This window comes from Arthrobacter sp. AB6, assembly GCF_031844545.1.
In the GTDB taxonomy this organism is placed as follows: Bacteria; Actinomycetota; Actinomycetes; order Actinomycetales; family Micrococcaceae; genus Arthrobacter.
Genome location: NZ_JAUZVL010000025.1, coordinates 1 through 56,718, shown reverse-complemented (window position 1 = coordinate 56,718; position 56,718 = coordinate 1). Strand labels below are relative to the sequence as shown.

The 56,718-nt window shown below is 66.9% G+C and carries 53 protein-coding genes (1 of these 53 only partly in view); 29 read left to right on the top strand and 24 right to left on the bottom strand.

What is annotated here, in order from left to right; all coding sequences use genetic code 11:
• Nucleotides 1–551 carry the 5' portion of an SGNH/GDSL hydrolase family protein gene (locus tag Q9R30_RS16600; RefSeq protein WP_158677256.1) on the bottom strand. 343 nt of this gene lie to the left of the window's left edge, so only the first 551 of its 894 coding nucleotides appear in the window; the start codon lies at nt 549–551; the stop codon falls past the left edge of the window.
• Between the two features lie 258 nt (nt 552–809).
• Between Q9R30_RS16600 and Q9R30_RS16595 the strand changes: the two genes are divergently transcribed.
• The 3 genes from Q9R30_RS16595 (at nt 810) to Q9R30_RS16585 (ending at nt 4,781) form a co-directional block, all read left to right on the top strand.
• Nucleotides 810–2,084, top strand: a complete 1,275-nt coding sequence (locus Q9R30_RS16595) for an EAL domain-containing protein (RefSeq protein WP_311218277.1) — start codon at nt 810–812, stop codon at nt 2,082–2,084.
• 93 nt (nt 2,085–2,177) lie between these two features.
• Complete coding sequence (locus Q9R30_RS16590; protein ID WP_104998786.1) at nt 2,178–2,876, top strand: hypothetical protein; 699 nt, start codon at nt 2,178–2,180, stop codon at nt 2,874–2,876.
• A gap of 1,008 nt (nt 2,877–3,884) precedes the next feature.
• Nucleotides 3,885–4,781, top strand: a complete 897-nt coding sequence (locus Q9R30_RS16585; RefSeq protein WP_311218276.1) for a serine hydrolase domain-containing protein — start codon at nt 3,885–3,887, stop codon at nt 4,779–4,781.
• A 236-nt stretch (nt 4,782–5,017) separates the two neighbouring features.
• Here Q9R30_RS16585 and Q9R30_RS16580 read toward each other — a convergent pair whose 3' ends face one another.
• A complete protein-coding gene (locus Q9R30_RS16580) occupies nt 5,018–5,701 on the bottom strand; it encodes a metalloregulator ArsR/SmtB family transcription factor (RefSeq protein ID WP_311218275.1) in 684 nt (227 codons plus the stop codon).
• 152 nt (nt 5,702–5,853) lie between these two features.
• Between Q9R30_RS16580 and Q9R30_RS16575 the strand changes: the two genes are divergently transcribed.
• Both Q9R30_RS16575 and Q9R30_RS16570 read left to right on the top strand, forming a co-directional pair.
• Nucleotides 5,854–6,288: a hypothetical protein gene (locus tag Q9R30_RS16575; protein ID WP_311218274.1), complete on the top strand. Its 435-nt coding sequence runs from the start codon at nt 5,854–5,856 to the stop codon at nt 6,286–6,288.
• 307 nt (nt 6,289–6,595) lie between these two features.
• The gene (locus Q9R30_RS16570) at nt 6,596–7,807 is read left to right on the top strand and encodes an acyltransferase (protein ID WP_104998782.1); all 1,212 of its coding nucleotides are present in this window, start codon (nt 6,596–6,598) and stop codon (nt 7,805–7,807) included.
• Here the strand turns inward: Q9R30_RS16570 and Q9R30_RS16565 are convergent.
• From Q9R30_RS16565 to Q9R30_RS16550, 4 genes are all read right to left on the bottom strand, one after another.
• Nucleotides 7,804–8,577, bottom strand: a complete 774-nt coding sequence (locus Q9R30_RS16565) for a GAF domain-containing protein (RefSeq protein ID WP_311218273.1) — start codon at nt 8,575–8,577, stop codon at nt 7,804–7,806. The two genes, Q9R30_RS16570 and Q9R30_RS16565, sit on opposite strands and share 4 nt — an antisense overlap.
• Before the next feature lie 184 nt (nt 8,578–8,761).
• Entirely contained in the window at nt 8,762–8,962 is a 201-nt protein-coding gene (locus Q9R30_RS16560) for a hypothetical protein (protein ID WP_158677254.1), read from the bottom strand.
• A 292-nt stretch (nt 8,963–9,254) separates the two neighbouring features.
• Nucleotides 9,255–10,001 (bottom strand): ANTAR domain-containing protein, encoded by a 747-nt coding sequence (locus Q9R30_RS16555; RefSeq protein ID WP_311218272.1) that lies wholly within the window; start codon nt 9,999–10,001, stop codon nt 9,255–9,257.
• Nucleotides 10,002–10,226: 225 nt separating this feature from the next.
• Nucleotides 10,227–10,982 carry an NAD(P)H-binding protein gene (locus tag Q9R30_RS16550; protein ID WP_311218271.1) on the bottom strand — a complete coding sequence of 252 codons (756 nt, stop codon included), beginning with the start codon at nt 10,980–10,982 and terminating at the stop codon, nt 10,227–10,229.
• 273 nt (nt 10,983–11,255) lie between these two features.
• On the opposite strand from Q9R30_RS16550, the gene Q9R30_RS16545 reads away from it, so the two are divergent.
• From Q9R30_RS16545 to Q9R30_RS16530, 4 genes are all read left to right on the top strand, one after another.
• A complete protein-coding gene (locus Q9R30_RS16545; RefSeq protein WP_311218270.1) occupies nt 11,256–11,735 on the top strand; it encodes a DUF2975 domain-containing protein in 480 nt (159 codons plus the stop codon).
• Nucleotides 11,735–11,941, top strand: a complete 207-nt coding sequence (locus tag Q9R30_RS16540) for a helix-turn-helix transcriptional regulator (protein ID WP_104998778.1) — start codon at nt 11,735–11,737, stop codon at nt 11,939–11,941. The genes Q9R30_RS16545 and Q9R30_RS16540 overlap by 1 nt, the downstream gene beginning before the upstream one ends.
• Nucleotides 11,942–12,045: 104 nt before the next feature.
• Entirely contained in the window at nt 12,046–12,882 is an 837-nt protein-coding gene (locus tag Q9R30_RS16535) for an alpha/beta fold hydrolase (protein ID WP_104998777.1), read from the top strand.
• Nucleotides 12,879–14,654, top strand: coding sequence for an EAL domain-containing protein (locus Q9R30_RS16530; protein ID WP_311218269.1), 1,776 nt, complete (start codon nt 12,879–12,881; stop codon nt 14,652–14,654). The genes Q9R30_RS16535 and Q9R30_RS16530 overlap by 4 nt, the downstream gene beginning before the upstream one ends.
• A gap of 128 nt (nt 14,655–14,782) precedes the next feature.
• Here Q9R30_RS16530 and Q9R30_RS16525 read toward each other — a convergent pair whose 3' ends face one another.
• From Q9R30_RS16525 to Q9R30_RS16500, 6 genes are all read right to left on the bottom strand, one after another.
• On the bottom strand, nt 14,783–15,130 hold the full coding sequence (locus Q9R30_RS16525; protein WP_311218268.1) for a hypothetical protein: 348 nt from the start codon (nt 15,128–15,130) through the stop codon (nt 14,783–14,785).
• Between the two features lie 67 nt (nt 15,131–15,197).
• A complete protein-coding gene (locus Q9R30_RS16520; RefSeq protein ID WP_311218267.1) occupies nt 15,198–15,662 on the bottom strand; it encodes a response regulator in 465 nt (154 codons plus the stop codon).
• Between the two features lie 117 nt (nt 15,663–15,779).
• A complete protein-coding gene (locus Q9R30_RS16515) occupies nt 15,780–17,159 on the bottom strand; it encodes a TrkH family potassium uptake protein (protein WP_104999822.1) in 1,380 nt (459 codons plus the stop codon).
• Between the two features lie 89 nt (nt 17,160–17,248).
• Nucleotides 17,249–19,231: an APC family permease gene (locus tag Q9R30_RS16510; RefSeq protein ID WP_104998773.1), complete on the bottom strand. Its 1,983-nt coding sequence runs from the start codon at nt 19,229–19,231 to the stop codon at nt 17,249–17,251.
• 199 nt (nt 19,232–19,430) lie between these two features.
• A complete protein-coding gene (locus Q9R30_RS16505; RefSeq protein WP_104998772.1) occupies nt 19,431–20,102 on the bottom strand; it encodes a response regulator in 672 nt (223 codons plus the stop codon).
• Entirely contained in the window at nt 20,087–22,630 is a 2,544-nt protein-coding gene (locus Q9R30_RS16500) for a DUF4118 domain-containing protein (protein ID WP_104998771.1), read from the bottom strand. The genes Q9R30_RS16505 and Q9R30_RS16500 overlap by 16 nt, the downstream gene beginning before the upstream one ends.
• Nucleotides 22,631–22,701: 71 nt before the next feature.
• Here Q9R30_RS16500 and Q9R30_RS16495 point away from each other — a divergent pair, with 71 nt between their 5' ends.
• From Q9R30_RS16495 to Q9R30_RS16475, 5 genes are all read left to right on the top strand, one after another.
• On the top strand, nt 22,702–24,006 hold the full coding sequence (locus Q9R30_RS16495) for a protein kinase domain-containing protein (RefSeq protein WP_311218266.1): 1,305 nt from the start codon (nt 22,702–22,704) through the stop codon (nt 24,004–24,006).
• Entirely contained in the window at nt 24,003–24,443 is a 441-nt protein-coding gene (locus Q9R30_RS16490) for a hypothetical protein (RefSeq protein WP_311218265.1), read from the top strand. The genes Q9R30_RS16495 and Q9R30_RS16490 overlap by 4 nt, the downstream gene beginning before the upstream one ends.
• A gap of 68 nt (nt 24,444–24,511) precedes the next feature.
• Nucleotides 24,512–24,838 carry a winged helix-turn-helix domain-containing protein gene (locus Q9R30_RS16485; protein WP_311218264.1) on the top strand — a complete coding sequence of 109 codons (327 nt, stop codon included), beginning with the start codon at nt 24,512–24,514 and terminating at the stop codon, nt 24,836–24,838.
• Nucleotides 24,835–25,587 (top strand): cation transporter, encoded by a 753-nt coding sequence (locus tag Q9R30_RS16480; protein ID WP_104998769.1) that lies wholly within the window; start codon nt 24,835–24,837, stop codon nt 25,585–25,587. The genes Q9R30_RS16485 and Q9R30_RS16480 overlap by 4 nt, the downstream gene beginning before the upstream one ends.
• Before the next feature lie 109 nt (nt 25,588–25,696).
• A complete protein-coding gene (locus Q9R30_RS16475) occupies nt 25,697–27,646 on the top strand; it encodes a hypothetical protein (protein WP_311218263.1) in 1,950 nt (649 codons plus the stop codon).
• On the opposite strand, the gene Q9R30_RS16470 is transcribed toward Q9R30_RS16475, so the two are convergent.
• On the bottom strand, nt 27,568–27,912 hold the full coding sequence (locus Q9R30_RS16470) for a hypothetical protein (protein ID WP_104998767.1): 345 nt from the start codon (nt 27,910–27,912) through the stop codon (nt 27,568–27,570). The two genes, Q9R30_RS16475 and Q9R30_RS16470, sit on opposite strands and share 79 nt — an antisense overlap.
• A gap of 235 nt (nt 27,913–28,147) precedes the next feature.
• Here Q9R30_RS16470 and Q9R30_RS16465 point away from each other — a divergent pair, with 235 nt between their 5' ends.
• Genes Q9R30_RS16465 through Q9R30_RS16455 form a run of 3 tightly spaced genes read left to right on the top strand, consistent with a single transcriptional unit; the run spans nt 28,148 to nt 31,055 of the window.
• The gene (locus tag Q9R30_RS16465) at nt 28,148–29,365 is read left to right on the top strand and encodes an MFS transporter (RefSeq protein WP_104998766.1); all 1,218 of its coding nucleotides are present in this window, start codon (nt 28,148–28,150) and stop codon (nt 29,363–29,365) included.
• 29 nt (nt 29,366–29,394) lie between these two features.
• Nucleotides 29,395–30,099, top strand: coding sequence for an alpha/beta hydrolase (locus Q9R30_RS16460; protein ID WP_311218262.1), 705 nt, complete (start codon nt 29,395–29,397; stop codon nt 30,097–30,099).
• Entirely contained in the window at nt 30,096–31,055 is a 960-nt protein-coding gene (locus tag Q9R30_RS16455; RefSeq protein WP_311218261.1) for an LssY C-terminal domain-containing protein, read from the top strand. Before Q9R30_RS16460 ends, Q9R30_RS16455 begins: the two co-directional genes overlap by 4 nt.
• A gap of 203 nt (nt 31,056–31,258) precedes the next feature.
• Here Q9R30_RS16455 and Q9R30_RS16450 read toward each other — a convergent pair whose 3' ends face one another.
• A complete protein-coding gene (locus Q9R30_RS16450; protein WP_104998764.1) occupies nt 31,259–31,771 on the bottom strand; it encodes a PepSY domain-containing protein in 513 nt (170 codons plus the stop codon).
• Between the two features lie 203 nt (nt 31,772–31,974).
• Between Q9R30_RS16450 and Q9R30_RS16445 the strand changes: the two genes are divergently transcribed.
• Entirely contained in the window at nt 31,975–33,465 is a 1,491-nt protein-coding gene (locus Q9R30_RS16445; protein WP_311218260.1) for an ATP-binding protein, read from the top strand.
• Here the strand turns inward: Q9R30_RS16445 and Q9R30_RS16440 are convergent.
• The 6 genes from Q9R30_RS16440 to Q9R30_RS16415 all read right to left on the bottom strand — a co-directional run bounded on the left by Q9R30_RS16440 (nt 33,413) and on the right by Q9R30_RS16415 (nt 38,145).
• Complete coding sequence (locus Q9R30_RS16440) at nt 33,413–34,123, bottom strand: response regulator transcription factor (RefSeq protein ID WP_104998762.1); 711 nt, start codon at nt 34,121–34,123, stop codon at nt 33,413–33,415. The genes Q9R30_RS16445 and Q9R30_RS16440 overlap by 53 nt on opposite strands.
• Before the next feature lie 309 nt (nt 34,124–34,432).
• A complete protein-coding gene (locus tag Q9R30_RS16435) occupies nt 34,433–35,338 on the bottom strand; it encodes a phosphatase PAP2 family protein (RefSeq protein ID WP_311218259.1) in 906 nt (301 codons plus the stop codon).
• Between the two features lie 96 nt (nt 35,339–35,434).
• On the bottom strand, nt 35,435–36,619 hold the full coding sequence (locus tag Q9R30_RS16430; RefSeq protein WP_311218258.1) for an MFS transporter: 1,185 nt from the start codon (nt 36,617–36,619) through the stop codon (nt 35,435–35,437).
• The gene (locus Q9R30_RS16425; RefSeq protein WP_311218257.1) at nt 36,616–37,158 is read right to left on the bottom strand and encodes a Chromate resistance protein ChrB; all 543 of its coding nucleotides are present in this window, start codon (nt 37,156–37,158) and stop codon (nt 36,616–36,618) included. The genes Q9R30_RS16430 and Q9R30_RS16425 overlap by 4 nt, the downstream gene beginning before the upstream one ends.
• A 133-nt stretch (nt 37,159–37,291) precedes the next feature.
• Nucleotides 37,292–37,792 carry an SRPBCC family protein gene (locus Q9R30_RS16420; RefSeq protein WP_311218256.1) on the bottom strand — a complete coding sequence of 167 codons (501 nt, stop codon included), beginning with the start codon at nt 37,790–37,792 and terminating at the stop codon, nt 37,292–37,294.
• A gap of 11 nt (nt 37,793–37,803) precedes the next feature.
• Nucleotides 37,804–38,145, bottom strand: a complete 342-nt coding sequence (locus tag Q9R30_RS16415; RefSeq protein WP_311218255.1) for a metalloregulator ArsR/SmtB family transcription factor — start codon at nt 38,143–38,145, stop codon at nt 37,804–37,806.
• A gap of 105 nt (nt 38,146–38,250) precedes the next feature.
• On the opposite strand from Q9R30_RS16415, the gene Q9R30_RS16410 reads away from it, so the two are divergent.
• From Q9R30_RS16410 to Q9R30_RS16380, 7 genes are all read left to right on the top strand, one after another.
• Complete coding sequence (locus Q9R30_RS16410) at nt 38,251–39,246, top strand: ABC transporter ATP-binding protein (protein ID WP_311218254.1); 996 nt, start codon at nt 38,251–38,253, stop codon at nt 39,244–39,246.
• Nucleotide 39,247: 1 nt separating this feature from the next.
• On the top strand, nt 39,248–40,870 hold the full coding sequence (locus Q9R30_RS16405; protein ID WP_311218287.1) for a hypothetical protein: 1,623 nt from the start codon (nt 39,248–39,250) through the stop codon (nt 40,868–40,870).
• A gap of 70 nt (nt 40,871–40,940) precedes the next feature.
• Nucleotides 40,941–41,957: a magnesium and cobalt transport protein CorA gene (locus tag Q9R30_RS16400; RefSeq protein ID WP_104998756.1), complete on the top strand. Its 1,017-nt coding sequence runs from the start codon at nt 40,941–40,943 to the stop codon at nt 41,955–41,957.
• A gap of 22 nt (nt 41,958–41,979) precedes the next feature.
• Complete coding sequence (locus Q9R30_RS16395) at nt 41,980–42,984, top strand: o-succinylbenzoate synthase (protein ID WP_199775262.1); 1,005 nt, start codon at nt 41,980–41,982, stop codon at nt 42,982–42,984.
• Nucleotides 42,985–43,251: 267 nt separating this feature from the next.
• Nucleotides 43,252–45,324: a PhoX family phosphatase gene (locus Q9R30_RS16390; RefSeq protein WP_104998755.1), complete on the top strand. Its 2,073-nt coding sequence runs from the start codon at nt 43,252–43,254 to the stop codon at nt 45,322–45,324.
• Nucleotides 45,325–45,474: 150 nt separating this feature from the next.
• A complete protein-coding gene (gene menD, locus Q9R30_RS16385) occupies nt 45,475–47,226 on the top strand; it encodes a 2-succinyl-5-enolpyruvyl-6-hydroxy-3-cyclohexene-1-carboxylic-acid synthase (protein WP_311218253.1) in 1,752 nt (583 codons plus the stop codon).
• Between the two features lie 146 nt (nt 47,227–47,372).
• Nucleotides 47,373–48,368, top strand: a complete 996-nt coding sequence (locus tag Q9R30_RS16380; protein ID WP_104998753.1) for a hypothetical protein — start codon at nt 47,373–47,375, stop codon at nt 48,366–48,368.
• A 28-nt stretch (nt 48,369–48,396) separates the two neighbouring features.
• Here Q9R30_RS16380 and Q9R30_RS16375 read toward each other — a convergent pair whose 3' ends face one another.
• From Q9R30_RS16375 to Q9R30_RS16360, 4 genes are all read right to left on the bottom strand, one after another.
• The gene (locus Q9R30_RS16375) at nt 48,397–49,191 is read right to left on the bottom strand and encodes an amino acid ABC transporter ATP-binding protein (RefSeq protein WP_311218252.1); all 795 of its coding nucleotides are present in this window, start codon (nt 49,189–49,191) and stop codon (nt 48,397–48,399) included.
• A gap of 12 nt (nt 49,192–49,203) precedes the next feature.
• Nucleotides 49,204–49,995 (bottom strand): amino acid ABC transporter permease, encoded by a 792-nt coding sequence (locus Q9R30_RS16370; RefSeq protein ID WP_104998751.1) that lies wholly within the window; start codon nt 49,993–49,995, stop codon nt 49,204–49,206.
• 147 nt (nt 49,996–50,142) lie between these two features.
• Nucleotides 50,143–50,946, bottom strand: coding sequence for an ABC transporter substrate-binding protein (locus tag Q9R30_RS16365; protein ID WP_104998750.1), 804 nt, complete (start codon nt 50,944–50,946; stop codon nt 50,143–50,145).
• Between the two features lie 179 nt (nt 50,947–51,125).
• The gene (locus Q9R30_RS16360) at nt 51,126–52,535 is read right to left on the bottom strand and encodes an isochorismate synthase (protein ID WP_311218251.1); all 1,410 of its coding nucleotides are present in this window, start codon (nt 52,533–52,535) and stop codon (nt 51,126–51,128) included.
• An 88-nt stretch (nt 52,536–52,623) separates the two neighbouring features.
• Between Q9R30_RS16360 and Q9R30_RS16355 the strand changes: the two genes are divergently transcribed.
• From Q9R30_RS16355 to Q9R30_RS16340, 4 genes are read left to right on the top strand one after another with little or no spacing between them, the layout of a single operon-like run.
• Nucleotides 52,624–53,415 (top strand): alpha/beta fold hydrolase, encoded by a 792-nt coding sequence (locus Q9R30_RS16355; protein ID WP_311218250.1) that lies wholly within the window; start codon nt 52,624–52,626, stop codon nt 53,413–53,415.
• Nucleotides 53,416–53,466: 51 nt separating this feature from the next.
• Nucleotides 53,467–54,243, top strand: coding sequence for a demethylmenaquinone methyltransferase (locus tag Q9R30_RS16350; RefSeq protein WP_234005404.1), 777 nt, complete (start codon nt 53,467–53,469; stop codon nt 54,241–54,243).
• A 3-nt stretch (nt 54,244–54,246) separates the two neighbouring features.
• Nucleotides 54,247–55,587 carry a geranylgeranyl reductase family protein gene (locus tag Q9R30_RS16345; RefSeq protein ID WP_104998746.1) on the top strand — a complete coding sequence of 447 codons (1,341 nt, stop codon included), beginning with the start codon at nt 54,247–54,249 and terminating at the stop codon, nt 55,585–55,587.
• Nucleotides 55,584–56,684 (top strand): polyprenyl synthetase family protein, encoded by a 1,101-nt coding sequence (locus Q9R30_RS16340; RefSeq protein WP_311218249.1) that lies wholly within the window; start codon nt 55,584–55,586, stop codon nt 56,682–56,684. Before Q9R30_RS16345 ends, Q9R30_RS16340 begins: the two co-directional genes overlap by 4 nt.
• The last annotated feature ends 34 nt before the right edge of the window (nt 56,685–56,718 follow it).

Genomic DNA, 56,718 nt, shown 5'->3' with positions numbered 1-56,718 from the left:
GCCTGGGCGCGGATGGCTGCGTAGGCAGCGGTCAGGGCAGGGAGGACCACCGCCTGGGCAACGCTTTCCGCGGCCTTGACCTCCGCCGCACAAATGTCCAGGGGGTACCGCATGCAGGCTCCGAGCAGGTTCCCGAACCCAACGTCGTTTCCGCCGGCGGTGATGGTCACCAGGTCCGTTTCCGCGTTCAGCACTCCGGCCGCGGATGCCACGTGGACCTGCATGGGCACCATGGCGGCGGTCCAGCCCGCGCAGGCGGCGTTGGCCGTGAGCTGCACGTCGTCCTGCGCGTCCAGCACGTCGGCGTAGCCCGGCGAGGCCTGGTAGCACGGCTGCAGCCCGGCAGGGTAGAGCGGAGAGATGGTGACATTAGGGGAGGCGCCGATGCCGGAGGTATAGGAATCCCCCAAAGCGACGTAGTCCAGCGGTGCCGGGGCCTGCGCGGCTGCCGGCGCAGCGACGGAGCCGGCCACCAGTCCGGTGACGACGGCGGCCAGCAACCCCAGGCGCCCCGCGATACCCCTGCAGGAGCGGGCGCCTCGGCCTGCCACTGGCTCAGAATGCGCGGTCCGGGTTTCTCTGTACGACGGGTTCTTCAATGTTCTTCTCCCTGGCGTAGTGCCAGGTGCCGTGGCCTCTGGCTTATGTGTCGAGCGGTCCGCCCAGCTCTACCTTCCGCGGCGTTACTACAGCGTTACTGGCACGGGCATACCGTCAGGCTATATTGAATTACCAAGCAAAGTTAGTAATTGGTCTCCGGGGGGAACCATGGCTCCAATCAGTAGTAATCCGTATCGGCGCTCCTGCTGATGGAACCCTGGGGAGCGGTTGTCCTCGCCGCCGTGATTGCGCCGGTTGCTGCCTACTTGGCGTGGACACTGCTGCGCAGGCAGAACCGGAAATCCGCTGCCGCTTCCAGGACGTCCCGTCTCCTGGAAGCTGTGCTGGCCACCAGCAGGGAATGGTTGTGGACTATTGGCCCGGACGGCAGGTTCACGTTCTCCGGGCCAATGTCCCGCGAGCTCATCGGATATGACCCCTCCGAGCTCCTCGGCCAGCACTTCAGCCAGGTTATGGAACCCGATGACCTGGCCCGGGCGCTGCAGGACCGGGTGGGCCTGGAGGCTAATGACTCCTCATGGACCGGCCTCGTGACCGCGATCCGTCACCGGAACGGCAGCCGGGTCCTTGTTGAGGTTTCCGGCAGGCCCATCTTTGACGGCCAGGGGCAGGTGTGCGGCTTCGAGGGGACCACGCGTGCCCTGGACGTGCCGGCGGCCCATGACGCTGCAGCCGAAGAAGCCCGCGCCGGGGTGGAAGCCATGCTTTCTTCCCGAACATTGTTGACGGCGTTCCAGCCGATTCGAGCCCTGGATTCCGGCGCCGTGATCGGCGCGGAGGCGCTGACCAGGTTCCTGAGCGCTGATGATCCCGGAATGTCCCCGCAGGCCTGGTTTGTGGAGGCTGCCTCCGTGGGACTGGGTGTGGATCTGGAAATTATCGCGCTTCAATCGGCCCTGTCCGCCGCGGTGTCCCTCCCGGAGGACCTCTACGTGGCAGTCAATCTTTCCCCCGGGGCCTGCCTTGATAACCGGATATCCAGCGTGGTGCAGGGAAGCGCCATTCCGGTTGGACGCGTTGTGCTGGAGCTGACGGAACACCATGGGGTGGCCGACTACGGCCGGCTTGGAGAAGCATTGGCCCCACTGCGGCACGCAGGTTTGAGGATCGCCGTAGACGATGCCGGTGCAGGGTTCGCCTCCATGCGCCACATTGTCGAGCTCAGGCCGGACCTGATCAAGCTCGACCGGGACATCATCACCGGCATCAATGCCGACGCCGGCCTGCAGGCCTTGGGCGCCGCCATGGTCAAGTTCGCGGGAGAGATTGGTGCTTCCCTCGTTGCCGAAGGGATTGAAACCCAGGCTGAGCTTGCGGCTGTGCGGAAGCTGGGCATGGGCGCAGGCCAGGGTTACCTGCTGGGCAGGCCCACTGTAGCCACAGAGGAATGGAAACTGTGGTCCGGGACAAGCTCTAACCACAGCCCCTCCACCCGCCGGGCGGGGCGGCACAAACATCCATAGCCTGCGGGGACCACACCCATCCCGGGGCCATTGTGCTGCGAATCACAGAAGACCGCCGAACCTCCTCGGCGGCCCCTCGGTAGGGAGCAGAAAATGAACAGAAATTCCAAACTGGCCATTGGCGGCGCCGCAGCAGCAGTAATCACAGTGGTATCCCTGGGTGCCGGCCCCGTCCTGGCCAATAACGGGAAATCGTCGGACAAGTCGGTGACGCTCACCGCTGTGCTCAGCGAACTGAACGGATCCGGCGCGTCCGGCACCGCTACGGCCGTGGTGAAAAACCAGAAAATCGAACACATTGAGGTCCACGCTGAGGGCCTGACGCCGGACGCGCCCCACGCCCAGCACATCCATTACGGCAACGACGCCCTGAACGAGTGCCCCACCCTCGCCCAGGACGCGAACCTGGACGGCCGCATCAACACCGTTGAAGGCATACCGGCCTACGGCCCGGTGGTGGTATCGCTGAACACCACCGGGGACACCACGCCGGCCAGCTTCCTCGATGTGGCCCGCTTCCCCGTCTCCCGCGACGGGATCTTGAGTTACAGCCGGGACAACATCGAGTTCACCGACGTCGCCGGAACAGGCTACCCCGGTGCCGGCGGACTCGGGACGGCCAAGCAGATCGCGGATTCCATCCGGGACGGCGAAGGCGTCCTCGTGATCCACGGGCTGGACTACGACGGCAACGGAACCTACAACTTCAGTGACCCTGAAGGCGGAAGCGAACTGAATGGTGACCTGCCGGCCGAAGCCACCGACCCGGCGGTCTGCGGCGTCCTGCGCTGACCCCCAGGCGGGACTGGCCGCTGCTGGGGGCGGCCAGATCCAACAGCCCCTGAAAACACTCCAGGGCGGGGCATCGGAAACAGCCAGTCGGGTGCGTCAATTCAATTGCGCCCTAGCGTCCGGTGTACGGGAAATCAGACCGCATGATGGGCCCGGAAAGCCCTTAGCGCATCTTCCCTAATCCATTTCCTGGTCAGAAAGACGTCCAGGGAACAAGACGCCAGGAGAGTCGCCCAGGAGACCCATACGGGTGCAAGACCCGCAAAAACCAATGCCATGACTGCAAGGACCAGGGCCCCGGAGGAATAGTTGTAAATTCGCCGCCCCGACGTAGCTTCCAGGGCATCTTGCCGCTCGCGAAAGTAGTTCAGCATTGAGTTCCTCCGGGAGGCTAAGGGCAATATCCGCCATTGTAACGGCGTGCTATATCCTTCCCCTTCGCTCCGCTTTCACCTTTAGCAAGACCGGCAGTATTCAGGGCCTACTCCGGGCATGTGTCTGAGGAACATACTTAACGGTGGGGGACGGCAGGAATTCTCAGTGAGGAGAAGCCATGTTGCAGGCCCTGATGTGCAGATTGAACATCCGCCACGATTGGCATGTGGAACACGCCGAAGACGGCGGCCTGTACAAGCGATGCCGTTGCTGCGGTAAGGACGATGACCGCGGCGGAGGCGGGACCGGCGCCCCCGGCACCTGGGCAGGCCCCGCGGGAATGGGCTGACCGCGCGCCATGGGTCCTCAATTCCGGGTGCTGTGTCCCGCCGCAATCGGAGCTGTGGCCGTCGCTGTCCTGGTCGGCGCGTGCACATCCCCTAATCCCGCCGCTCCCAGTCCTGAGCCCCCGGCCGCCCCCACCTCGGAGCTGGAAACCTTTGCCCGCGGCGCCGTGGAGGCCGGCGCGCCGGCGGTGGTCATCCATGTGCGCAACGGCGGCCGGGAGGAAGCAAAAGCCTCCGGGGCCAGGGACCTGGACTCGGGTGAGCCCGCCCGGCCAGCGGACAGGCTGTGGATCTCAGGCGCCGGAGCGCCGATGGTGGCCGTGTCCGTCCTCAAGCTCGTGGAGAAGGGCGCCATCCGCCTGGACGACCGGTTTCCGATCACCTGCCCGACTTTGGCGCCATCTTCCCGGGCTGGCAGCGGACCACAATCCGGGAGCTGCTCGGCAGCCGCTCGGGGCTCCCGGACTACATTCCGCGCTTGCTCGGGACCCGGACGGTGGAAGAGCTGCAGACCAGCGTGCTGACCTTCGAAGAAAGGCTCAGGATCGCGGCCGGAACGCCTGCCTCGCCTGGGCCGCTGTCCGAGGCGGCGTGGTCCGCAACCGACTGGGAAGTGCTGGCATGGATGCTGGAACGGATCCATGGCCGTGCGCTCGCCGATGTCCTCGGCGCGGACGTCTTTGAGCCCGCAGGCATGGGTAACACCCTGGTTGCCGTTCCGGGACCGCCGCCGGAGCCCATGCTCCACGGCTACGTGCTGGCCGGCGGAAACAGGATTGACTTCACCCGCACGGACATCGTCGCGGGGTCCGGCGATGCCGGCATCATTTCCACCGTTGCAGACCTGAACGCATTCTTCGCCGCCCTACCAGCGGGACGGCTGGTCAGTATGGAGGCGTGGAAGTCAATGGTGGAGGGAAACCCGTATGTTCTGGGGGGACTCCAGCAGACGGAAGGGATCTGCCCCGGCCAGCGCCACGTCTTTGTGTACGGCGGGGGAGGCGCGTACAACGTGCAGTCCATTTCCTCGCTGGACGGCCAGCAGCAGGTCTCCGTGGGCATGGCGCTGCCGCCGGCGGAACTGGACGTGTCCACCGTCCCGCCGCTCGTTGCCCGGATGGAGGAGGCTGCCCGTTCCACAGCAGCCAGCATGTGCGCACCCGCACGCCCGGCTGATCCGTGAGGGGTACGACGGCGGCCGCGCGCCGCTGTGGCGGCCCATGCGCGGGTGTTGCGCTTGGCGGTGCCGCCCCTGACACCGCCAAGCGCTGAGACCCATCGGTTTCCCGACTCAAGGCCGCGATATTACTGGACCCAGTTCCAGCCGCACCCCCATGCGCCGCTGCCTTTCACTGATTAGTCTGGGCTGCCATCCTCAAGGGAAGCGGCAGTTAGCGTCAAGAACGTCCCAAGACTTCCTCAAATTCCGGGCCAGGCAACCGGGCGTCGCTCGATCGGGAGCCCCGCCGCCTTCCATTCAGGGAAGCCCTCCTCGAGCCTTACGGCAGTGCGTCCTTCGTCCGTGAGCTGCCGCACGGCCTCGTCCGCAAACAGGCAGTACGGTCCGCGGCAGTAGGCCACGATTTCGCTCCCTTGCGGGACCTCCCGCAGCCGGGACCTGACGTCCGGGAGGGGCAGGGAGATTGCACCGGGGATATGTCCGGCGTTGTACTCCGGCTGTGGCCGCACGTCCAGCACCACGACGTCGCCCTGCCGCAGCCGCAGCAGCAGGTCGTCGCGCGTGATCATGCTCAGGTCGGCGCGGTCGCCGACGTAGGCGCGGACGAGCTCGCCCAGATGCCCGGCGTGCGTTTCGGCTGCCTCCCGAAGTGCCCGCCATAGCCGTTCCACTGCAGGGCTGGCGAGGGAGTAGTAGATTCGCGTCCCCGAACGCCGTGAGGAGGCGAGGCCGGCCCGCAGCAGGCGCTGCAGGTGCTGGGATGTGTTGGCCATGCTCTGGTGGATCTCTGCTGCCAGCTCTTCAACCGGCCGCTCGCCCTGGGCGAGGACATCGATGAGCTGGGCCCTCCGGCCGTTCCCTATTGCCTTGGCAGCTTCCACAAGGACGTCGTAGAGCGCATCCTTGTCCTGCTGGTCGCCCATCTGCGCCTCCTATTCAAGATATCTCTTGACAAGCCTACCTCGACGGGTTTCTTATTCAAGTACCTACTTGAATAAGAAAGGGGGTGGTGGCCATGTCCACCATCCAGACGCCACACCAGCAAGAGTCCCGGCTCCGGACAGGAGCGGGCCTCATGACTTTGGCCGGGCTGGCCTTCGTGGGGTACGCCGTGGTCTTTTTGATCATGAACTTCACGGACGCCTTCCTCGAACTGGGCATCGGGCCCGAGCAGGTGGACAAGGGGAAGGCGGAGATCGAGGCGTTCAGCCCGCAGCTGTACCACTACATCAGCCACCTGCACATCGCGGTCAGCGGCTTCATTGCGGCAACCGGCCTGGCTGTCGCAGGCTTGTCCTGGTTCGGGGTGCGCCGTGGAGAACGGTGGGCCTTCGCCACCGCGGTCACCGTCCCGATCGTTGGGCTCGCAGTGGCCCTCCCCGCACATTACCCGTGGGGCCTGGCCACGCTGGGGCACCTCGGCCTGATCTACCTCGCCGTGCTCATTTTCCTGGTGGGGGTCGTGGCGGCCTACAGCGGAATGCGAAGCTCCGCGGCTGAGCACCACTGACGCCGGCTCGAAAGTGACGTACGACGGCGGACGCGTGCCGCCGTCGTACGTCACCCTGGGTGCCTGGCCGGAGGGTTGCCGGCATGCCTCCGGCCGGCATCATCCCGGACGTTGCTTCCTTAGCGGACGTGCCCTGAGCCGGTTGACCCTGGCCTGCGGTGTCCTGGGCGCCCACGGATTCCTTTTCCGGACCGTCCATCGTCCCCGCGGGCATGCCGTACCGAGGCTGCGTCCAGCCAGCACCCAGCGCAGTTACGGAAACGTTATATATGCTGGGTTGGTGGTTTTTAGGTCAAGCAGCGGAAATTTGTCAGCCCCAGAACGTAACGCGATACCGGAAACAAGCCTCATCGCCGGGCGCAAGCACGCCCTCGACGGGCTCAGGACTGTTGCCGTGGCGGGGGTGTTTTTCTTCCACGCGGCAACCACCCTGGTGCCGGGCGGCTCCATCGGGGTGGACGTCTTTTTCACGCTCAGCGGCTTTGTGATCACCCTCCTCATCATGAAGGAGCACCTGGCCACGGGCCGGCTGCGGCTGGGCGTCTTCTACGCAAAGCGGCTGGCCCGGCTGTGGCCCGCCCTGCTGGCGCTGTGCGGAGTGATCCTCAGTGTGGGCGTGGCCTTCCCGGCGTCAAAGTGGGCCGGCCAGGAAGGGTTCGTCCTCCCGGCCGCCGCGTACGTGATGAACCTGGCCCGCTTCGGAATGTTCGGCGACTCCGTGGCAGGTGAAACCCTTGGCCCCACCTGGACCCTGGCCGTCGAGGAGCAGTTCTACCTGGTGTGGCCGCTGCTCCTGCTGGTGCTCCTGCGGTTCTGGAAGGTCCGCACGGTCGCCTGGATCACCGCAGGCCTGGCTGCGGCGTTCCTGCTGGAACGGTTCGTCCTGGTCCTGCTCGGGGCGCCGCTGAACCGCCTCTACAACGGGCCGGACACCCGGGCCGACGAACTGCTGATCGGCTGCGCCCTGGCCCTCGTGTTCACAGCCATCACACCGGGATCCCGGTTCCACGCAAGCCTCCTGGCGGCGGCGCGCTGGGCCGGACCGGCCGCCGGGCTCGTCCTCCTGGCCGCCGTGTTCCTGCTGAAGGAGCCGGACACCCCCGGCCCCTGGTTCAGTGCCTTTTGGACCGCCGGGCCCGCCGTGCTGTCCCTGCTGGCGGCCGTCCTGATCGGATCGCTCATCCTGCAGCCGGCGGGCTGCGCCGCCCGTGTCCTCAGCCACCCGTGGCTTGCCGGTCCCGGCCGCGACCTCTCCTACGCCTTCTACCTTTGGCACCTGCCCGTCTACCTGCTGCTGATGCCGCTCGTTCCCTCGCTGTGGTTCCGCGTGCCGCTGGCCGCAGCGGTGACCGTGCTGCTCGCCTATGCGTCCCACCGCCTGGTGGAGGCGCCCGTCCGCCGCTGGGCAAATACAAGGCTGGAGCCCGCCGTCGTCCGTTCATCTCCGGAAGCGGCGCGAAATTCCGCACCGGCACCGGACCGCCGGCCCGAACTGGTGTCAGCAGGCCGGGAATCCTAGCCTGCGGCGTCAGTGCGGGCGTTGATGTTGTTCTGGACGATGGTGGCCAGTGTGCGGAGCACTTGCTGGTCCGAGGCGCTGAATGCCCGGGGGCGCTGGTCGATGACGCACAGCGTTCCGATGTTCCAGCCGCGCGGCCCGTGCAGGGGATAACCGGCGTAGAACCGGATAAAGGGTTCCCCGATGACGAGCGGGTTGGTGGCGAACCGGTCATCGGTGAGGGTGTCGTTGATGATCAGCATCGTGTTCAGCCGCACGGTATGCGTGCACAGCGCGACCTCCCGGGGCGTCTCCTCGCGAAGGGGGCCCACCACGGACTTGAGGAACTGGGTATTTTCGGCGATCAGGGACAGTGACGCAGCGCCAACGCCGAAATAGTCCTTGGCGGTTTCCACAACCTGGTCAAAGATTTCCACTGTGCCTCCGTGGAGCAGGTCGGTCTCCCGAAGGGACTGTAGCCGTTCCTCCTCCGCCCTTTCAGGCGTCAGGAGGAACCTGCCCGCAGCTCCCAGGCCGGCCAGCGCATCCTCGCCGGCACGTCCACGCCCGTGCCGGGGTCCCTTGCCCGGCGGCTGCGCCGCTGCGGGCCCCGAGCCGGCACTGTAGCCCCGTTCGAATTCGGGCAAAGACAGTGCGCCGTGAAGGTAGGCATGCAGCTCAAGATCGGAAAAGGGCCGCCCGCCAAAGTAGGTCGGCCAGACGTGCGCCGGGTCCAAGCCGGCAACAACCATGGCCGCAAGCTTGAGCCGCCGCTCTGAATCGTCGCTCATGCTGTGCGCCCGGGCATGGCAGGCGCATCCAACCCATGCCGCCGTGCTGATTTACAGGCCATGCTAATCAGTCTACTTACTAATTTCGCATGCCCCTAAACCAGCAGAGGATGATGTCCACATTGTGCCGCCGCAGCGGAGCGTCCTTCACGCCAGGCCAGGGCCTTGCAGCGGCGGCGGGAGGTCAGGCAGCGGGCTCGGCCGTCTGCGCCAGCCACGCAGCCTGGTACTGCCCGCTACGGGCGGCCGGGGGAGCTTCGCGGTGCTCAGCACACTGGACCTCGGCGGTCAGCGGGCCGCCGCCGTCGTCCTTCTTATAGTGCGTCACGTGGTTGGTGTTCCTGCCGCACGTAATGCAAAGGGCCTGGTGCTGTTTGGTCCACATGCATGAATAATACGGTCGGGCCTGTTTCGCACAAGTAAAAGTCCCCAAACGCGTGGAAATCCGCAGCGGGAGTGCGGGGACTTTTAATTTGTTGTTTACTTCCGCGGCGCAGGTTATTAAAGTCATGTCTGTCATAGTCCAGATGGGCGCCGGGGGGCGTCTGGGAGGGGGTAGCGCATCACCACTGACCGTAACCAGAAGACAATTGACCACTACGTTGAAAGCCCCTCCCATGAGGGGCTTTCCCCTTGCCCGGCCAGCCCGGCTGCTCCGTCGGGCCGGGGGCCCTGCCTCAGGATTCGAACCTGGCCGCCGGAGCGCCGCTGGGCAGCGCCTTGAGGATGTTCTCGGCGACATTGCGGACCTTGAGGTTCCGCTGGCGCGACGCGCTGGCCAGCTTGATGAAGGCTTCGGGGTACGTACAGCGGTTCTGCGCCATGATCACCCCGCACGCCACGTCGATGGAGGTGCGGCTTTCCAGCACAGACTTGAGGTTGTCTCCGGCGGACCGGACGCTGCGCACCTCAAGGGCCAGCCGCATGCTGTGCGTTGCCACCCCGGCAAACCATTTGGCCTCGGCCAACAGGCTCTGCGGGAGCCCGGTGGCGGTGCGCCCCAGGAATACCAGGGCGCAGGATGTGCCGCCGGCCAGCCCCAACGGGACGGCCACGGCACCGCAATACCCGGCATCCGCGAGCCGCCGGCGATACGTCCGCCACCGCACCGACGTGTCGCCGTCGACCGCCACCGCGGCGGCAGTGCTCAGGGCCTGCATCAAGGGCCCGTCCCCGTACCGGTCCTCCGATGCCGCCAGTTCGGATGCGGCCATGCTGCTCCCGGCAGTGACCGGGGTGCACCCGCCGCGCGCCAGCACCGCGGCGCAGTCGAGCCCTGGCCCGGCCGGCCCCTCCACCGCCTTCGCAGCGGCCTCGGTCAGCCGCTGCAGGGAGTCCAGTTCTGTGTCCATCCCGGTTATGAGGTCCAGCAGGAACCCGGGCCGGTCCTGGCGCCTGCCGTCAGTCGCCGGATGTGCTGCCACGCTTTTGCCCCCGTCCACGTTCCGGCCTGCGCCTTGCCGAAGCGCGGGCTTTCCCTGAACTTAGTGGAGCGGCACGGAAAGGGCACGAGTAGCAGGTACTCTATTTTTCCTGCCCGGCAGTTGGACTACTTGCTTGGCGCACTGAACGGACCGGACCAGCCCTTTCCCCGGGCGGAGGCGGAGTTGTAGGCGCCCTTCTCGGACTCGGGCCCGGAGTTGGAGGTGCTATCCGGCGTCCGGATCGCTGGCTTGCAGCCACTGCTGGAATGTTTGGCGTCCGACGGCGGCACCCGGCGCCGGGATCAGCGCGCCGCTGCGCATGGCTTTGCCCATCCGGCCTGGCAGCACTGCCTCCAGAACCTTTTTGCGCTCGCCGGTCTTCGCGAGATAGGAGCGCACGAGGTCTGCGAGTTCCTCGGCCCGCGGCCCCCCGAGGTCATTGATCCGTCCCTGCGGTCCCGCCTCCGCGGCGTCCACCAGGGCCTCGGCCACCTCACGGGCAGCTACGGGCTGGGTGAACATTTTTGGAACGGCCACCAGCGGGCCCACCGTCCCGATCTTCACCGTCAGCGGGACGAACTCGTGGAACTGGGTAGAGCGGAGCAGGGTCCACGGGACGCCGCCGTGGCGGACCTCGTCCTCCTGCACCAGCTTTCCCGCATACAGGCCGGACGTGACGCCGTCGATCCCTACGATGGAGAGTGCCACGTGGTGCTGCACGCCCGCTTCCTGTTCCGCCGCGAGCAGGTTCTGGGTGGCATTGGTGTAGAAGTCCACGGCCTGCTTGGTGGAGGTGGTCTGGATCCCGGAGACGTCGATCACGGTGTCCATACCGGCGAGGGCCTGGGCCAGGCCGTGCCCCTTCACCAGGTCCACGCCCTCCGCACGGCTCAGGCTGACGACGTGGTGGCCGCGCTCCTTCGCTACGGCTACCACGTGGCGCCCGACAGTACCGGTTCCCCCTGCAACGGCGATCCTCATGGAGAAATCCTACGTAATTACCTCGATGGATGGTTTGCTCACCGGAAGGTTATTTCCTGCTCTATGGCGACGACCCAATGCCCACGCCCTCAAAGCAGCCGAGGGCATCGGCCTGGACCCGTGCCTTCTACAGGATCACCGCTCAATGGCGCCCGAAGGGAGCTCCGGTTCCGCAGGGCCCAACTGCTTCCCTGATCCGCGGCATTCACCCTCCGGGGTCCCCCGAAACCCATTTCAATTGACTTTCGATAGGTAGTAGCCGAAACTCGATACATGCAAATCACCCGCCTGGCCGTCACTGCCCTTAGGATGGTGCTCGTTGCCGCCTTCCTCCTCCTGGTCCTGTTCCAGGTCATGTCCATTCCCGGACAGTTCGCCCATATGGCGCAGGAGAACCCGGAGCGGGCGCACCTGCAGTGGCCGCTGACCATGTTCTTCATCCTGGAGGTGGCCTGCGTCCAGGTGGTGATCGTCAGCACGTGGAAGCTGCTGACCCTTGTCAAGCAGGACAGGATCTTCAGCCGCGGCGCCCTGGTGTGGGTAACTGCCATTGTGTGGGCAATCGCGGCCGGCTGGACCATGCTCGCCGCGCTCGCCGCCGTCGTGGTCCTCAATGCCGACGATCCCGGACTGCCACTCCTGCTGCTGCTGGTCCTGGTGGCCGGCGCCGCCCTGGGCCTTGTGGTGGTGGTGCTCCGCGCCCTGCTCCGGCAGGCTACTGACCTCCGCGCGGACATGGAAGCGGTCATCTGATGCCCATAGTGGTGCGCATCGACGTCGAACTGGCCAAACGGAAGATGAGCGTGGGGGAGTTTGCCGAACGCGTGGGCCTCACGCCCGCCAACGTTGCGGTCCTGAAAAACGGCCGTGCCAAGGCGGTCCGCTTCAGCACGCTGGAAGCGATGTGCCGGGTCCTTGAGTGCCAGCCCGGCGACCTGCTGGAGTTCGTGGAGGACTAGAGCTGCGCCGTGATGCCTGTGGCGTGGAATCCTAGGATTCCTGGACGTCCCGCCGATAGTATCTGAGGCAGGAATAGGTCAGGCTACTTACGGTTGGTGAGCACATGGTCGAAGCGGCACCTGCAATGGTTTCGCCGGTTATCCGCCGGAACAACATCACCCTGTCCGGCCGCCCTGATGGGCCGGTGATGCTGTTTGCGCATGGTTTCGGCTGCGACCAGGACATGTGGCGCAGGCTCCTGCCGTATTTCGCCGATGACTACCGGCTGGTCCTCTTCGACCATGTGGGCGCCGGACGCTCGGACGCCTCTGCCTACGACCGCACCAAATACGGATCCCTGGACGGCTATGCGGCTGACTTACTGGAAATCTGCGCGGCCCTTGACCTGAGGGACGTCATCGTCGTCGGCCACAGTGTCAGCGCAATGATTTCCGTACTTGCGGCGGTCCAGGAGCCCGGCCGCTTCTCCCACCTGATCCTGGTGGCGCCGTCGCCCCGCTACACGAACGACCCTTCCGACGGCTATGTGGGCGGATTCTCGCGGGAGGACATCCAAAGCCTGCTGGACTCCCTGGACAGCAACTACTTTGCGTGGGCGGCGGCCCTCGCGCCGATGGTAATGGGCAACCCGGACGAACCCGGACTGGCCGAGGATCTGCGCGGCAGTTTCTGCCGGACCAACCCCTCCATCGCGCGGCACTTCGCCAGGGTTACGTTCCTCTCCGACACCCGGAATGAACTCGGGAAAGTACGCACCAGCAGCCTGATCCTGCAGTGCTCCGACGATCTGCTCGCGCCGCCCGAAGTGGGAACCTACTTGAACCGTCAGCTGGAACGCAGTTCGCTGGTGCACCTCAAGGCCACCGGACACTGTCCGCACGTCAGCGCACCGGAGGCAACAGCGGGGGCCATACGGCAGTACCTTGCCACCGGCCCGTGACCGGCGCCCAGGCCGGCGGGCCGGCGGACTTCGAGTCACTGTTCCACAAGGCGCCGTGCGGCTACCTGGTAACGGACGACGGCGGGAGTATCACCGCGGTCAATGAAACCTTTGCGCAGTGGTCGGGTTATGCCCCTACGGAACTCCTGGGAACCCGGCTGCAGTCCCTGATGCCCGTCGGCGACCAAATGCTATATTCCACGCACTGTATTCCGCAGCTGGGCATTGCCGGAGCCATTTCGGAAATAGCCGTAGAGATTATTGCCGCTGACGGACGGCGCCGCGCCGCGCTGCTCTCGGCCTCGAGGTCTCCCGGCTCCCCGCAACATGCCGCCAGTGTCCGCGTCATCATCTTCAGCGCCCACGAACGCCGGATGTACGAAAAGGAACTGGTGTCCGCCCTGCGGGAGGCCGAGGAATCCGAAGCCCGGCGGGCGCAGGCCGAAACGGAACTGCAGCACCTCGCGTTCCACGATGCCCTGACCGGGCTCCCCAACCGGGCGGGGCTGAAAGCCAAGCTCAAGACGGTCCTGGCGGATCGCCCGCCAGGCGGCGGCACCTTGGCTGCCCTTTTTGTTGACCTTGACCATTTCAAGGCCGTGAATGACAGCCTTGGCCACGCCGCAGGGGACGAGCTCCTTAAGTCCGTGGCACAGCGCCTGGCGCCGGCCGCCGGCGAATCGCGCACCGTGGCGCGGCTTTCCGGGGACGAGTTCCTGGTGCTGGACGTGTTCGGGTCCGCCGAGGAAGCAACAGTACTCGCGGCCAGGATCCTGGACGTCCTCAGCGCCCCGATCCTGCTCGAGGGCCTGGAGATCGTTACCTCCGCCAGCATTGGAGTGGCGGTGTCCGGGAATGAGCCGGAAAACCTGGACGACCTTGTCCGCCGTGCCGATATCGCCATGTTCCGCGCAAAGGCGCTCGGCCGCAACCGCTGGGAGATTCACCAGCACGCGGAATCAGACCCCACCGTGGACCGGCTCCGCGCCCTCGGAGAGCTGCGCCGGGGGATCAGTGACGGTGACCTGCGCGTCCACTACCAGCCTCGCGTGGACCTGCGTACCGGCCATGCCAGCGGAGTGGAGGCGCTGGTCAGGTGGCAGCACCCGACGCGCGGGCTGCTGCCGCCGTCGGAATTCATCACCATGGCCGAGGAATCAGGCCTGGTGCGGCCCCTGGGCGCGTGGGTCCTGGATGAAACCCTCAGGCAGGCAGCCAGCTGGCGCCGCGAGGGGCGCCGTGCCGCGGAGCTCGACGTTGCGGTCAACCTGTCAGCCCGGCAGCTGAATGACCCCGGGTTGGTGACGATGGTGGAAGATGCCCTCCGGCTTGCCCGGATCGACCCTGCCGTACTGCTCCTGGAAATCACGGAAACAGCCCTGATGGCGGATCCCGGCGCCGCCCTCGAGTCGCTGACTGCCCTCAAGAAGCTGGGCGTGGGCCTTGCCGTCGACGACTTCGGCACCGGCTACTCCAGCCTGACCTACCTGAAGAAATTCCCGATAGACGAATTGAAGATCGACCGCTCCTTCATAGGCGGACTGGACTCGGACCACGGAGACGCCGCGATCGTGGGCAGCTGCATAGAGCTGGCGCATGCGGTGGGCCTGCGGGCCGTTGCCGAAGGAGTGGAAACGTCCGGCCAGTTGCGAACCCTCAAGGAGATGGGCTGCGATCTTGCCCAGGGCTTCCATTTCAGCCGCCCACTTCCGGCGCCGCGCCTCAAGGAATGGCTGGATGCACACCTTGGGGGTGGCAAGGACTTTCAGTGAAGCCGGGAGTGCAGCTACCCGTCTATTCGGATACAGCTGCACTCACAGGCGTGGAACACGAAGGATAAGGTTGCGGCTGGCTCCCTGGCCCGACGATTGGGCGCTTCGGGTGCCGTTGCCTTAGGTGCCTAGGCGGCGATGAGGGCCGGCGAAGTCGAATAAGCGGCGCGGCGGCCGGCCTCGGCGTCTGCGCGCGGTGCCAGGACGCTGATGGTACAGGGTGCCTGCTCCGGATCGATCTTGGCCGGCAGGTGGTGTGTTGCGGAGGACGCATGGAGCATTTCCAGCGCTTCCGGGTCCACCCGGGCGTGGGAAATATCCAGCTCCAGGTCGAGGCCATTCCGCAAGGAATTGGCGCGTTTAACTACTACATAAAGGGCGTTGACGCTGTGGATGGTGACGTGCCCCTTGGCGATCACCAAGGCCCTGGCGTGGTCGAGATCTACACGGACAACAATGTTCAGCTTGGAATTCAAGTTGTAAAGCCTTCCCCGGCATTGGCTGCGACGCTGCAGCTTCTTGCTATGGCCTGTTTCTTAAGCCTCAATCAGAGTAGGGGCTGAATGTGATGGACGCAACACCAGGGCCATTATTACAACGGTTAGGGTTTCCCCGTTGCCGGAAGCTTTGTATGGTCCTGGCGCCCGCCAGGCCGAGGGCCGCTTCCTTCAAAGCCCGTGGAAGGAAAGGCTTTGTGATGTAGGCGGCGGCTCCTGATGCCATCCCGGAAAGGACGTCCTCTTCTTCTGACCTGGCGGTGAGGAACAGCAGCGGCGCCTGGCTCACTTCCCGCAGGGCCCGGGCAACTTCATGACCGTCCATGTCCGGCAGGCCGACGTCAAGGGTAATCAGGGACAGGGATGGGCCGGCGGCGGTGCACGCGGCAATTCCCTCGGCTCCGGACTCGGCGGCCAGCACCTTGAATCCTGCACGGCCCAGCACGGCGGTGATCAATCCACGGACGTCCGGGTCATCTTCTATGACCAGGCAAACGCTCTGTTCTTCCACATGGCCCCCAGCTCTCGCAATTGCCAAAAGTCTAAGGCTGGCATGCCGGTCATGGGCAAACAGGAGACATATTTCTTTCCGGCTCCCACCCGGATCCTCGTACCGGCGCTGGCGGGGTCAGCCGATGATGGGCCGTTCCTCCGGCAGCCGGAACAGGCGCGGGCGGGCCGCCAGGGCCAGGGCGGAAGCTACGGCCACCGTTCCGATGCGCCCGGTGAACATCAGCGCCATGAGCACCCATTTCGCTGCCGGGGGCAGGTCGTACGTGATGCCGGTGCTCATGCCCACGGTGGCGAACGCGGAGATGGATTCGAATAGGACCTTTTCCAGGCTGTAGTCCGTGAACATCAGCAGGAGCATGGTTCCAATGACGACGGCGGCGATCCCCAGCAGTGCGACGGACAGGGCCTGCCGCTGGGAGGACGAGCTGATGGAGCGGTGGGCGATGGTCACCTGGTCGCGGCCGCGGACTTCATTCCAGATGGCGAAGCCCAGCACCAGGAACGTCGTGATCTTGATACCGCCGGCGGTACCGGCGCTTCCGCCGCCGATGAACATCAGGATGTTGGTGACCATCAGCGTTTCCGGGGCAGCGGCACCGTAGTCGATGCTGTTGAAGCCGGCGGTGCGGGGAAAGACGCTGCCTGCGAAGGAGCCCAGGATCTTGCCCGTCAGGGAAAGCGGGCCCAGGGTTTCGTTCCTGTTCCACTCGAAGGCCGCGAACAGTGCGAAACCGGCCACCAGGAGCAGCAGCGTTCCGTAGATGGTCAGGCGCAGGTGGACAGACCAGTTCTTCGGCGCCACCTCGGCGCGGGTGAGCTGGATGATGACCGGGAAGCCGAGCCCGCCGGCAATAACGGCCAGGCAGACCGGAACGATGATCCACGGGTCTTCGGCGAAGCCGATCAGGTTGTCGCTGAAGAGGGAAAAGCCCGCGTTGTTGAACGCTGAGATGGCATGGAACAGCCCATGCCACAGGGCGGTGGCAGGGTTCTGGTCGTAAGCGATCCAGAACCGGGCGGTCAGGATTAAGGCTGTTGCGGCCTCGAAGGTGAGCATGATTTTTGCCACCCGGAGCAGCACCGCCCGGACGTCCCCCAGGTTCAGGGTGTGGGTCTCGGACTGGGCCACGAGCTGGCCGCGCAGGCCGATGCTCTTGCGGACCAGCAGTGCCAGGAGCGTTGCCAGGGTCATGATGCCGAACCCGCCTACCTGGATGAGGCCCAGGATGATGCCCTGCCCTAACGGTGTCCAGTAGGTGGCGGTGTCTACGGTGATAAGGCCCGTGACGCAGACGGCGGAGACGGAGGTGAACAGGGCGTCGATGAACTCCGCGGAGCCCCCGTCCTGCCGGGCTGCCGGGATCATCAGCAGGGCCCCGCCGGTGAAGATGACCAGCAGGAAGGCCACCGGGACGGCCCTGACGGGGTGGGTCAGCAGGCGGCGGACAAAGTTGTCCTTTCTGCTTTCCTTCCCGCTCCTGGCGTCCCGGAGCATCTTCTGGATTGCGGCGACGTTGGCCGGTTCCGTGCCGGGGTTCCCGGCATTCGGGGAATTCGACGGCGGCGGGCCGCTCCTGCGCAGGCTCATCCTACGTGGATGCCCGGGCGGCGGTCCGGGTCGGGTTCGTTTTCGCGAATGATTTCCCGGACCACCGGGGCGGTGTCCCCGCGGCCCAGGAGAAGGTAGCGCATCAGGTGGGCCAGGGGGTTTCCTTCGGACCACTCGAAGTAGGCGTGCGGTTTGACACCCGTGCCGTCGCGCAGTGCAAGGAGGATCGCGGCGATGGCGTTGGGGGCCGCAGGGCTGTTGGCCCGCAGGATCCTGTGGCCGTCCACTTCCACGCCACGGACTTCCAGGGTGTCGCTGAACTCGGAGGGGTCGGTGATGTCGATTTCCAGGAAGATGACATCAGCGGTGCCGGGCACGGGGTTGTTCTCCCGCTGCACCGCTTCCTTGTCCCTGTACTCGGCGCCGTCCCGGTCCTGCGGACGGTTGGCGATCAGGTTGATCCTGCCGTCGTACTCAAGCGTGTCGCTGATGAAGCGGCGCGCGCCGTCGTCGAACTCTATTTTGTCCACGCGCAGCTCCGTGGTGCGGCTGACGCGGGAGACGAGGGAGATGGCAATGATGCCGAGGATGAAGAACGCGGAGATGGTGATGCCGTCCGGTTTCTCGATCACGTTGGCGGCCAGCGCATAGAGCATCACCAGCGTGAGCACAGTGAAACCGATGGATGCCGCGCGCTGCTTCCGGCGGATGGCGGAGATGGTGACGGCGATGGCGCCGGAGACCATCATGGCCAGGATTCCGGTGGCGTAGGCGCCGGCCTGGGCGTTGACGTCCGCTTTGAAACCGATGGTGATCAGGATGCTGATGGCCGTGTAGACCAGCACCACCGGGCGGACGGCGCGGGACCAGTCCGGGGCCATGCCGTAGGAGGGCAGGTAGCGCGGCACGATGTTGATCAGCCCGGCCATCGCGGAGGCGCCGGCGAACCAGAGGATGAGGATGCTGCTGATGTCATAGACGGAACCGAAACCGTTGCCGAGCTTTTCGTGGGCAAGGTACGCCAGCGCACGGCCGTTCGCTTCGCCCCCGGCCTGGAACTGTTCGGCAGGGATCAGCACCGTGGTGACGAAGCTGCTGCCGATCAGGTAGACGCTCATGATTACCGCCGCTGCGGTCAGGAGCTTGCGGGTGTTCTTGATCCGGCCGGCGAGCTTCTCCTCCGGAGTTGCGCCTTTGGACGCCACCAGGGGCATCATGCTGACGCCGGTCTCGAAGCCTGACAGCCCCAGGACCAGCAGGGGGAATGCCATGAGGGCCGGGCCGATGACCCCGCCCAAACCTCCGCCGGAGGAGGTGAGGGCGCCGGTCCAGCCGCTCAAAGCGCCCGGAGTAGTGAAGATCTCGACGACTCCTGCCCCGATGATCACGGCATTCATGAGCAGGAACACCGCCACCAGCGGGATTGCCACGGCCACGGCTTCGGAGAAGCCCATGAGGAACACCCCGCCCAGGATCAGCAGCAGGACCACGGTGATCGCGACGGCCTGGCCTTCCAGGAAGTGGGGCAGGAACGGGTTTTCGAGCAGGTGCACGGTGGCGTCGGCGGCTGACAGGGTGATGGTGACGATCCAGGACGTGGCCACGAAGCCGAGCAGGATCAGCACGAAGACCTTTCCCCGCCAGAACGGCAGGAGCCGTTCGAGCATGGCCACGGACCCCTGCCCGTGGGGGCTTTCCTTGGCCACCCGCCTGTACATGGGCAGCATTCCGAGCAGGGTCAGGGCCACGATCAGCAGGGTGGCGAGCGGAGACAGCGCACCGGCGGCCAGGGCGGCAATGCCGGGAAGGTAGGACAGGGTTGAGAAGTAGTCCACCCCGGTGAGGCACATGACCTTCCACCAGCGATGCTGCGGGGCATGGGCTTCTGCTGCTTCCGGGCCGACAGGCTGGTGCACCCGGTGCTCAAGCAGCCAGCGGGTGAACGCGTTGCCGGGCACTGTCTCGCGTTCGGGGTTGGGAACGGTGGCGGGGATGGAGAACTGGGCGGAAGCCGTCAAGGGACGTGTCTTTCTTTACTGCCGGATGAGGGCACACGGTCCCCGTTTCCAGGCGCGGCACTGTGCTGATAACCACCGGAGCGTAACACCGGGCAGGTCCTGTCCAACGGGCGTTTCCGGGGATCTTAATGCTTTCTTAACGCCTCTGCTACAGCAGTGCAGGGGTGCAGCGGAACAGGGGCTCGCCGGTGCTGGACGGTCACTCCTGGAAGCGGTACCCCAGCCCGGTTTCCGTGAGCAGGTGCCGGGGATTGGCCGGATCCAGTTCGAGCTTCCGCCGCAACTGTGCGAGGTATACCCGCAGGTAGGCCGTCTCGCCCGCGTAACCGGGGCCCCACACCTGCGTGAGGATTTCCTCGTGCGTGACCAGGGCGCCGCTGTTCCTGACCAGCATTTCCAGGATGTTCCACTCGGTGGGCGTCAGCCGCACGGGCACTCCGCGGCGGGTTACCTGTTTGGCCGGCAGATTAACGGTGAAGTCATTCGTCTTCACAACAGGGGAGTCCCCCGGTGCCCCCCGGCGCAGGGCGGCGCGGAGCCGGGCAAGGAGTTCATCCATGCCGAACGGCTTGGTCACGTAGTCGTCCGCGCCGGCGTCCAGGGCCTGGATCTTGTCCTCGGATCCGTGCCGTGCAGAGAGGACAAGGATGGGTACGTCGTTCCAGCGCCGGAGGCGGCGGATGACTTCGACGCCGTCCAGGTCGGGAAGCCCCAGGTCCAGGATGATGATGTCCACCGGGTGCTGCGCGGCCTGCTCCAGCGCGCTCTGGCCGGTAAACGCGGTCACGGTGGAGTAGCCCCTGGCGTTCAGGTTGATCTGGAGCGCACGAAGGATCTGGACCTCGTCATCAACGATCAGGACTGCTGCCATGATGCCCCCCTTGTGCCGGATTCCGGCGCGGCGCCGGTGGAGAGCGGCAGCCGGACCACCATGGTCAGGCCCCCGCCCGGAGTGGGTTCAGCCAATAGGACCCCGCCCATGGCCTCGGTGAATCCCTTCGCGACAGCCAGGCCAAGGCCGATCCCCGTCCCGGGCGTGGTGTCATCCGCGCGCTGGAAGGGGCGGAACATCGCCAGGACCTCATCGGCAGGGATGCCTGAGCCGTGATCAACCACGGTGAGCTCGCTGGCAGGAACATCCCCAATTCTCGCACTCCCCGCACCTCCGACCGCCCCGGCAATCACCACGTCGGAATCCGGGGCGTACTTGAGCGCGTTCTCCACCAGGTTGGCGATGACGCGCTCCAGCATCCCCGGGTCTGCATCTACCGGGGGCATGTTGTCCGGCAGCAGCACCCTGAGCCGCTCCGAGTCCGTTCCCCGCAATGCCTCGCCCACCACATCCACCCAGTAGACGGGGCGGATGAGCGGCGCCACGGAATCGGCCGTGATCCTGGACATGTCCAGGAGGTTGCTGACCAGCCGGTCCAGCCTGTCCGCGCCGTGTTCAATGGTGGCCAGGAGTTCTTCCTGTTCCTCGGGTCCGAAGGTGATGGTTTTGTCCCGCAGGCTGCTGGAGGCCAGCTTGATGCCGGCCAGGGGGGTGCGCAGGTCGTGGGACACCGCCCGCAGGATGGAGGTCCGCATGGTGTTGCCTTCGGCCAGGCGCAGGTTTTCGCGCTGGCTGGCAGAGAGTTCCTCGCGCTGCACCATGGCCAGCAGGTGCGCGCCGAAGGCAGCCAGCAGCCGCCTTTCGTCCTGCGAGAGTTCCCTTCCCGTCAGGGTGAGCATCCTGTCCCCGTTCAGTTGCTCCACCGTGTCCGCCTCCGAAACTTCAGCGGGGCGGGGTTCGCCGGAGAATTCCTGGAGCTCCCACGCCGCGGACCTGCCGGTCCCGCGCCTGGCCCACAGCCCGGTCCCTTGCACTTGGAAATGCTCCCTGACCTGGTCAAGGAAGGCGGGGATGCTGTTGCCTTCGGCGACCGCCCTGCGGCTCAGTTCACCCAGCACGGCGGCTTCCGCGCCGGCTATGTGTGCTTCCTTGCTGAGCTTGGCCGACCGGTCCACCACCAGCGAGACGGCCACCGCCACCAGGACAAAGATCAGCAGCGCCAGGACGTTTTCCGGATCGATGACTGACAGGGACCCGACAGGCCGGACACTGAAGTAGTTAACGATCAGCCCCGCGACGACGGCCGCCGCCACGGCCGGCCAAAGCCCCCCGAGCAGGGCCACACCCACAATGCCGGTCAGGTGGACCAGCATGTCCGTTGACAGCTGGTTGTGGGGGAGGAGGTCCAGGACGAACTGCAGGACAGGGGGAAGCCCCACCGCCAGGGCAAACGCGGGGATCTCCCGGCGCCGCCCCAGCCGGGGAGGCGTCCGCCTCTGGCCGCCGGAGGGGCCGGGAAGGTGGTTGATGAGGTGGACATCCATGGTGCCTGCGTCCCGCAGCACGCCGGCTGCCACCCCGGTCCGGCCACGTAGGGGGGAGCGGCGGGAGGGGGACCCCACCATGACCTGGGTGGCGTTGATGCTCCTGGCAAAGTCCACCAGGGCCTGCCCGACGTCCCGTCCGCCGATGGCGTGGAAGACGCCGCCGAATTCCGCAGTGAGCCTGCGCAGCATCGCCAGGTCCTTGCCGGACTCCGCGGATGCCTCCGTGCCGGTGCGGACGTGGACCACGTGGAGCTCTCCGCCGGCAGCCGCGGCGAGCATCCTTGCAGCCCTGCGCACCAGGGCCTGGTCGCGGCTCTTTCCGCCCACCCCGACGGCGATCTTTTCCCGGGCCGGCCAGCTCTCCCTGACCCTCTTCAATTCCTTGTAGCCGGACAGGTCTGCGTCCACGCGCTCAGCCAGCCACAACAGTGCGAGCTCCCGCAGGGCGGCGAGCGTGCCGATGCGGAAAACGCCGGCAAGCGCGGCGTCGGCCTCTTCGCGGGTGCCGTAGATCTTTCCGTCCGCAAGCCGCTGCCGTAGCAGCTCAGGCGAGGCGTCCACGAGTTCGATCTGGCCGGCGCCCCGCACCACGGTGTCCGGGACAGTAGGTGACTCCTGCTCTCCCGTGACCTCCCGGACCGCGTCGGACAGCGATTCCAGGTTCCTGATGTCCAAGGTGGAGATGACATTGATCCCGGCTTCGAGCAGGGCGTCCACCTGCTCCCACCGGCGCACGCCGCCCGATGCAGCGGCGTAGTCGTCGACCAGGACGATGTCCGGGGCCCGGTCCTTAATGGCCTGGACGTCCAGCCCGCCTTCCAGGCCCTGGCTCCCCGGTTTCGGGCACAGTTCCAGGCCCGCCAGCATCTCTTCATTGTCGGCACGGTCTTTGGCAGCGACAACACCAACGACGACGTCGAAGCCCTCTCCGGCCAGCCTGCGGCCTTCTTCCAGCAACGCAAACGTCTTGCCTGCCCCGGGCGCAGCCCCAAGAAAGATGCGCAGATTACCTCGTGCCATGGCTCTATTGTTCCCCCTGCGCGCACGGCGGCATGGCTAGAGTGATGGGTGGACTGAAGGGCAGGGGCCGCATGACGGAAGAAACGCAGACGGGTATGGCCGGGACGGTCCTGGGTGAGCGCTACAGGGTTGGCCAGGTAATTGGCGACGGCGGCATGGGGAGCGTCTACCGGGGCACCGACGTGGTGCTGGGCAGGGAAGTGGCGCTGAAGGTCTTCCGTGCCGACGTCACCGATCCGGAGGAACTGCGCAGGCAGCAGGCAGAAGCCCGGATGCTTGCCGGGCTGAACCACCCCGGCCTGGTGACGCTCTTCGATACGGGAACCCTGTTGAGCGGCGGGCGGGAGGTGCCTTTCCTGGTGATGGAGCTGGTCAGCGGGGTGGACCTGCGCGGGCACCTGGCCTCGGGCCCGCTGCCCGGAGCCGAGGTGGCCCGCCTGGGCGCCGAGCTCGCGGGTGCGCTGCAGTACATCCACCACCGCGGTGTGGTCCACCGCGACATCAAACCAGCCAACATCCTCTTGACCCGCTATACGGCGGATTCCCCCTTGCGCCCCAAGCTGGCGGACTTCGGCATCGCACGGATGCTCGACGGCGCCCGGGTCACCGCCACCAATATGGTGCCGGGGACCGCGGCCTACTTGAGTCCGGAGCAGGCCAGCGGAGAACAGGTTGGACCGGCGGCGGACATCTATGCGCTGGGGCTTGTGCTGCTGGAGGCACTGACCGGGAAAGTGGCATTCCCCGGGCCGCCGCTTGAGGCCGCAGTGGCCAGGCTTTCGCAGGACCCGGATATTCCTGATGCCCTGGGTCCGCGCTGGACGCCGCTGCTCGCCGCCATGACTGCGCGGGACCCCCGGGCACGGCCGGAGGCCTCGGGCGTGGCCGCGGAACTCGGCACGGCCGGAGACTGGGGCGGGCTGGCCAATGCAGCCGGCGGGGCAACGGCCGCCACGGAAGCCCTTCCGCAGCCCACCCGCGTCCTCCCGCCCCTGGGACCCGGGAATGCTCCCGAACCGTCAGGGAACCCCGAGCCCGCTGGACCGGCAGGTACCCGGGGGCCAAGGATTCCCACCCTTTCCGGCAGCGAAGCAACCAACGTGACGTCGTGGCAGCGGGCTCCCAGGGCAGGAATCCCTGAAGCTCCCGCCCGCGGACCATCAATCGCGCAGCGTCCGTGGAAGAAACCCGGCACCTTGAAGGGCCGCCGGCCCTGGATCCTGGCCGCCGTCGTCGTTCTTGTGCTGGTCCTCGCGGCATTCCTGTTAACCTCCATCCAACGCCCCGCCCCCGCCCCCGTGGAAACACCCCAGCCGGTCATCACCGGACCGCTGGGCGAGCACTTCAAGGAACTGGAAGAGAGCGTCACGCCATGAGCCGGACAAGATACTCAGTCCGGATCCTGGCCGTCTGCCTGGGGCTGGTGCTGTTCACGTCCTGCGCCGGCGCGTCGGAGCTGGATGCAGGAACGGCGGAAGACCTGCAGGCCCGGGTGGCGTCCGCTAAACAGCTCGCCGCGCAGCAGGACTTTCCGGCGGCGCTCGCCGAGCTTCAACAGCTGGGCCAGGGCGTGGCAACCGCAGCGGAAAAGGGCCTGATGTCGGCCGAACGGAAGGCGCGCGCGGAGGCTGCGATCAGCAAAATCAGGGCTGAGCTCGAGGCGGCGCAGCAGGCGGCGGAACCGCAGCCCGCCCCCTCCGCGGAACCAACGGCCGCTGAGGACCAGGAGGAAGACGCCCAAAAAGAGGCTGAAGAGCAGCCCGAGGATGCCAAGAAGGACGCCGGGAAGGGTAAAGGCAAAGGCAACGGGTAAGGGCGGAATAGCCACCAGGCCCTTAGTACATGCTTGCCTGAATACATCTTCGGATGTACTTTGATTCCATGGAATCGCTTACCCGGGCCCCCGTGCTGTCCAGGTTCGGTTACGCGGTGTCGGACGCAACCCGTGCGCGGATTCTTTTGGCCCTCTCCGAAGCGCCGGCTTATCCGTCGGACTTGGCTGACTCCCTGGGGGTCTCGCGGCAGAGCATGTCCAACCACCTGGCCTGCCTGCGCGGCTGTGGACTGGTGGTTGCTGTCCCGGACGGGCGGCGGAGCCGCTACGAACTTGCGGACGCCAGGCTTGGCCACGCCATCAAGGACCTGATCGGTGTTGTCCTTGCCGTGGACCCGGCCTGCTGCGCCCCGGACGGGGAGTGCGTTGCATGACGCTGCTCCACACACCAACCCCGGAACGCCGCGCGGTGTTGAGCCGGAGGATCCGGCTGTTCGCGGCCACCACCATCAGCTATAACGTCATCGAAGCCGTAGTGGCACTCTGGGCCGGCGGAACCGCGGACTCCTCCGCGCTGGTGGGCTTCGGCCTGGACTCCGTCATAGAGGTGGCGTCCGCCCTGGCGTTGTCGTGGCAGTTCACCGCCAAGGATCCGGAGCGGCGCGAGCACCTGACCTTGCGGATCATTGCCATTTCCTTCTTTGCCCTTGCCGCATTCGTGAGCGTGGACGCGGTCCGGTCACTCACGGGCGGGGGAGAAGCCCGGCACTCGGCGCCGGGAATCGCAATCGCAGCCTTGAGCCTGGCGGTCATGCCCGTCCTGTCCTGGGCGCAGCGCCGCGCCGGGCGGGAAATCGGCTCCAAAACCGCCGTGGCCGATTCCAAGCAAACGCTGCTCTGCACGTACCTCTCGGCCGTACTGCTGGTTGGCCTGGTCCTGAACAGCGCTTTGGGCTGGTGGTGGGCCGATGCCGGTGCCGCCCTGGTCATCGCCGCCATCGCCGTTCGTGAAGGCATCGACGCCTGGCGGGGTGAGGCCTGCTGCCCCGTCCTGCACGGCGGTGAGGGCAGCGGCCCTGATGAAGTAGACGCTGCGTGCTGCGCCGGCTGCGGGGACGCGGCCCAGCAGGACAAGCCGGCACCGGAAACCCCGGCATCCGGGCCTCCGCCGGCCGGCCGCTGAGCGCCCGTCTCCACCCCAGGGGAACGTCCGGGCCACAGTTCGGGAACCAGGATCCCGGATCCGCACTTTCCCCTTCCCCCGCCAGTTGGCGCGGGTGGATCATTTAGCCATGGACAAGCGCGCAAGCCGTGGCGGCCATGACGCCGCCGAAGGCGCGGAGGCCGCGGAGCCACCGGACGGGCCAGGGCAACCAGGGGAACCGGGCCGGCCGGACCACGTGGTGGTGTTCGTCCACGGCATGGGCCGGGCCCTCAAAGGCGGCACCCTGCAGGAATGGGCCCAGCCCCTGATGCTGAGCCTGCACGATCTCTCCCTGGACATGGTGCCGCGCACCGCGCATCCGCACCTGGTGATCACCAAGGCTAACGCGGTGGGGGACGCACCGGAGGTGCTGGTCAAGGTCCTCCGCGGCGTTGCCGGCCGAAAGCCGGACTATCTGACTGTTCTCATGACCGAGGCGTCCTGGGGCAGGGACTTCGAGCCGGCGTCGGCCGCGTCCACCTACTCGTGGGCGCTGCGCACCGCCCTGCGGGTGTACATGCGGTCCGTGCAGCTGATCAAATGGAACCTCCATCCCGGCCAGCGGAAGGACGTCCGGTGGCTCGGCGCCTGGCTGCGGCAGCTGGTCCTTACTTCGCTGGCCGCGTTCGCCGGGTTCTTCATCCTGCTGGCGGTGCTCGTGGTGCTGTTGCTGATCATCATCCTGGCCTGGATTCCGGGGCCGGGACGGTGGATGGGGAAGCTTGTGTCCCTGTTCGCGGACTTCCTGGGCGATCCCCAGGTGTGGAAGCGCAAGCCCCTGCAGGCTGCGGCCATGCGGCAGCGGGTGGTGGACACGCTCCAGCGCTGGGACCACGGCACGGGCACCGAGGTGACCGTGGTGGCGCACAGCCAGGGCGCCGCGATCACCGGGCAGGTCCTGTTCCAGAACCAGGCCCGCGCCACCAACTTTGTCAGCGTGGGCAGCGGGCTGGACCTGTTGGGCTACGCGCAGTGGGGCGGCGGAACGGGGGAGGACCCCGTGACGGACTGGCTGGCCAACCCCCGGCGCCCCCGCTGGATCAACGTGTGGGGGAAGTTCGACTTTGTGCCCGCCGGGCCGATCTCCACGCACGCCAACGGTCGGCTGCCCGTCTTCGGCAAGATCTATGCCCGGGACACAGAGGGCGACGGCGGTCCGGGCCCCGAGGAACATCCCGTGTACAACCGGTCCGCCCTGATCTACGACCACATTGTCTACTCCAAGAACCGCGTTGAGGTGCTGGATCCGCTGGCGCGGCTGGTCCTGGATCCGCCACCGGACCCTGCCGGGCTGGCGTTCAGGATGCTCGACGGCGACCGGCGGCTCCGCCCGCACCGCGTCATGGTGAAGAGCCTGGGGGTGACGCGGCTTCTCGCCGTCATCACCTCAGCGCTGAGCGCCCCGGCGGCGCTGGCGTGGCTCGGTTCTCTGGACTGGACGCGGAACCTGGTCCAGTGCGGACCGCCCGGCGCCGGCCGGGATCCATGGTGGTCCGCCTGGCTGTGCTCCGGCCCGACGTACCACTGGGCGCACTGGCAGGACCTGGGCGTGCTGGCCGTGACAACCGCCGTTTTTGCCGGCGTGCTGGTGGGACTCCTGAACGGGCCGGTGTGGGGAGTGCTGCACGACCGGCTGCAGCGGCTGCGCAAGCCGTCGTTCCGGCAGTCCAGCGATCCCACCCGGAACCTGCCGGCCAACCCGTGGTGGTACGTGACGTGGTATTTGCTGATCGTGACGGCGGCGGCCGTGGCTGTGCCGTTCATGCTGGCGTGGCCGGACCTGCCCTGGGTTGCGGTGGTGGTGCTGGTGCTTGCGCTCTGGTCGCTCTGCTTCACGCGCACCAGCATCACGGGCCTGCCGGCGCGTACCGGTGAACCCGTGCAGGAGCAAGCGGTTGCCAAAACGCAGCGGGCGGCACCCCAGCCGCCGCCCGGCGTCGTACGTGGCGAACGGCAGGCTCAGCCCACCGGTTCGGCAAGCCTTCCGGCTAACACCGTGACAGGTGCGGCGGACCAGCGCTCGCGCTCAGGCTCATAGGAAATGACGACGGCGGCGTCGCTGTCCCGTGCCTCGTCCATGGCGAGCAGCAGGGCGTCCTCCACATGCCGCGCATACTCCAGCCGCTCCGCCAGCGTGCCCTGCAAGTCGGCGTCGTCGATCAGCACGTGGCCCTTGCCGTCCACGATGACTTTCAGTGAATACCCCTGGTCCTCGTGCAAGGACCCCCTGGTGGATGAAATTTCGGTGACTCTGTCTGCCCGGACCAGCCCGTTGCCGAGCGTGCGGATCCACACTTCACCCATCGAATGACCTCCCCGTTTGTGTGGGCGCGGGAAAGCGCCCCATAAAGCGAACGCTACTCCTTCCCGGGGCGTTTGTGACCCCCGAATTTCACCCGTCCTATTGGCCGGGGCATGGGCGCGTCCGGCCTGCGCCCGGAGGCCCGGCTTCGGTGCGCATGGGCCAGTCCTGCGCACTGACGCCTGCCCTCGCTGCGCCGGACGGCGGCGCCTCGTGGGCGGCCATAGGATAAATCTGATGACTTCCCCGGACGACCCCCAGCCCTTCAGCCTGCGCGGCATGGCGGTGGCCGCTTTCGGGCCCACGCTGCTCTACGGGATCGGCACGGGAGCCATCCTGCCGGTGGTGGCCCTCACCGCCCGCGATCTCGGCGCTTCGGTGGCCGTTGCGGCGCTGATCGTCACGCTGATCGGCGTGGGGTCCTGGTTCTTCAACCTGCCCGCCTCCCTGGTGACCCTCAAATTCGGTGAGCGCTGGTCCATCGTGGCTGCCGCCGCGGCCGCCGGGCTCGCGCTCGCGGCGGCCGGGCTGACGTCCGTGGTCCCCAACGGGCTGTGGCTGCTCGCAGTGGCGATGGCCGTCGTCGGGATGTCCGGGGCCGTATTCGGGCTGGCCCGGCAAAAGTACCTCACCGAGGCCGTACCCGTGGAATTCCGTGCCCGGGCGCTCTCCACGCTGGGCGGCGTGAACCGCATCGGCGTGTTCATCGGCCCGTTCCTGGGCGCGGCGGTGATGCAGTTCGCCGGAATCAGCGGCGCCTACTGGGTGGGCGTGGTTGCCATGGCGGGAGCCGCGCTGCTGTCCCTCACCATCCCGGACCTGGCCGTTCCGCCAGCGCCCGACGGCGGCTACAAGGGTCCGGAGCCCACCCTCCGCAGTGTGGCGGTATCCCACGCAGGCGTGTTCCTTTCGCTGGGCTTGGGGATCCTGCTGCTCAGCGCCCTCCGCTCCTCCCGGCAGGTGGTCATCCCGCTGTGGGCGGACAACCTGGGCATGGACGCAACTTCCGCCTCCCTGATCTACGGGCTCTCCGGCGCGATCGACATGCTGGTGTTCTATCCCGCCGGCAAGCTCATGGACCGGAAGGGCCGGCAGTTCGTCGCCGTCCCGTCCACGCTTCTCATGGGCGTGGCCCTGCTGCTGATTCCGCTGACCGGGTCCTTCACGGGGCTGCTGCTGGCTGCGCTGCTGATCGGGTTCGGCAACGGGATCAGTTCGGGCCTGGTGATGACGTTGGGCGCCGACTTCTCGCCGGACCGGGGCCGCGGGCAGTTCCTGGGGCTGTGGCGGTTCATGGCCGACGCCGGGTCCACCGCCGGCCCCGTCCTGCTCTCCGGGGTGACTGCCCTTGCCACCTTGGGCGCGGGGATCTCAGCCACCGGCATACTGGGGTTCGCGGCGGCGGCCGTGTTCGCCGTCGTGATTCCCCGCCTGAGGCACCGGCGCAACTACTGAGCCACGCGAGGGCGGGATATCCTCGACAGATGAGTGAACCGGGCACGCCCACGAGGATCAGTGCGCTGCAAAAAGGCGCCTGGTGGCTGCAGGACTACCTATATGCCGCGGGATGGCAGGTCCGCGGCATGTTGTCGCGTGTCCAGCCCGGGTCCTTCCACCAGGGGCACCGGCGGCCGGTCCTGATCATCCCCGGCGTCTACGAAAACTGGCAGTTCATGATGCCGCTCATCCAGTCCATCCACGACGCCGGCCATCCCGTCCACGTGGTCACGGTGCTGCAGCGGAACCAGCTCGATGTCCCCGCGGCGGCCCGGATGGTGGCGCAGCACCTGGAGGAAGCTGGGCTGCGGGACGCCGCGATCGTGGCGCACAGCAAGGGCGGCCTGATTGGAAAGTACGCCATGCTGATGCTGGATCCTGAGCAGCGGATCAACCGGATGGTCACGGTGTGCACCCCGTTCTCCGGTTCGCGCTATGCCAGGTACATGCTGCTGCCGAGCCTGCGCATCTTTTCCCCCCGCCACCCCCTGACCCTTGAGCTGGCCCGCGAGGAGGCAATCAACAGCCGGATCACGTCCATCTACGGCCCGTTCGATCCGCACATTCCGGAAGGCAGCGTCCTTCCCGGTGCCACGAACATCGAGCTGCCCACGGCAGGGCACTTCCGGATTTTGGGTGATCCTGAGACGGCGCGGATCATCGTTGAGCAGCTGAACTTCGACGAGCCGTGACTCCGGGACTGGAGAACCCGGATATCGGAGAACCGGATGCGGGGTCCTCGCGGGCGGGGTCCTTCGATGCGGGGTCCCCGCGCGCGGTTCCGGACGAGCCTGACCACTCCCGCTCCAGCAGCGCCGTGGAGCGCCGGCAGAGCAGGTGGGCCACTGTGCTGGCGGTGCTGCAGCGGCTGCTGTACCTGTCGGTGACCGTCGCCGTCGGCTGGGCTGTGTACTTTTTCCTGCTCGCCAGGCTCTCCCGCGGCCCTGAGCAGGCGTGGGTGTTCCTGCCCGTCTGGCTGATCCTGGCCTATGCCCTGCTGCCGCGCGTCCATAAGATCCTGAGCAGCCTGTACATCCCTGACTACTTCATCGGCCGGGCAAGGACGGGCGACGGCGTGCTGGGCGATCCCGTCAACCTCGCCGTGGTGGGGACGGAGGAAGAGCTGCGGCGGGCCATGCGTTCCGCCGGCTGGGTGGAAGCGGATCCCATCACCCCGGCGACCGCCTGGCACACCCTGGTGTCCACCGTCCTGGGCCGCAGCTATCCCGCCGCCCCGGTAAGTTCCTTGTACGTCTTCGGCAACAGGCAGGACCTGGCGTTCCAGCGCGAGATCGACGGGAACCCGCGCAAGCGGCACCATGTCCGGTTCTGGAAGTGCCCGCCCGGGTGGATGCTGCCGGGCGGCCTGGCCGTGGACTGGGTGGGAGCCGGCACGTACGACAGGAGCGTGGGACTGTCCCTGTTCACGTTCCAGATCACGCACAAGATTGCCGACCGCACGGACGAGGAACGCGACTTCATCATTGCCACGCTGCAGGCAGCCGAGGCCGTGCAGTCCGTGCACGTCATCCTCAACTACTCCAGCGGCTACCACCACCGCAACGGCGGCGGCGATGCCATCCGCACCGACGGTCACCTGCCGATCATTGACCTGTACGAGCCGGGCCGGCCGGATGCTTCTGGCTGACTTCAGTCGTCCGGTGCCCGAATCTCGCATAAGCCCCGAGCCCTATCGAAACCAGAAACAGGGCAGTACCTGTGGCCTCAGGACCGGCCAGCAATCCCGCGGCCAGGACACCGCTGTCCATTGCAAGGGCGAGGAAGTGAATTCTTGCCGGTATCCTCATCTGGCGCGCCTCCCCGCCCTGCATGCTCGGCTTGGCCCGCGGATCAGTCGCGTTCAGGCGCGCCCGTCCGCAGGACCTGGAAATCTGCCCCCAGTTCAACGTCAACTTCGGAACCGTCGTCAAGAACGATTTCCGCCTCGTAGGCGGCGCCGCCCCCGCTCTCCCGTTCCACGTCCCCGATCCGGCCCTTGCCCACGTTCGCCAGTGCGGCTTGGCCTGCCCTGTCGCGGTCTGCAGCGCTCAGCGGCTGTCCGGGGTCGTCGTCCCTGCCCTCCGAGACCACCTGGAACGAGCCGTCGAGTTCCACTTCCACCCGGGTGCCGTTGTTCAACTGAACGTCTACTTCATAGGAAGTATTGGGATCGTTGTCAGTCTCGGCACTGATGACGGTGCCGGGTCCCGTGCGGGCAATGGCCGCGTCGCTGGCCTGCTGCAGGGCATTTCCGGTCAATGGCTGGTCGTCGCCCGGGGTGGTGCCGGCAGTGGCAATGGACGCTCCGGAGATTGCGGCTGCCGCGGCAGCAACGCCTGTAAGCAAAAGAATTTTCCTGCCCATGACGGTCTCCTGTTGTATGGCCCCCAACAGATCCTGATCGATAAAACCAGTGTGCTGCCAAGGCTTCTGCGCCCACAAATTTCACCGGGCAAATCTCAGCCAGGGCTCAGTTTTCCTCAGCCAGGGCACAGCCAGGACAAAGAAATCAAAAACAGTTGCCGGGAGGGTTTGTCACAGGCGGCAGCGGGACGCATCCTTGGTTCATGGACGCCGAACAGCGGCGCCCCCGCTTCGGGAAAACGCGCACCCGACGCTGGGGGGTGCGCAAGCGGGCAACGGCCACGGCGGTCGCCTTTGTGGCGGCTGCGCTGCTCGTCGGCGGACTGATTCTCCTGCTGCTGCTGCAGAGGGCCCTGGTGGCGTCCGCCGAAAGGCTCACCCGGCTCCAAGCCGAGGACGTGGTGGCCCACATCGCGGAACAGGACCTCGAGGAAGCGGCCAACTATGTCAGGTCGGCGGCGCGCCCGGGCCAGTACATCCAGATCCTGGACCCCAACGGAGCCGTCCTGGCGGCGTCGGTCCCCGCCGCGGCCACCAGGCCCATCACGGCGCTGCGGCCGGAAGCCAAACAAACGCTGTTCGAGCATGTCTCCGTGCAGCAGAGCCTGTTCGACGATGATCTGCTTGTGGCGGCCACGGGCGTTGGCGAGGACGAGAAGGTTTATACCGTAGCCGTTGGCGCCACGGTAACAGCGCAGGCCGAGACTGTGGCCACCGTGGCATGGTTCATCCTTGGCGCCGCGCCACTCCTCCTGGCGGGTGTGGGCTTCGGCGTCTGGATCCTTGTGGGACGGTCGCTGCGCCAGGTTGAGCAGATCCGCGACCAGGTTGCGGGGATTAACGCACGGAGCCTGGACGGCCGGGTGGGGGTGCCCCGGACGTCCGACGAGATCCAGGCCTTGGCGCAGACGATGAACATGATGCTGGACCGGCTGGAAGCCTCGGACCGGGAACAGCGGCGCTTTGTCTCCGATGCGAGCCACGAACTGCGCAGCCCCCTGGCAACGCTCAGCGCCGCAGTGGAGATCGCAGCCGCCGATCCGTCCGGGGCCATGTGGGAGGAGACAAAGGAGGTTGTGGCCGGGGAAACGGCCCGGATGCGCTACCTGGTCCAGGACCTGCTGACCCTGGCCAAGGCCGATGACCAGGGCCTGCGCCTGGAAGCGGCGGACGTGGACCTGGACGATGTCCTCAACGACGAAGTCCGCCGCCTGCGCTGCACCAGCAGGCACAAGATCGAGGCCAGGCTTGAACCGGCCCGGATCACGGGGGATGTCCGGAGCCTCGGCCGGGCCATCCGGAACGTCCTGGACAACGCGGAGAGGTACGCCCGGGCGCGGATCAGCATCCAGGTGCGAAACTCGCCGGACGACGTACTGCTCACCATAGATGACGATGGCCCGCCGGTGCCGATTGCCGAACGCGAGCGGATCTTTGAACGCTTTGTCCGGCTTGACGAAAGCCGGTCGCGCGAAAGCGGTGGCAGCGGCCTGGGCCTGGCCATCACGTCCGCAATAGTCAGTGCCCACGGCGGCCGGATCCTGTGCACGGAAGCCCCCGACGGCGGCTGCCGGTTCGAGCTGGCATTTCCCGCCCAGGCCACCCAGGTTCAGTCCGCCGAGGAGGCCCTGGTCCAGCCTTTCACGCCCCTGAAGGCGCCGGGAAAACCGCTGCGGCAGGGCGGTCGGGGGTGAGCATGTACCCCATTCCCCGGATGGTGGTCAGGGTGTGCAGCCCGAAAGGCGTATCGATTTTCCGCCTCAGGTAGCCCATGTACACCTCGACGACGTTGCCGCCTCCCTCGAAGTCGGAACCCCAGACGTTGCGGAGGATTTCGGATTTGGAGACCACCTGATCGTGCCTGCGCATCAGGTAGTACAGCAGCGCGTATTCCTTGGCGGTGAGTCCGATAGGGGTGTCTCCGCGGTGGACACTGCGGCTTACGGAATCCAGGTTCAGGCTGCCGAGGGCGATGACCACAGGCCGCTCGGGGGCGCCCCGGCGTGCCAGGGCCCGGATGCGCGCCACCAGCACCAGGAAGCTGAAGGGCTTGGTAAGGTAGTCGTCCGCGCCAAGATCGAAGGCGTCGGTCTGGTCGTACTCACCATCTTTTGCGGTCAGCATCAGGACCGGCGTCCAGATCCGGTGCTCCCGGATTCCCCTAAGTACGTCGTAGCCGTTCTTCAGGGGCAGCATCAGGTCCAGCAGGATCACGTCATAGGGGTTCTCCACCGCAGCCCGCAGGCCGCTGACGCCGTCGTGGGCCAGGTCCACGACGAACCCCTCATTGCGCAGCCCGCGGCGAACCGTTTCGGCCAGCACCACTTCGTCGTCGACGACCAGAACCCTCATGACCGCGCCTCCCGGTTCATACCGACAGTATCCCTGACCCCGGCTGGGCAGCACCACACCCAGCAAGCCGCCAGCCGATGGAAGTCCCGGCGCCGCCGTGGGGGGACAGGCGGCGCCGGGACGCGGGATACCTGGCGGCGCCCACTTCAAAACGACGCCAGGAGACAGATGGGCCGGGTCGAAGAGCACCAATGTGGTCGAAATCCCCGGGCCAAGCACCAGCAAGTATTCCCGGGCTGTATCAAAAAAGGGGCCGGAAATTCATCAAGAAACGGTCAACATTCACCCAGCCGGGGTCAGTGGTGACCGTCAGCGCCCTGGTGAGTCCCGCCGTCGTGCGGCGTATGCGAACAGTGAGGTGGTGGCGACGGTGGCCAGGTACCCGGCGATCACGATCAGCGCGATCCCCGCCCAGAAATAGTTCGTGGTGCTGGCTTCCTGCCAAGGGCCGGGCGCGATGCGGGCCAGCGAGTACAGCGCTACGGCCGCGGATACCAGCCCGATCGCAACCGGCAGCGTCAGCCAGAGCCGTGCCGAGCCGATGTGCCTGCCGAACCCGTCCCACTCATTCCAGGACCCGCGCCGGATGATGAGCCAGCCCGCCGGAATCATAAACGCGCCCACCAGCAGGAACGCCGCCACCACGTCCGCCGGCCGGTGCCACTGGTTGATCAGTGTGGAGACCCCGGACGCAATGGCGAACGTGCCGCCCACGAAGCCGGCCATCGGGCGCCACCGGGGGGAGGCCATGAGGAAGACCGCGGCCGCAGCCGATGCCGCCAGCGTGGTGTGCCCGGACGGCAGCGAGTTCAGCTCCAGAGTCACCACACCCTTGTCCGGGCGGGCCGGGAGCAGGTCCTTCAGCACCTGGGTGGCGATGTTTGCCCCGACGCACGCGGCCACGGCGATCCCGGCCTCCGTCCAGTGCTTCCGGATCACCGTGACAAACAACACCACGACGGCGGCCATCACCAGTGAGATGGTTGGCAGCAGGTCCAGGAACCTTGTGCTCGCCTTGCCCGCCGGTCCGTGGATGCCCACGGCCTCCACCAGCGCCGACTCATCAATGAACTGGCCGGTGGTGGTCTGCACGAAGTAGTAGTAGGTGGCGATGAGTCCGGCCACGCAGGCCAGGGTGGCAAGCACGAACAGGAAGCCCGACCCCGGTGCGGGTCGGGCTGCTGTCCTGCTGGGTGCCTGCCGTTGGTAAGTCATCGGTTTAAGGGTGTCACAGAAAGCTGGGAGCCCGCTTCACCCAACTAGGTAGCGCCAAGTGTCGTTTTGGAGGCTCATAACGACACTTGGCGCTACCTAGTTGGGCCGGGGCGGGCTGGCCGGGGCGAGGCTGGGGAAGCTGGCCGCTGCAATCACCAGCGCGAGGGCCCCGAGTCCGAAGGGCAGGGCGGTCAGCGTGGCCACGCCGCCTACCAGCAGCGGCCCGCCGGCGTCGCCGAGTTCGCGCCCCAGTTCGGCAGAGCCCATGGTGCGGCCCATGCGCTCGGGCGGGGTGGTGTCCGCGAGGTGCGCGAAAGCCAGCGGGGTTGCCGCGCCCACACCGACTCCGATTGCTGCAGCGGCAAGGAAGATGGTGACCGGGCCCGGGGCGGCCGAGATCACACCGATGCCTGCCGCGATGAGGAGGAGTCCCGCCGTCGTGCCCTTATTGTCAGTGATGCGGTCCCGGTCCCGCAGCCGGCCGATCCGCGGCTGGGTCAGGACGGAGCCGAGCGCCAGGAGGCTGACCGCAGCGGTGCCGGCGACGGCGTCCAGGCCGTGCCTCGTGGCCAGCGCGGGGAGGAATCCGACGGCGGCTCCGAGCGCCGCCGTCGATGCCGCCAGGACCAGCGTGGGCACGAGGAAGCGCCGCTCGCCCACCTGCCGTGCGAGGTCCAGCACGGTGTAGCGCTGGCGGGGGAGGGGTTCCAGGTGCGGCACAGCCAGCAGGACCCACGCTGCCGTGGCTGCCGCGAGGACGGACAGGGTGCCGAAAAGCAGGGCGAAGCCGCCGGCCCAGATCAGGCCCGCGCCCAGCAGCGGCCCGATGATGTAGCCCAGGCTTTTCCATGACCCGTACCTGCCGAAATACGTGCCCGCATTCCCGCCGCGTGCCAGCCGGGCCACCATGGCGGACGATGCCGGTGAGAACGCGGATGCCGCTGCGCCCTGGCCGAGCCGCGCCAGGGCCAGCATCAGCGGGTCCGCCGCCCAGAGCCCGATCAGGGACAGTGCGGCAAAAGCGAGCAGCCCGCCGACGATGACGGGTTTGGCGCCGATCCTGTCGCTCAGGGCGCCGAAGACCGGCTTGAGGAAGACCTCGGAAACGTCGTACAGGGCGAGGAGGATGCCCAGGTTAAGCAGCGTCAGGCCGATGTTCCCGCTTTGCGCGCCCAGGCCCGCCGCGATGCTGTGGGCCCCGAATGCGGTAACGAACCCGGCGGCGTAGAGGGGCGCGGAGACGCTGGCGGCCTTGGCTGCAGCGGTGCGGGCGGCGGTCACGAGTGCACCTCGCCGTAGACGAGGGCGGCAAAACCGTCCAGGGCGGCGGCGCAGTCACCGAGCTTCCGCTCGGCACCCGCCGAAGCCGGGCTGCCGAAGACGTCCTTGGTCCGGAGGGCGCGGAACCAGCGGCGCAGCCGGTCCAGGCTCTGCTCCTCCTCCTCAAGCTCGGCCAGCGTGAATTTCCGCTTGGCGATTTCCTTCGCGATTTCGTCGGTGAACTTGCCGCAGTCGGCCACGAATTCCGCCCACTCCTCCGCGCGTGCAGCGGTGAAGAGTTCACGCAGCCGGGCGGCGTCGTCGTCGGCCGGCGCGGTGGTGAGCAGGAGCACTTCGCCGTTTCCGGCGCCGGCCAGCTCCTTGGCCTTCTTCGCACCCTCGCGGCAGGCCGGCACGTCGGGCGCCGTCCAGGCGCCCTGCCCGACGGGGACCGCGCCGAAGCGCCGGAGCTCACGCCAGACCGCCACCCGGTGCCGCGAAGGCTCCGAGGGCACCTGCACGAGCATCACGAGCCAGGGCACCTCTTCGACGGAAGTCACACCATGAAGTGTAACAACTGTTACAGGGTCAGAAGTGCAGGTGTCTTCCCCTCCCAACTAGGTAGCGCCAAGTGTCGTTTTGACCCTCCAGAACGACACTTAGCGCTACCTAGTTGGGAGTGCGGGTGGGAGGTCAGCCCAGCGCAGCCGCCAGCTCCTCGATGATCTCGAACTGCTCGCGCACGCCGCCCTCCATGCCGGACTTCGCGATCCTGTCCCGGACTTCCTTGCTGCCGGCGTTGGTGCGGATGCGCACCACGGTGGCGCCGCCGTCGGCCTCCTCGAAGGTGACCGTGTTGACCACCGCACCCTCCTCACTGTCCGGCAGCGCGCCCGGGGTCTCCATCACCTCGGTGTGGACGATCCGCTCGTTCGGGACGATCTCCCGGTACGTCCCGTGGAAGGCCACCTCGAATTCCCCGTGCGCCACCATGACGTACCGCCAGGCCCCGCCTACCCTGAAGTCCATGTCCGCCACCGTCATTTCGCCGCGCCGGCCCGGCCACCACCTCCTGACCAATTCCGACGTGGTCCAGGCCCTGTAGACGAGATGCCGTGGTGCGTTGACCGTGCGCGTGATGAGGATTTCCTCGTCGGTGGGAAAGGTGATGTCCAAGGTGTTTGTTGGTGCCATTGCCCTGCTCCCTAATCTTGCGTGTCTTCCTGTTGAAGGTCCCCAAGAACGTCTTCGAGCAGCTCGAAGCGCTCGTTCCAGAGGTGCTGATAACCCGAAACCCAGTCGTGGATTGGCCTCAGTGCCTGCGGGTTCAGCCGGTACAGCCGCTGCCGCCCTTCGTCGCGGACCACGACGGCGCCCACTTCGCGCAGGACCCGCAGGTGCCGGGACACGTGCGGCTGGGCCAGGCCGAGCAGGTCAACAAGCTCGCCGACCGGCCGTTCGCCGCCGGCCAGGGCGTCCAGGATTTCGCGCCGGCGGGGTTCCGCCACCGCGTTGAACGCATCCGCCGTTGTTGCCGCCCGTGCCATGCCGTAATTATATATCCATATGGATATGCATTGCTAGGCTGCCCGGCACCCGCGGACCGACTTTCGGCCCTTCACAAACGGGTCAATCTGAGTAGTGTCCGGAATATGGAGTCCATCATCCAGACTGTTGAATTGCACAAGCATTTTGGCCGGGTGCGGGCCCTCGACGGACTCAATCTGGAGGTCCAGCGCGGCGAGATCCACGGGTTCCTTGGCCCCAACGGTGCGGGCAAGTCAACCACCCTCCGCGTCCTGCTGGGCCTGGCCAAGGCCACGTCCGGCACCGCTACCGTCCTGGGCCTCGATCCGTGGACACAGTCGGTAGAACTGCACCGCCGCCTCGCCTACGTCCCCGGCGACATTCGGCTCTGGCCCAACCTGTCCGGCGGCGAAACCATCGACCTCCTCTCACGCCTCCGCGGCGGCACCACCGACGCCCGCGGCTACCGGCAGCGCAAGGACCGCCTCTGTGAAGCTCTCGACTTCGATCCCGGCAAGAAGGGCCGCGCCTACTCCAAGGGCAACCGGCAGAAGGTTGCACTGATTGCTGCCCTGGCCACGGACGCCGAGCTGTACCTCCTCGACGAGCCCACGAGTGGCCTTGACCCGCTCATGGAGGCCGTTTTCCGGCGGGAGATACTGGCCGCCGTCGACCGCGGAGCGACAGTGCTCCTGTCCAGCCATATCCTGTCCGAGGTGGAAGTGCTCTGCCACCGCGTCAGCATCATCCGCTCCGGCAGGATAGTGGACGGCGGGACGCTGGAGTCGCTGCGCCACCTGACCCGGTCCGAGGTTTCCTTCGCCGCGGACGGCGTGGACACCGGTTCCTTGGCCCAGCTGGGCGTTGTCCATGACCTGACGGCCGACGGCGGCAGGGTTAAGTTTGGTGCCGATTCCGACCGGATCGCCGAGGTGCTTCCGCTCCTTGGCGCACTGGGGGTCCAGGGGCTGATCATCACGCCGCCGTCCCTGGAGGAGCTGTTCCTGCGCCACTATGGTGACACCTCGGTGGGGGCCGGCGGGGAGGGAGTTGAAGCACGGGGAGAGCACCCTGAGCACGCCCGGCGGCGGCACCTGCTTGGCGAGAGGGGCCGTGGCTGACATGCGCGAACTCCGGATCCTGTGGGGCCAGCGGCTGCGGCGTGACCGCTGGCAGCTGGTCACCTGGGTGCTGGGCATGGGCGCCCTCACGCTGTTCGCTGCTTCCGCCATCCAACAGACCTACGGCGAGGAGTCCAGCCGGGCGGAGATCCTCCAGGTGGCCATCGCCACCCCGGCCATTCTCATGCTCCGCGGCCTGCCGCGCGACGCAAGCCTTGGCGGCTTCATGTTCTTCCTGATCTACGCCTTCCTGGCGCTGCTGGCAGGCCTGATGAGCACCTTCCTGGCCGTGCGCCACTCGCGGGCCGATGAGGAGACCGGGAGCGCCGAGCTGATCGCAGCCACCCCGGCCGGTCGCCTGACCCCTGCCGTGGCCACGGTCATGCATGGCATCAGCGCCAATGTCCTGGCCGCGCTCGCGGTGTTCGGCGGATTCTTGGCGGCGGGGCTGGATCGTGACGGTTCGCTGCTGGCGGGAGCCTCCGTAGGCGCCGTCGGGCTCGCGTTTTTGGGCGTGGGGCTCTTCGTCGCCCAGCTGATGGGGACCTCCCGCGGCGCAAACGGCTACGCGGCTTCCTTGGTTGTGCTGGCCTACCTCCTGCGGGGCATCGGCGATGCCGGCGGCACGCCGAGCGCCGACGGGCTCCCCATGACCGCCGGAACGGCCAGCTGGTTCTCCCCGATCGGATGGGGCCAGCAGACGTTCGCCTTCACCGGCGGCCGCTGGTGGCCGCTGCTCCTGCCGCTGGGGCTGGCCGTCTTCTCCGGTGGCGTGGCGTGGGTCCTCCTGGAACGGCGGGACAGCGGCGCGAGCGTGTTTGGTGCGCTGCCCGGCCGGATGGCGGCCCGGCCCGGCCTGCGCAGCCCCACCGCCCTTGCCCTCCGGCTACAGGCTGGCTCGATCACTGGCTGGGGCGTCGGCGGGCTGACCATGGGGCTGCTGGCCGGTTCGCTGGGCAGGGCGATTGCGTCAACGGAGACCGCCGGCAGCAACATCACTGTTGCGCTGCGCGCCATCCTCCAAACCCAGGGTGTGTCACTGACCCAGCTGATGATCTCGGCGATGTTCTCGATCGCCGGCATCCTGGCCGCCGCCTGCGGGTTGCAGGCGGTCCTGCGACTGAGGCAGGAGGAGGCCGGCGGCACGGCGGAACTCCTGCTCGCCGCCCCCATCAGCCGCGTGCATTGGCTGGCCAGCTACCTCCTGCTGGGCACGGCCTCGGTGGTACTGGTCCTGTCCCTGACAGCCCTCGGTGCCTGGGCTTCCCTGGCCGCGGCCGGCGACACGTCCGTGGAAGGGCAGGCCGTATGGGAGACGGCGGCGGCCCAGCTGCCGGCGGCACTGATCTACCTGGCCGTCCCCGCGCTGGTGTTCGTCATCTGGCCGGCCGCGACCATCGCCGGGGGCTGGGCCCTCCTCGGGGCCGGCGTGGTGATGGGCATCTTCGGCGGACTGGTGGGCCTGGACAAGAGCGTCCGCGACCTCTCGCCGTTCACCCACACCCCTGTTCCCAGCGGTTCGACGACGGACTGGAGCGGAGCGTGGTGGATGCTGGCCATCGCCGTGGTCACGGCCGCCGTGGCCGTGGCAGCGATGCGGCGCCGCGAAACAGGGACGGCCTGACGGCAGCAAAGCTTGTTGACAGCACCGGCGCGCAGCCGCCGGAAGCGCACCTAGACACAGGAGGCCGGCCGTGACCATTATCGACAACGCCGTCTACGTCGACGGGCTGCGGACGGAGGATCCCGCCAGCCTGGACGAGACCTACTTTGTGCTCCGCCAGCGCGAGGGGATGGCGTGGATCGGCCTTTACCGGCCGGACCCCGGGGAACTGCAGTCGGTGGCCGAGGAATTCGACCTCAATGCGCTCGCCGTCGAGGATGCCCTGGCCGGCCACCAGCGAGCCAAACTGGAGCATTACGGCGAATGCGTCTTCCTGGTGCTGCGGCCGGCCCGCTACCTGGACGACGTGGAGAAGGTGGACTTCGGCGAGATCCACGTCTTTGTCGGCGCCGACTATGTGGTGACCGTCCGGCATGCCGAATCCCCGGACCTGGCCAAGGTGCGCCGCCGGATGGAAGCCATGCCGGACTTCCTGGCCCTGGGCCCGGATGCGGTCCTCTACGGCATCCTGGACCAGGTGGTGGACGAGTACGAACCCGTGGCGGCGGGGCTCGAGAACGACATTGACGAGATCGAGGACGACCTCTTCGGGGCGGACCCGGAGGTTTCCCGGCGCATTTACGAGCTTTCCCGCCAGGTCATCATGTTCCAGCGCGCCACCAGCCCGCTGGCAGGGATCCTCCAGGTCCTGATGGCCGGGACGCCGGAGCGGGAGCCCGATCCGGAACTCCAGGACCACTTCCGCGACGTGCTGGACCACGTGCTCCGGCTCAATGAACGCGTGGCATCCTTCCGTGTGCTGCTGCAGAACGCGCTGGCCGTGAACGCCGCGCTGGTGGCCCAGCGGCAGAATGACGAGATGCGCCGCCTCACCGAATCCAGCATTGCCCAGAGCGAGCAGGTCAAGCGGATTTCCTCCTGGGCGGCCATCCTGTTTGCGCCCACGCTGGTGGGAACCATTTATGGCATGAACTTCCGTTCCATGCCGGAGCTCGAGTGGGTGTTTGGCTACCCGTTTGCCCTCGGCCTGATGATTGCCATGGGGCTGGCGCTCTACTGGACCTTCCGCCACAACAGGTGGATCTAGCGCCCGCTTGTACAGTGGGTCCATGCCCACGCCGCTGCCCACCGTGCCCCCTTTAGCGGAACTCCTGGCCGGCGCGCACGTCGTGAGCCTGCCCATGCGGGTCAAGTTCCGCGGCATCATGGAGCGCGAGTCCCTGTTGCTGCACGGCCCCGCCGGCTGGGGCGAGTTCTGCCCGTTCCCCGAGTACGGCGACGCAGAGGCCTCCCGCTGGCTCGCCGCGGCCGTTGAAGCCGGCTGGCAAGGCTTCCCCGCCCCGCTGCGTTCGGTGATCCCCGTCAACGCCACGGTTCCCGCCGTACCTGCGGACCGCGTGCCGGACGTTCTGGCACGCTTCGGCCGGGTGGACGCGGTCAAGGTCAAGGTGGCCGAACAGGGACAAACGCTGGACGACGACGTCGCGCGCCTCGCCGCCGTCCGTTCCGCCCTCCCCGATGCTGCCGTCCGGGTGGACGCCAACGGCGGCTGGGACGTTCCGGCCGCCGTCGAGGCACTCACCCGGCTGGCCGTCGTCGGGCTTGAATACGCCGAGCAGCCGGTGCCCACGATTGAGGGTCTGGCGCAGGTGCGGCGCGCGCTCCGCGGGGCGGGAACGCCGGTGCTGATTGCGGCCGACGAAAGCGTCCGCAAGGAATCCGACCCCCTGCGGGTTGCCCGCGCCGGCGCGGCGGACCTCATCGTGGTCAAGGTGGCACCGCTCGGGGGAGTGCGGCGCGCCCTGGACGTCGTGGCACGGGCCGGGCTGCCCGCCGTCGTCAGTTCCGCGCTGGACACCTCGGTGGGCATCCGCGCCGGACTGGCCCTGGCGGCCGCATTGCCGGAGCTGCCGTATGCGTGCGGTCTGGGGACGGTGTCCCTGTTCGAATCGGACGTCACCACGGATCCGTTAGTGGCCGACGACGGCGCCATCCGCCTGCGTGACGTCGCCGCCGACGCCGGGCTGCTGGAGCGGTACGCGGCTTCCGCGGAACGGCGGGACTGGTGGCTGGACCGGCTCGCCCGCGTCCACGCGCTCCTGGCCGCCCGCTAGCCCACCGCGACGCTCTCTCACTTAACGCGCCTTTCGGGCTGACGCTCTCTCACTTAACGCGCCTTTCGGGCTGACGCTCTCTCACTTAACGCGCCTTTCGGGCTGACGCTCTCTCACTTAACGCGCCTTTCGGGCTGACGCTCTCGCATGTGCGCAGGTCATCGGGGGTTACCGGCGGGTTTACCTCCGGTTCACCTCGCTGACGGCTGCCCGTAGGAACCGGCTGGCAAGGTGAGGGCACCGCATCGATTTTTTTGGAAGGCAACCATGTCTGAAACTGCCCGCAAGTTCACCCTGCTGCCGATGCTCGGCCACACCAAGGGCAAGCGCAGCGCCGTCACCTGCGCCCTGAAGTGCGACAACGCCTGCGCAGGCGACGTCTGCAACACCAGCTCCAACAGCTACTTCCGCGACATCGCCTCCGCCACCATGTCCCGCCGCGCCGCCCTGGGCTTCGGCGCCGCCGGTGCCCTCGCCGTCGTCCTCGGCAGCGCCGTCACCTCGCCGGACTCCGCACATGCCGCCGGCCTCTCCAAGGCAGCGAAGGAAGGCTTCGGCAAGTCCAAGCTTCAGTTCACCGCCATTCCCTCGATTGATGCGATGGTGGACGCCGTCACCGTGCCGGAAGGCTTCACCTGGAAGCCGGTCATCCGCTGGGGCGACCCCATCTTCAACGACGCGCCGGAGCTGGACCTGAACAACCAGACGGTTGCAGCCCAGGAAAGGCAGTTCGGCTACAACAACGACTACACGGACATCCTTGAGATCCCGGGCAGCAAGGGCCGCCGCGCCGTTCTGTTCTCCAACCACGAGTACACCAACGACGCCATCATGTTCCCTCCCGCCATGCCGGCCGAGCAGCAGCGCAAAGTGGGAGCAGCTGCGCACGGGCTGTCCGTTGTGGAGCTGGAGCGCCACAACAAGAACCAGCCGTGGACCTACGTCAAGGGCGCGGAACTGAACCGCCGCTACCTGAACAGCACGGTCTATGAACTGACCGGCCCTGCTGCAGGATCTGCACTGGTCAAGACCGTCGAGGACAAGGACGGCCGCTTCATCAAGGGCACCCTGGGCAACTGCGCCGGCGGAACCACCCCTTGGGGCACCATCCTCTCCGGTGAGGAAAACTTCCAGGGCTACTTTGTCGGCAACGGCACTTCCGCCGGAGACAAGCGCTACGGCATCACCAGCAAGCCAACCGCCCGCAAGTGGGAACTGGACGAGGACCGCTGGGACACCCGCAAGCCCGGCTACGAGAACGAGGCCAACCGCTTCGGATGGATCGTGGAAGTCGACCCCTTCGATCCCACCTCCACCCCGAAGAAGCATTCCTCCCTGGGCCGCTTCAAGCACGAGGGTGCCAACGTCATCATCGCCGAGTCCGGTCACGTAGTGGCCTACTCCGGCGACGACGAGCGCTTCGACTACCTGTACAAGTTCGTTTCCAAGGACAAGTACATTGAGGGCGACCGCAAACACAACATGACCCTCCTGTCCGCCGGTAACCTGTACGTCGCCAAGTTCACGGGCAACTCACCGGCCGCTGAAATCACCGGCACCGGGGCCGTCCCCTCGGACGGTGCCTTCGACGGCATCGGCCAGTGGCTGCCCCTGGTTGTAGACGGAAAGTCCGCTGTTCCGGGCATGTCCGTCGAAGAGGTCCTGGTGTACACCCGCCTGGCTGCCGACAAGGTTGGCCCCACCAAGATGGACCGCGCCGAGGACGTACAGCCCAGCCTGCACACGGGCAAGGTCTACGTGGCGTGCACCAACAACTCCAACCGCGGCACCGGAACGAACGAAGGCGCCACCGAGGTCAACCCGCGCAACCAGAACCGCGATGGCCACATCGTGGAAATCACCGAGACCGGCGACCAGACCTCCACCACCTTCACCTGGAACCTGCTCATGGTCTGCGGCGATCCCAAGCAGGGCGACGTCACCTACTTCTCCGGCTTCCCGGTGGACCAGGTCTCGCCCATCTCCTGCCCGGACAACCTCGCGTTCGACTCCGTGGGCAACCTCTGGATTTCCACCGACGGCGCCCCCTCCGGCATCGGCCGCGCGGACGGGCTCTTCAAGGTCACCTTGGAAGGAGCCGAGCGCGGGAAGGTGGAGCAGTTCCTGGCTGTTCCGCGCGATGCCGAGACCTGCGGCCCCATCATCCACGATGAGGAGCGCACCGTGTTCGTCGCCGTGCAGCACCCGGGCGAGGACGGCACGTTCGAGAAGCAGGTTTCCTTCTTCCCGGACTACGTCACGGAAGGCACGACGCCGGCTCCCGGCCAGGTACGCGCACCCCGCCCGTCCGTGATCCAGGTGTTCCGCACCGACGCCTGACCCCTCCAGCCCTGCAACGCTCTCTCACTTCCTGCAGGTTTTGGGCCAACGCTCTCTCACTTTTCGCCCCGCCGGGTTCGAAAGGTGGGAGAGCGTTTGGGTTAAAGGCGCATTAAGTGAGAGAGGGTGTGGGGGTGGCAGACTGGTCGGGTGACTTCGCACAACGATGCCGCCCCCGGCACTTCCCAGACAGGTTCACCGGACGCCCCTTCCATCAGCGCCATCGCGGCGGCAAGGATCGCCGTCGGGGTTTTGATCGACGGCGGCGTGCAGTACGTGGTGGTTTCGCCCGGTTCCCGTTCGGCTCCCATGGCATACGCGCTGGCCGAAGCCTCAGCTGAGGGCCGGGTGGAACTGCTGGTGCGCATCGACGAGCGCTCTGCCGGGTTCACGGCCCTGGGCCTGGCACTTGCCACCGGCTCTCCCGCTGCCGTGCTGACGACGTCCGGTACCGCCGTCGGAAACCTGATGCCCGCCGTCATGGAGGCCAACCACGCTGCGGTTCCCTTGGTGGTCCTGTCCGCGGACCGCCCGGATGAGCTCCGCGGCACGGGCGCCAACCAGACAACCGTCCAGCCGGACCTCTTCGGCGATCAGGTGCGCTTCGCCGCCGACATCCCCGCCGGATCGGACCCCGCGCGCGCCATCCGGACCGGCCTGTCCGCCGCCACCGGCGCCTTCCCGGAGCTCCCGCCGGGCCCCGTCCAGCTGAATCTCGCCTTCCGCGATCCGCTGGTTCCCTCGCCGGAAGAGGCGCTCCCGCCGGCGGCCGAGCGGCAGCGCTACCGGATCGGCACCGAGCCCCTCATTATGAACCTGCCGCCGGCGTCAGCGGGGCTGCCCGAGCGGCGGACGGTGGTCCTGGCAGGGCACGACGCCGGACCCGTCGCCGAGGCGTTTGCCCGCGCCCACGGCCTGCCGCTGCTGGCGGAGCCGTCATCGAATGCCCGCTTCGGCCCGAACGCCGCGGGGCCGTACCGACTTCTGCTGGAGCACTTCGGACCAGGGTCCGCGATGCCGATTGAGCGCGTGGTGCTGTTTGGCCGCCCCACGCTGTCCCGCCCGGTGGCAGCCCTTCTGGCCCGCGCGGAAGTTCCGTCCGCCCTGTACCAGCCGCTTCCCGTGGCCTGGTTCGAGCCGGGCCGCCGCACCGAGCTGCCGCTGGAGAACCTTGCAGACCTGGCGGAATTCGCGGGCCGCGGGGCACCGGAATGGCTGGATACCTGGCTCCTCGCCAGCTCGGCAGCGCAGCATGCCCTGGACGGAATACTTTCAGCTGACGCCGCCGCCACCGGCCTGTCCGTGGGATCGCTGGTCTGGAAGCACAGCGGCGGCCAACTGCTGCTGGGATCTTCCAATGGAATCAGGGACGTGGACCTGGCCGGGCTGCCCGCTCCCGAACCGGCCGCCACGGTGTATGCCAACCGCGGGCTGTCAGGCATTGACGGCACCATCTCCACAGCCACCGGCGTAGCGCTTGGCGGCCGGCAGGAAACAACCGTCCTGCTGGGGGACATCACCTTCCTTCACGACGCCGGAGGGCTGTTCCTCGGCTCCGGGGAGGAACAGCCGCAGCTCCGGATCGTGGTCCTCAACGACTCCGGCGGTGCCATCTTCGACCTGCTGGAGCACGGTGCGGTGCGCGAGGCCGGAACCTACGGGGACGCCGTCGAACGCCTCTTCGGCACCCCGCACGCAGTGGACCTTTCGGCACTCGCCGCAGCGTACGGCGTCGGGCATTCAGTGGTGGGTACGACGGCGGGACTCGCCGAGGCGCTTGCCCGGCCGATCGAAGGCCGCACCATAGTGGAGGTCCGGACGGACCGGCACGGCCTGCGCGGCCTGCACGCACGGATCAGGGAAGCCGTGGCCGCGGCGGTAGCGGGAGTACTGGCCCGCTGACGGCGGCCGGATTGGATCTGCGCTACCCGTTCCGACATCGGCCACCGGGATCCCGGGAGCCGTCATCCGAATCGGGCGCACCACCTTAATCCACATACACGTGATCGGGCATTACGGCGGCGTGTAAGCCCCGCAACCATGGCTGGATGGACACCAATGCACTCATACTCAGCAGCGATTATGCCCGCCTTGGCAAAGACTCCCGGGAACTTGCGCGGAAGTGCGCAGCAGGGGAGCTGCGCCGGATCAGGCATGGCGTCTATGTTTCCGAGGCTGTCTGGAGGGACCTCAAGCCATGGGACCGGTATCCGCTGCTGATCCTGGCGACGGCCACCACACTGAGGACGCGGAGCGTTTTTTGCCTGGAATCGGCGGCGGCCCTTTGGCGCATCCCGCTCCTGGGGGCACAGAAGGTGGTCCATGCCTGCACCGACGATCCGGCTGGTGGCCGGTCGAAGCCAGGGATCAGCCGCCACCGCATCAGCGCGAGTGGTTCGGAGATCTGCGAGCGGACAGGGCTCCTGGTGACTTCAAGGGAACGTACTGTCCTGGATTTGGGCGCTCTCCGGCCGTTTGAGCATGCCGTGATTGCGTTCGACCACGTACTCAAGCCGGACGCCGTTACGGGCCTGCCACCCCTGGACAAAGACTCTTTGAAGCTGATGGCAAGCGAACGATACAGTGCGGCCGCGGCCAGGCGAATCGGTACTGCACTGGACTTCGCCGACCCGAATTCCGGATCACCGGGTGAATCTTTGAGTCGCGCCTACATGTTCCTCGGGGGATTTCCCATCCCCTTGCTTCAGCGCGGGGTGGTGGACAGGAAAGGCTTTGTGGCCTACCTCGACTTCGAATGGGGCGCCGAAAGGATAGCAGGCGAGTTTGATGGCCTCGTCAAGTACCAGAAACCGGAGTTTCTGCGCGGCCGCACTCCCTCCGAGGTGGTGATTGCCGAGAAGAAGAGGGAGGACCGGATCCGCGCAACTGGACGGAGGGTTGTCCGGTGGACATGGGCTGAGTTGCGGGATGCGGAGACTTTTGCCGCCTTCCTCATCGCCGAGGGGGTGCCTAGGCTACCGCTTCGCGCCACCATTCCGGGTGTCCGCGCCCGAAAAGGACAGCCGCCATCCGGGGCCGGATAGCGGCTGTCCTTTGGGGGCGCGAAACGCGCTACTCCTCGAGGCCGATATGCGTCGGATCGAGGACGCGGCGCAGGAACTCCTTGGTGCGGGGCTGGGTGGGGGCGGCAATGACATGCTCGGCCGCGCCTTCCTCCACCACAACGCCGCCGTCCATGAACACCACGCGGTCCGCCACCTCGCGTGCGAAGCCCATTTCGTGGGTCACCACCAGCATGGTCATGCCTTCCTTCGCGAGGTTCCGCATGACGGAGAGGACATCGCCCACGGTCTCAGGGTCCAGCGCGGAGGTGGGCTCGTCGAAGAGCATCAGCTCCGGGTCCATGCTGAGCGCCCGGGCAATAGCCACACGCTGCTGCTGGCCGCCGGAGAGCTGGTCAGGGAAACGGTCCGCGAGGTGTCCCAGACCTACGCGCTCAAGGTTGTGCATGGACACCTTGTCCGCCTCGGCCTGGGAGCGCTTGAGGACCTTCGTTTGCGCGATGGAGCAGTTGCGCTTGGCGTCCAGGTGCGGAAAAAGGTTGAACTGCTGGAACACCATGCCCACTTTGCGGCGCATTTTGTCGATGTCCACATCCGGGTCCGTGGCCTCGTAGCCGCCCACGTGGATGCTGCCCTGGTTGGGCTGTTCCAGCAGGTTCACGCAGCGGAGCAGGGTGGACTTGCCGGAGCCGGAGGGCCCGATCAGGCACACCACTTCGCCCGGCGCCACATTCAGGCTGATGCCCTTGAGGACCTCGTTGGAGCCGTAGGCCTTGCGCAGGTCCTTGATGGAGACGCCGGCGGCGTGGATGGTGCCGGCGGAGGAATTTACGACGTCGTTCATGGTCTTCCCTGCCTATCGATTGTTCCGCGCGGTGCGGCTTTCGAACTTCCGGGCCAGGAAGCTCAGGGGGATGGTGATCACCAGGTAGAAGGCGCCGGCCACCAGGAGCGGCGTCAGGCCCGCACCGAGGCTCGAGATGCCGTCGCGGCCGAATTTGGTGAGCTCGTACTGGGATGCGGTGAGGCCCAGGACGTAGATCAGGGAGGAGTCCTTGGTGAGCAGGATGACCTCGTTGGTCAGCGGCGGCAGGACAATCTTGAAGGCCTGCGGGATGACGATGGTGACCATGGCCCGCCACTGGGGCATGCCCAACGACCGGGCCGCTTCCATCTGGCCCTTCGGTACGGCCTGGAGGCCGGCGCGGAGGGTTTCGGCGATGTACGCCGCGGCAACCATGCCCAGGGAAACCATGACGATCACGGTGACGTTCCACTGGACGCCAAAGGCCAAGGGAACGCCATAGCCGAAGGCGATGAACACCAGCAGGGCGGGAACGCCGCGGAAGAACTCAATGTAGCCGGTGGCGATCCACCGGTAGAGAGGGAAGCTGGAGAGCTTCATCAGGGCCAGCAGCAGGCCGCCGGAGAGGCCCACGATGAAGCCGAGGACCGTATAGATCAGGGTGTTTTTCAGGCCCACCAGGAAGATACCCGGGAACATCGGTCCGATCTTGCCAAAGTTGAAGACGCTGTTGCCGATGGTCTTCCAGTCGGTGGCCAGGATCAGCGCGGCGACGGCCACAACAAAGATTCCGGCCTGGACATACAGGCTTACTCTGGCGCGTTGACGTGCGGTCATTGCCATGGGGTGCTCACATTCGTTTGCGTGGCAGGGGCCCCGGACGGACTGCGGTGCAGCCCGTCCAGGGCCCCTGCTGCGTCATTCTCAGGGCTGTTCAGGCGCCAGGGCTGTATGCGCTGGGGCCCGCTCGTTGCTAGGTGCGGTTCGGGGCTACTTGGCGGTTTCGCCGAACCAGGTGGTTTCGAACTTCTTCAGGCTGCCGTCGTCCGTGAGGCGCTTGAGGGTCGCGTTGACCTTGTCGCCCATGGCGGTGTTGCCCTTCTTATAGGCGATTCCGAGCTTTTCGCCGCTCGCGTAGTTCTCCACGCGCTTCCAGTCGGCGTTGTCCTTGATGGCGTAGGCCAGAACCGACTGGTTGCCCAGGGCAGCGTCAATGGTACCGGCCTGGATGGCCTGCACCAGGAGGCCGGTGTCCTCGAACTGCTGGGCGTCTATCCCCTTCTCTGCCGCGTACTTGGCACCGGTGGTGGCCTGCTGGACTCCCACTTTCTTGCCCTTGGCGCTGTCAATGTTGGTGATGCCGGAGGCCGTGGTTGCCAGGAGCGTCAGGTCGTCGTCCATGTAGGGGGTGGAGAAGTCCATAACCGATTTCCGGACGTCCGTGATGGAGATCGAGGAGATGGACAGATCGCACTGGGTCAGCGCGGTGCCGGTCTCGATTGCCTCGAAGGAGCTGTCCACGATGCTCAGTTCGGCACCGAGGTCCTTGGCCACCTCCTTGGCGATGTCGATGTCGAAGCCGACGGTCTGGCCGTCCTTTTCGAACTCGAACGGCTCGTAGGGGACATCCGAGCAGACCGTGAGCTTGCCGGCGTTGATGAGCTGGATGCCGCCTTCGGAGGCTGCCGGGGTGGAGCTTCCGCCGCCGCATGCCGTGAGGGTGAGGGCGCTGACGACGAAGACTGCTGCTGCCTTGGCGGTCATTTTGGCCGTGGCCAGGGACTTGAGCTGCATGTTTCTTACCTTTTGTTGCGGGGAGTGTGTAGTACTAAATCGATTCATAGTGTAGCGCCAGATCATGAGATGTGCATCACAGGAAACTTAGTTTCACTATTGGATAACTAAATCACAGCGGAAATCAAGCGTGCCGGAGAAGGGGTTGTCTCCGATCCCGGACTGGCCGGGAGGGGGAATCAACTGCTGATGCCGAGCGACTCCAGCATCGGCCGGAACTTGGCCCACGTTTCAGCGAGCTCCGCTTCGGGCTGTGACCCGTCGACTATTCCGCAGCCGGCATAAAGCCGCACGTTGGTGGAGGACTCGATGACGGCGCCGCGCAGGGCAATGCCCCACTCGCCGTTTCCTGCCGCGTCAAGCCAACCCACCGGCCCGGCGTACGGTCCGCGGTCCAGGTGCTCCAGTTTGCGGATGAGTGCCCCGGCCACCTCCGTGGGAGTTCCGCAGACGGCCGCGGTGGGGTGCAGGGCGTTGATAAGCGCAAGGCAGGTGGGCACATGCCCTTCGATCTCTGCGAGCTCAGCCTTCACATCGGATGCCAGGTGCCACACGTTGGGCAGTTCCAGGATGAACGGCTCGTCATGGGCGTTCATGGCTTCCGAGAACGGTGCCAGTTGCGAGGTCAGCGATTGAATGGCGATCTCGTGTTCGTGCCGCTGCTTGTCGGATCCTGCCAGCACGCGGGTGGCGTAATCCATGGGGAGGCCGTCTTCGCCGTGCGCATCGCGGCGGTCCAGTGTTCCTGCCAGCACGCGGGCCTGGGCAGTGCGGCCCTCAACCTGGATCAGCATCTCCGGAGTCGCCCCCACCAGCCCGTCCACCCCGTATGTCCAGCACTCGCGGTACCGCGCGGCGAGCTCCCGCAGCACCGCTGAGGCGTGTACGCCCGACGGAATAGTGGCCAACACGTCCCGGGCGAGCACCAGCTTCTCCAGCGCACCCGTCCGGATTTCGGCTACGCCCGCTTCGACGGCGGCCATCCAGGCTTCCTCGCTCAAGGAACCGGTGTGCAAGGTTGCCGCCGCGGCGAGCGGGAGGGGACGCACGACGGCGCCGCCCGCCCTGGCACGGGCACCGCCCAGGGTGCCGTCCCCGGCAGGGTCCGCTGCCGCCGTCGGGCCTGCTCCAACGGGTGTGGCCGCAGCAGCTGCTGGACCGCCGGCAAGCCAGCGGTCCAGTGCGGCGAGGGCGCCGTCTCCGGTGAGGGGACCGTCGTCGAACGTCAGCTGGGTCAGCCACACCTGGCCGTCGCGCACGCCCACTACGATTTCCGGCACGATCAGCCGCGATTCGTGCGCCGAGGTCTTGGAAAAGGCAAAGGAGCCGAAGGCCACCGGCCCGGTGCCAGGAAGCTCCACGGAATCAATGACCTCGGCCTCAAGGACCAGGTGGCGCCACCAGATGTCTGCCTCAAGGAACCGCTCGGGGCCCGTTGCCGTGAAGCGCGCAATCTCGCCGAATCCTGCCAGTCCGGCCTCGCGGCGGGTCCAGCAGAGGACATCGTCCCGGACCAGAAACGCAGGAAGCCCCCCGGGGAATTCTTTTCCATCCAGGGGGACTGTCAAGGTGCGGAACGTGCTCGTCATGATGAGACAACACTACTCCCGAGCGTGCGGTGGCCCGGGAGGCCTGCTGGAGGTACCGGCGGCGGCCGGGCGGGCGTAGCCTTCTGCCATGGACTCCGAAGTCCGCCAGCTGTTCCTCGGCACCGGGATCCGCGTGCCGTGCCTGGTCCGGGGAGATGCCTCGGCGCAGCCCCTGCTTCTGCTCCATGCCTGGGGGGAATCACGCAGGAGCTTCGACCGGCTGGTCCCGCTTCTGGAGGAATTCCGGATCCTGGCGCCTGACCTGCGCGGCCAGGGGGATGCGGATAAACCTGTTAATGGCTATTCGCTGGAGGACCAGGCCCGGGACGTGGCCGCGATCCTCGATGCACTGGCTCTTGAATCGGCCGCCATCCTGGGCTCCTCAAGCGGCGGCTACGTGGCCCAGCAGTTGGCCGTGATGCAGCCTGAACGTGCTGATGCCCTGATCCTGGTGGGTTCGCCGCTGACCCTTCAAGGCCGGCCCGCGTTCGCCGACGAAGTGGAGGCCCTGGCCGACCCGCTGGACGAGGACTGGGTGCGTCAATCGCTGCTGTGGTTTCCCCTGGGCCAGGCGGTGCCCGGCTGGTACCTCGATGACCGGGTGGCGGATGGGCTGAAAATGCCTGCTACCGTGTGGAAGTCCGTGCTGGCAGGGCTCTGCCAGGCGGTACCGCCCACCGAAGCCGGAGCCATCCACGCCCCCACGCTGATCCTCTGGGGAGAGCAGGACGGCCTCCTGCCCCGCAGCCAGCAGGAAATCCTCGCAGCCCGCATTCCCGGCTCCGTCCTGAAAACGTACGCCGGAACCGGCCACGTGGTCCTCTGGGAATGCCCGGAGCGGGTGGCCGCGGATACCAGGGCATTCCTGGAGGGGCTTTGACTCCACGCCGCCTTGGTCCGGACCCTCCCGAACATTTGAGACAATGGCATGGTGAACCGAGCATCCTTGGATAAGCGTCCGGACGAAGTAGCCACGATGTTTGACGACGTCGCACCGAAATACGACGTCGTCAACGATGTCCTGTCCCTGGGGCAGACCCGGCGCTGGCGCAAGGTTGTGGTGGAAGCCATGGACGTCAGCAGGGGCCAGCGCGTCCTTGACCTGGCGGCCGGTACCGGCACCTCCAGCGAGCCTTATGCCGACGCAGGAATAGACGTTGTGGCCTGCGACTTCTCCCTCGGAATGCTCAAGGTTGGAAAGCGCCGCCGCCCGGACATCAATTTTGTTGCCGGGGATGCCACCAACCTGCCTTTCGCCGACAACTCGTTCGACGCCAGCACTATTTCCTTCGGCCTGCGGAACGTCAACGAGCCCAAGAAGGCGCTGCAGGAGATGCTCCGCGTCACCAAGCCGGGCGGCAAGCTTGTCATCGCAGAGTTCTCCCAGCCCGTGATCCCGCTCTGGCGCACCATGTATACCGAATACCTGATGCGCGCCCTGCCGGCCATTGCCACGAAGGTTGCCTCCAACCCGGACGCGTACGTCTACCTGGCCGAATCCATCCGCGCCTGGCCGGACCAGGACCACCTCGCCGCATGGCTGCAGGAATCCGGGTGGGAACAGGTCACCTATCGCAACCTTTCCGGCGGGATCGTGGCCGTCCACCGTGCGTTCAAGCCTGCAGGGTCGGCTCCGGACAACGCGGCTGCCGCCATCGCCGCGCACAAGGGCCCCGTGGCCAAGCTCCGCCGCAACATCACACGCTGACCTGTGAAGGTACTGATAGTCGGGGCGGGGCCGGCTGGCTCCACCGCCGCGTACTACCTTGCCAAGGCCGGCATCGACGTCACCGTCCTGGAGAAAACGAGCTTCCCGCGCGAGAAGGTCTGCGGCGACGGCCTCACCCCCCGCGCCGTCCGTGAAATCCAGAAACTGGGCCTGCCCCACCCCGAGGGGGAAGGCTGGCGCCGGAACAAGGGCCTGCGCCTGATCGCCGGCGGCCGCACCATCGAACTGCCCTGGCCCGAGGTGTCCGACTTCCCGCAGTACGGCCTGATCCGCACCCGCCTGGGTTTCGACGAGGAACTGGCCCGCCACGCCCAGGCGGCCGGCGCGGAAATCCTTGAGCGGCACAGCGTCACCGAAGCGCTTCGTTCTGAGGACGGCCGCGTCACCGGTGTCCGCGCAGCGCTCCTGGATGAGTCCGGACGCAAGGCGGGGGAGACGCGCGACTTCAGTGCCGACGTCGTCCTCGCTGCGGACGGCAACTCCACCCGAACCGCCGTGTCCCTCGGCATCCAGAAGCGGGACGACCGCCCTCTCGGCGTGGCCGTACGCACCTACTTCACCTCGCCGCGCACCGACGACGAATGGATGGAAGGCTGGCTGGAGCTGCCAGGCCGTGACGGCAAGCTGCTGCCCGGTTACGGCTGGGTTTTCGGCGTGGGCGACGGCACCTCCAACGTGGGCCTTGGCATCCTGAACTCCTCCAAGGAATTCGGCAAGCTCGACTACAAGCAGGTCCTGCGCGAATGGACCGCCGGCATGCCCGCCGAGTGGGGCTTCACGCCGGAGAACCAGGTGGGCGAGATCCGCGGCGCCGCGCTGCCCATGGGCTTCAACCGCACCCCGCACTATTCGCCCGGCCTGCTGCTCCTGGGTGACGCCGGCGGCATGGTGTCCCCGTTCAACGGTGAGGGCATCTCCTACGCCATGGAGTCCGCGCGCTTCGCCGCCGAGTTCCTGATTGATGCCTCCTCGCGCTCGGCTGCTTCGGGCGGAACGTACGACGCCGACGCGCACCTCGCGCGGTACGCGGACTACGTGCGGGACCAGTGGGGCTCGCACTTCACGCTCGGCCGGGCCTTCGCCGCGCTGATCGGCAAACCTGCCGTCATGAAGCTCGCGCTGCGCACCGGCATGCCGATCCCGGTTCTGATGCGCTTTGTGGTCCGGCTCCTGGCCAACCTCACGGACCCGTCCGCGAGGGGCTTTGAGGACCGGGTGATCCGGGTCCTCGAAGCGCTGGTCCCGGCCACAACCAACACATCGCCCACCCCGTCGGCTTCGAATCAGCGGTATCCGCAACAAAAAGTTAGGGTTAACCCGTGACCAACCCCGCAGACCACAGCTGGACGCACGCCGGACACGGCCTGCCGGACTCCGAACCCAGCCTTAATACCACCGCCATCGCTACGGGTTTGCAGCTGCCTGCGGGCTTCGCCGCCATTGCCGGAGACGCCGAACTGGGCCCGGCCATCACCAACAACCTGGCCCGCGTGGAGAAAAAACTCCGCGAAGCGATCGCCAACTCGGATCCCCTGGCTGATGCGACGTCGCGGCATCTGGTCGAAGCCGGCGGCAAGCGCATCAGGCCCCTGCTGACCCTGCTGTGCGCGCACCTCGGCGACGCTTCCCTTCCCGCCGTGGTGCAGGCCGCCGTCGTGGTTGAACTGACCCACCTGGCCACGCTTTATCACGACGACGTCATGGACTCTGCCCCGTTCCGCCGCGGAGCGCCCACGGCCCACGAGGTCTGGGGCAACTCGGTGGCGGTGCTCACCGGCGATCTTATCTTCGCCCGGGCTTCGATCCTGGTGTCCGAACTCGGGTCGCGGGCCCTTGGCATCCAGGCGCGCACGTTCGAGCGGCTGTGCCTGGGCCAGCTGCACGAGACCGTGGGGCCGCGTCCGGATGAGGATCCGATCGAGCACTACCTTTCCGTGATTGCTGACAAGACCGGTTCCCTCGTGGCGGCGTCCGGCCAGCTCGGTGCCATTTTCGCCAACGCCGATCCCGCGTTCGAGCCCGTCCTGGTGGAATATGGCGAGAAGGTGGGTGTGGCCTTCCAGCTTGCGGACGACGTCATCGATGTCACCGGGATCAAGGTCAAATCCGGAAAGTCGCCGGGCACCGACCTGCGCGAAGGTGTTCCCACCCTGCCGGTGCTGCTCCTGCGCAAGGCTGCCGCGGATGGTGACCAGTCCGCCGTCGGGCTTCTCCGGCTCATTGACGGGGACCTGTCCTCGGACGAGGCGCTTGCCGAGGCCGTAGCCGGGCTGCGCGAGCACCCCGTGACTGCGGAGTCCTGGGTTGTTGCCCGTCGGTGGGCCGATGAAGCCATCGCCGCCCTTGCCCCGCTGCCCGAAGGCGTGGTCAAGGATTCGCTGTCCAACTTCGCGCTGGCTGTGGTGGACCGCGCCAGCTAAGTCTTACCTGCGTGGAGGCCCGGTTGCCGCAAAG

Excerpts from the sequence above, each read along its gene's own strand:
- Q9R30_RS16595 (WP_311218277.1), top strand. The coding sequence starts at position 810 with ATGGAACCCTGGGGAGCGGTTGTCCTCGCCGCCGTGATTGCGCCGGTT.
- Q9R30_RS16590 (WP_104998786.1), top strand. The coding sequence starts at position 2,178 with ATGAACAGAAATTCCAAACTGGCCATTGGCGGCGCCGCAGCAGCAGTA.
- Q9R30_RS16580 (WP_311218275.1), bottom strand. The coding sequence starts at position 5,701 with ATGGGCGACCAGCAGGACAAGGATGCGCTCTACGACGTCCTTGTGGAA.
- Q9R30_RS16575 (WP_311218274.1), top strand. The coding sequence starts at position 5,854 with ATGACTTTGGCCGGGCTGGCCTTCGTGGGGTACGCCGTGGTCTTTTTG.
- Q9R30_RS16565 (WP_311218273.1), bottom strand. The coding sequence starts at position 8,577 with ATGAGCGACGATTCAGAGCGGCGGCTCAAGCTTGCGGCCATGGTTGTT.
- Q9R30_RS16560 (WP_158677254.1), bottom strand. The coding sequence starts at position 8,962 with ATGTGGACCAAACAGCACCAGGCCCTTTGCATTACGTGCGGCAGGAAC.
- Q9R30_RS16550 (WP_311218271.1), bottom strand. The coding sequence starts at position 10,982 with ATGAGGATCGCCGTTGCAGGGGGAACCGGTACTGTCGGGCGCCACGTG.
- Q9R30_RS16545 (WP_311218270.1), top strand. The coding sequence starts at position 11,256 with ATGCAAATCACCCGCCTGGCCGTCACTGCCCTTAGGATGGTGCTCGTT.
- Q9R30_RS16540 (WP_104998778.1), top strand. The coding sequence starts at position 11,735 with ATGCCCATAGTGGTGCGCATCGACGTCGAACTGGCCAAACGGAAGATG.
- Q9R30_RS16535 (WP_104998777.1), top strand. The coding sequence starts at position 12,046 with ATGGTCGAAGCGGCACCTGCAATGGTTTCGCCGGTTATCCGCCGGAAC.
- Q9R30_RS16515 (WP_104999822.1), bottom strand. The coding sequence starts at position 17,159 with ATGCTCCGGGACGCCAGGAGCGGGAAGGAAAGCAGAAAGGACAACTTT.
- Q9R30_RS16505 (WP_104998772.1), bottom strand. The coding sequence starts at position 20,102 with ATGGCAGCAGTCCTGATCGTTGATGACGAGGTCCAGATCCTTCGTGCG.
- Q9R30_RS16500 (WP_104998771.1), bottom strand. The coding sequence starts at position 22,630 with ATGGCACGAGGTAATCTGCGCATCTTTCTTGGGGCTGCGCCCGGGGCA.
- Q9R30_RS16495 (WP_311218266.1), top strand. The coding sequence starts at position 22,702 with ATGACGGAAGAAACGCAGACGGGTATGGCCGGGACGGTCCTGGGTGAG.
- Q9R30_RS16490 (WP_311218265.1), top strand. The coding sequence starts at position 24,003 with ATGAGCCGGACAAGATACTCAGTCCGGATCCTGGCCGTCTGCCTGGGG.
- Q9R30_RS16485 (WP_311218264.1), top strand. The coding sequence starts at position 24,512 with ATGGAATCGCTTACCCGGGCCCCCGTGCTGTCCAGGTTCGGTTACGCG.
- Q9R30_RS16480 (WP_104998769.1), top strand. The coding sequence starts at position 24,835 with ATGACGCTGCTCCACACACCAACCCCGGAACGCCGCGCGGTGTTGAGC.
- Q9R30_RS16475 (WP_311218263.1), top strand. The coding sequence starts at position 25,697 with ATGGACAAGCGCGCAAGCCGTGGCGGCCATGACGCCGCCGAAGGCGCG.
- Q9R30_RS16470 (WP_104998767.1), bottom strand. The coding sequence starts at position 27,912 with ATGGGTGAAGTGTGGATCCGCACGCTCGGCAACGGGCTGGTCCGGGCA.
- Q9R30_RS16465 (WP_104998766.1), top strand. The coding sequence starts at position 28,148 with ATGACTTCCCCGGACGACCCCCAGCCCTTCAGCCTGCGCGGCATGGCG.
- Q9R30_RS16460 (WP_311218262.1), top strand. The coding sequence starts at position 29,395 with ATGAGTGAACCGGGCACGCCCACGAGGATCAGTGCGCTGCAAAAAGGC.
- Q9R30_RS16450 (WP_104998764.1), bottom strand. The coding sequence starts at position 31,771 with ATGGGCAGGAAAATTCTTTTGCTTACAGGCGTTGCTGCCGCGGCAGCC.
- Q9R30_RS16445 (WP_311218260.1), top strand. The coding sequence starts at position 31,975 with ATGGACGCCGAACAGCGGCGCCCCCGCTTCGGGAAAACGCGCACCCGA.
- Q9R30_RS16440 (WP_104998762.1), bottom strand. The coding sequence starts at position 34,123 with ATGAGGGTTCTGGTCGTCGACGACGAAGTGGTGCTGGCCGAAACGGTT.
- Q9R30_RS16435 (WP_311218259.1), bottom strand. The coding sequence starts at position 35,338 with ATGACTTACCAACGGCAGGCACCCAGCAGGACAGCAGCCCGACCCGCA.
- Q9R30_RS16420 (WP_311218256.1), bottom strand. The coding sequence starts at position 37,792 with ATGGCACCAACAAACACCTTGGACATCACCTTTCCCACCGACGAGGAA.
- Q9R30_RS16415 (WP_311218255.1), bottom strand. The coding sequence starts at position 38,145 with ATGGCACGGGCGGCAACAACGGCGGATGCGTTCAACGCGGTGGCGGAA.
- Q9R30_RS16410 (WP_311218254.1), top strand. The coding sequence starts at position 38,251 with ATGGAGTCCATCATCCAGACTGTTGAATTGCACAAGCATTTTGGCCGG.
- Q9R30_RS16405 (WP_311218287.1), top strand. The coding sequence starts at position 39,248 with ATGCGCGAACTCCGGATCCTGTGGGGCCAGCGGCTGCGGCGTGACCGC.
- Q9R30_RS16395 (WP_199775262.1), top strand. The coding sequence starts at position 41,980 with ATGCCCACGCCGCTGCCCACCGTGCCCCCTTTAGCGGAACTCCTGGCC.
- Q9R30_RS16390 (WP_104998755.1), top strand. The coding sequence starts at position 43,252 with ATGTCTGAAACTGCCCGCAAGTTCACCCTGCTGCCGATGCTCGGCCAC.
- Q9R30_RS16380 (WP_104998753.1), top strand. The coding sequence starts at position 47,373 with ATGGACACCAATGCACTCATACTCAGCAGCGATTATGCCCGCCTTGGC.
- Q9R30_RS16375 (WP_311218252.1), bottom strand. The coding sequence starts at position 49,191 with ATGAACGACGTCGTAAATTCCTCCGCCGGCACCATCCACGCCGCCGGC.
- Q9R30_RS16370 (WP_104998751.1), bottom strand. The coding sequence starts at position 49,995 with ATGGCAATGACCGCACGTCAACGCGCCAGAGTAAGCCTGTATGTCCAG.
- Q9R30_RS16365 (WP_104998750.1), bottom strand. The coding sequence starts at position 50,946 with ATGCAGCTCAAGTCCCTGGCCACGGCCAAAATGACCGCCAAGGCAGCA.
- Q9R30_RS16360 (WP_311218251.1), bottom strand. The coding sequence starts at position 52,535 with ATGACGAGCACGTTCCGCACCTTGACAGTCCCCCTGGATGGAAAAGAA.
- Q9R30_RS16355 (WP_311218250.1), top strand. The coding sequence starts at position 52,624 with ATGGACTCCGAAGTCCGCCAGCTGTTCCTCGGCACCGGGATCCGCGTG.